The sequence below is a fragment of the Nocardiopsis sp. iso_238 genome, assembly GCF_056173325.1.
This window is the reverse complement of the sequence record NZ_CM149668.1, coordinates 1144707-1202169: the sequence shown is the minus strand read 5'-3', so window position 1 is coordinate 1202169 and position 57463 is coordinate 1144707. Positions and strand designations below refer to the sequence as shown.

The window sequence follows — 57463 nt, the reverse complement described above, 5'->3', positions numbered from 1 at the left end:
CCTCCAGGTTGACGCCGCCGAAGGACGGCGACATGCGCACGACGGTCTCGACGATCTCGTCGGCGTCGGTGCAGTTGAGCGCGATCGGCACGGAGTCGACGTCCGCGAACTGCTTGAACAGCAGCGACTTGCCCTCCATGACCGGCAGGGAGGCCTCCGGGCCGATGTTGCCCAGGCCGAGCACGGCGGTGCCGTCGGTGACGACGGCGACCAGGTTGCTCTTCCAGGTGTAGGTCTCGACCAGTTCGGCGTTCTCGGCGATGGCGTCACAGACGCGGGCGACGCCGGGGGTGTAGGCGAGGGACAGGCCCTCCTGGTCGCTCACGTCCACGGAGGAGGTCACGTGCAGCTTGCCGCCACGGTGCATGGCGAAGGCCGGGTCCTCGTCCAGGGGGGACGTGTTCTGGGTACGCGAAGAAAAGGTGGTCACTACTCAAACCCCTCGGTCTGCTGTACGTCCGCGTCGGCCATGACGTGGACGGTGGGCCACGGAGCGCGCGCGAAGACGTCAGGGTGCCAGGGGGCCCTCGTCGGCACCGGTCGGCCATGACCGGGGTGTACGCCGGGAGGGGTGGTCTTCGCCGGACTCTTATACGAGTACTGCGCGTCCGCATCTCACGGGGATGACCCGTTACGCAATTCTCTCACAACGGTGACCGGAGGAAAATCGCGGGTCGAGAGAATAGAACGTTACTGACGTGTCGCCCCACGACACCGCATCCGCCCCACGTCCCCACTGGTCGGTCCCGCGAGGACGCGGACCCACCCCTCGACCAGGCACTCCGTGCTCCCCGAAGGAGACCCACCATGGCCCTGCGCAAGCCCCTGTCCGAGCCCCGGACCTACCTCACCGCCCTGGCGACGGCCGGGGTCCTGGCCCTGGCTGCCTGCGGCAACGGAGAGGCCTCCGACGACGCGGACGCCCCCCAGGCCCCCGACGTCGCCGTCGACGAGGAGCTGGCCGCGCTGCTGCCCGACGCGGTGGCCGAGGCCGGTGCCGTCACCATCGGTGTCGAGGCCTCCTACCCGCCCGGCGAGTACCTGGACGAGGACGGCGAGACCGTGCTCGGCTTCAACATCGACCTCATCGAGGCGGCGCTGGGCAAGCTCGGCCTGGAGGCCAACTGGGAGCCCACCACCTTCGACTCGATCATCATCGGCGTCGACACCGGCACCTACGACCTCGGCGCCTCCTCCTTCACCGTCACGGAGGAGCGCATGGAGGCCGTGAACATGGTCAGCTACTTCTCCTCCGGCACCCAGTGGTTCGCCCCGGCGGGCAACCCCGAGGGCATCGACCCCGACAACGCCTGCGGCCTGCGCATCGCCGTGCAGACGGGCACCACGCACGACCACGACATCGAGGCCCGCAGCGAGGCCTGTGTCGAGGCGGGCGAGGATGCCATCACCATCGAGAAGTTCCCGACCCAGCCCCAGGCCACCGAGACCATCATCTCCGGGCTGAACGACGCCTCCCTGGCCGACCTGCCGACCTCGCTCTACGCGCTCCAGCAGACCGGCGAGCAGCTGGAGTTCATCGGTGAGCAGTACGACGCCGCCCCCTACGGCGTCGTCGTCAACCAGGAGCAGGAGGAGCTCTCCGAGGCCGTCGCCGCCGCCTTCAACGCCATCATCGAGGACGGCTCCTACGAGGAGGTCCTCGCGGAGTGGGGCATCGAGGGCGGCGCCCTGGAGGCGGCCGAGGTCAACCCCGCCGTCTAGTACGCCCGAACACCAAGCGAAAGTCTGACTGTGACCTCACCGAGCGAACCGGTGGGCGGCCCGGGGTCGAAGGAACCGACCCCGGGCCGTTCGGCCGCACCGATCACCGCCGTCCCCGTCCGGTACCCCGAACGGTGGGTGGCCGCCGGGATCATCCTGGTCCTCGCCGCGATGTTCGTGCACATGCTGTTCACGAACCCCGCGTTCAACTGGCCGTTCATGTTCGACAACATGTTCTCCGACCCCGTGCTGCGGGGCGTGTGGGTCACGCTGAGCGCGGCCGTGCTGTCGATGGTCATCGGTGTCATCCTCGGCATCGTCCTCGCGGTGATGCGCCTGTCCGGGAACCCCGTGCTCGTCACGGTCTCCTGGCTGTACACGTGGTTCTTCCGCGGTGTGCCCCGGCTCGTGCTGGCGGTGCTCTTCGGCAACATCGCCATCCTGTACTCGACCATCCACATCGGGCTGCCGTTCGACAACTACTGGATGCCGTGGCTGGGCCTGGAGGGCGACGCCCGCTTCTTCGAGATCGACGCGCGCACCCTCCTGACCGGCTACACGGCGGGCCTCCTCGCCCTGTCCCTGTCCGAGGGCGCCTACATGGCGGAGATCATCCGGGCGGGCCTGCAGTCCGTGGACAAGGGTCAGACCGAGGCCGCGCAGGCGCTCGGGATGAGCCGGAGCAAGATCATGCGGCGGATCACCCTGCCGCAGGCGATGCGGGTGGTCATCCCGCCGACCGGCAACGAGACCATCGCCATGCTCAAGGACACGGCGCTGCTCGCCTACGTACCGGTGACCATCGAGCTCTTCTACCAGCTCCAGGCGATCGGTACCCGGAGCTACCAGATCTTCCCGATGCTGGTGGCCGCGTGCCTGTGGTACCTGGCCATCACCAGCGTCCTGATGGTGGGCCAGTACTTCATCGAACGCAGGTTCAACCGGAGCGGGCGCGGCGTGCGCAACAGCATCGTGGGAGGGGCGCACTGATGGCCGACCAGACCAAGGACCAGGGGCCGGAGGGCGTCGTGGAGACCGCCGAGGGCACCGAGCTGCCCGCGGACGCCCTCGTGGTGGCCGAGAACGTCCACAAGAGCTTCGGGCGCCTGGAGGTCCTCAAGGGCATCGACCTCCAGGTGATGCGCGGCGAGGTCATGTGCGTGGTCGGCCCCTCGGGGTCGGGCAAGTCCACGTTCCTGCGCTGCGTCAACCACCTGGAGAAACTCACCGCGGGCCGCCTGTGGGTCAACGGCGAGCTCATGGGCTACCGGCAGAAGCGCGGCCGCCTGTACGAGCTGCGCGACACCGAGATCGCCGCGCAGCGCAGCGACATCGGGATGGTCTTCCAGCGTTTCAACCTGTTCCCGCACCTGACCGTACTGGGCAACGTCATCGAGGCCCCGGTACAGGTCAAGAAGGTGCCCCGGGCCGAGGCCACCGAACGCGCCAGGGAGCTGCTGGAGCGGGTCGGGCTCCCGGACAAGGCGGACGCCTACCCGGAGCAGCTGTCCGGCGGCCAGCAGCAGCGCGTGGCGATCGCCCGCGCCCTGGCCATGGAGCCGTCGCTGATGCTGTTCGACGAGCCCACCAGCGCCCTGGACCCCGAGCTGGTGGGTGAGGTCCTGGACGTCATGCGCGACCTCGCCCGGGGCGGCATGACCATGGTCGTGGTCACCCACGAGATGGGCTTCGCCCGCGAGGTCGGTGACTCCCTGGTCTTCATGGACGACGGCGTCGTCGTGGAGTCCGGCACCCCCACCGAGGTGCTGACCAACCCCCGGCACGAGCGCACCCAGGCCTTCCTCTCGAAGGTGCTGTAGCCGCTCCCCGGCGCCCGTGACCCGGTCCTCCGGGCCACGGGCGCCGGTCTGTGCCGACCCGACCACCGCCCCCCGGAGAGCACCGTCGCCTCCGACGCGCCGTCTCCCTGGTCCGCCGCGGCCCCGGAGTTCACCGGGACGTGCCTCCGATGCCCTTGACCCAGGGGGCTCCCGCCTCCAGAGTCGTCACGTGACATCCACCTGCCGCCCGGGGAGAGGCATGGACGCGCGTACGGACAAGGTCCGCGAGCTGTGGGAGAAGAGGGCGGGAGGTTACGACGCCGGATCGCGGCTGGAACCGGCGAGCATCCGGCGCACGCGTCGGCTGCTGTGCGGCGGCGCCCGGGGGCGCACCCTCGAAGTGGCCGTGGGTACCGGGATCAACCTGGAGTACTACCCGCCGCAGGTGGTCCTCACCGGGGTGGACCTGAGCCCCGCCATGCTCGCGCGGGCCAGGGAGAGGGCCGAGGAGCAGGGGCGCCCGGTGCACCTGGTGGAGGGCGACGCGCAGCGACTCGCCTTCGCGGACCAGTCCTTCGACACCGTCCTGTGCGCGCTCGCGCTGTGCACGATCCCCGACCAGGAGCGCGCGCTGGCGGAGATGCACCGGGTCCTGGTCCCCGGCGGGCGGCTGCTGCTGGTCGACCACATCGAGTACACGCGGTTCCCGTTCCGGCTGCGCGAACGCCTGCGCAAGCACCCGCGCAGGCTGCCCCGCGCCGTCGCGGAGGAGGTCGGGTTCGAGGTGGGACACCACGACCGGCTGATGATGGGCATGGTGGAACGCCTGGTCGCGCACCGGCCCCGCTGAGTCGGGCGGCGCCCCGCCGACGCGGCGCGTACCCTGGGATCGCCCCCCAACGATGTGTTGACGGTCCGTCGCCCGGACGGCGACGCGCTGACCGCACTGGCTCCCGCGAGGGGCCCGGGCGGACCATTCGTCTCGTGTTCGCCCCCCGAGGGCTGGACACGATCCCTTCGCCCTGCGTCAGTGGCAGGGTGAAACGAGATACATTGCTCTCAAGCGGCAACCTCGCCCCCCGAAGGAGGGACGTGACCGAAGAAACCGCTGTGCCCACGGCCGACGCCACCGGTGTACGCGACGCTGTCACCGTCAACATGCCCGCCGACAGCGCTTATCTGTCTGTCCTGCGCACGGCGACGGCAGGGCTGGCCGCCCGACTCGACTTCACCCTCGACGAGATCGAGGACCTGAGGATCGGGGTTGACGAGGCCTGCGCGATGCTCCTCTCCCAGGCGCTTCCCGGCACAGAACTGACCACGGAATTCGAACTCACCCCCGACGGGATGCGCATCTCGGTCTCGGTGATGACGGCGGACGGACGCCTGCCCGCACGTGACACCTTCGCCTGGACCGTGCTTTCCGCTCTCGCCGGGGATGTCGACGCGGGGGTCGGACCGGACGACCGCGTCTACATCGTCCTGTACAAACGCCGTGGCGCCCTGGAGCCGGCGTGAGCGAAAGGGGGCCCGCTCTGACAGCGAAGACCGAGCACGCGGTGCCCGACCGGGCGCGCGCGAGAGAGTTGTTCGAGCGCCTTAACGACCTCGACGCGGAAGCGCCCGAGCGCAGGGCGATCCGCGACGAACTGGTCGAGCTCCACCTGCCCTTGGTGGAGTACCTGGCCCGCAGGTTCCGCAACAGGGGCGAGTGGCTGGACGACCTCACACAGGTGGCCACGATCGGGCTGATCAAGTCCATCGACCGGTTCGATCTGGAGCGCGGGGTGGAGTTCTCCACCTACGCGACCCCCACGATCGTCGGTGAGATCAAGCGCCACTTCCGGGACAAGGGCTGGGCGGTGCGGGTGCCGCGCCGTCTCCAGGAGCTGAAGCTCTCGCTGACCAAGGCGGTCAGCGACCTGTCCCAGCGTGAGGGGCGCTCCCCCACCGTCGCGGAGCTGGCCGCGCACCTCCAGATGACCGAGGAGGAGGTGCTGGAGGGCCTGGAGTCCGCCAACGCCTACTCGACGGTGTCGTTGGACGCCCCCGACAGCGGGGACGAGGACGCCCCTGCGGTGGCCGACTCCCTGGGGATCGTCGACGAGTCCCTGGAGGGCGTGGAGTACCGGGAGTCACTGAAGCCGCTCCTGGAGCAGCTGCCGCCCCGGGAGAAGCGCATCCTGCTGTTGCGCTTCTTCGGGAACATGACGCAGTCGCAGATCGCCCAGGAGCTCGGGATCTCCCAGATGCACGTGTCGCGCCTGCTGGCGCGCACCCTGGCACAGCTGCGTCAGGCGCTCACCACGGACGACTGACCGGTGCGCGGCCGACGGCCGCGGTGACCGTTACCGGCGCCCCTCGGTGTCGGAGAACAGCACCGCGGTCGTCGGCGGCGCCAGGACGGCGGCCGCCGCGGCCACCGCGACGGCGAGCATGACGGCGCAGATCGCGTACTGCTCCCCCGTGTACATGTAGTACGCCACCACGGCCATGAAGAGCTGGGTGACGACCACCGGGGTACGGGCCCAGTCGCGCAGGTTCCAGAGCCCGTACGCGACGAAGACGAGCAGCACGCCGACCCCGACGCCGATGACGGTGAGCGGGAGCGCCGAGGAGACCGGATCGGTGGCCCGGCCGGTGATCGCGGTGTACAGGCTGTAGATTCCGGCGACCGCCGCGACCAGCCCGATCAGGGCCTCCAGCACGGCGGCGATGACGATGGTGAAGGGACGCGAAGACACCCGACGAGCCTATACGCGCTCCCGGTGTCCCCCTCTCCGCCCCGCCCCTCGGTGCGCCCCCGACGCCCGGCCACCCCCTTCACCACGTGACGCGTGCCCCTCCGGGGTGACTCCCGTCCGCTCCTCCCCGAGGGCACCGCACCGCCTTGGGCGTGTTTTTGTGGATGCTTTCGCTGGTGGCGGCGGAGCCGCCATCGATGTGAGCGGCCTCCAGGCAATCTCTCGCAAGCCGTGGAGCGAGAGGCAGCCCGGGGTTGGCTGTCCGAGCTTCATCGGCGCGGCGAGAGGCAGCCTGGTGGTCGCGAGCGCGGAATGATCCAAAAAACACGCCCTAGACTGGCCGGGTGCGAGCCCTATTCATCGTGAACCCCCAGGCGACCACGACCACCTCCCGCACGCGCGAGGTGATCCTGGGCGCGCTGGCCTCCGAGCTGGACGTCACCCCCGTCGAGACCGCCTACCGCGACCACGCTCGCGAGCTGGCGCGGGGCGCGGCGGCCGACGGGTACGAACTCGTGTTGAGCCTGGGTGGTGACGGCACCGTCAACGAGGTCGTCAACGGGCTCCTCGCCACCCCCGAGGGCCTGCCCCGCCCCCGTTACGCCGTGATCCCGGGCGGGAGCGCGAACGTGTTCATCCGTGCGCTGGGGGTCCCCGGCGACCCGGTCGAGGCGACCGGCGCGGTCCTGGAGGCCATCCGGGCCGGACGGGAGCGCGAGATCGGGCTGGGCCGGATCACCGGCGACCAGGACGACCGCTACTTCACTTTCTGCGCTGGTTTCGGGTGGGACGCCGATGTGGTGCAGCAGGTGGAGCAGGAACGCGGCAACGGCCGCAAGGCCACTCCGGCGCTGTACGCGGAGACCGCGGTAAAGCTGTTCTTCCAAGGGGATATCCGCGATCCGTCACTCAGCGTGTCCAACGACGGAAGGTCCCTGGAGGACGTCTATTTCGCGCTGGTCACGAACACGACTCCCTGGACCTACGCGGGTGCGCTGCCACTTCAGCCGACCCCGGCCTCACGATTCGAGCTGGGCCTGGACGCATTCGCGCTGACGCAGTCCTCGCACGCGCTGACTGGCTGGGTTCTTTCCCAAATGTTCTTCCCCAAGGGCCTTCCCGCACGTGGGGACGGGTACGTGACCTGGCATGACCAGGCCTCGCTGCGCATCTCGTCGTCCCATCCCCGGGCCTTCCAAATCGACGGTGAATACCTGGGCGAGCGGGAAGAGGTCAACTTCCACTCGGTACCGAAGGCATTACGAATCTTCTGTTAATAACGTCGAAAGCAGCCATTCCCAGCGACTGTGACGCACCCGACACGCCGAACAGGACCTTTGGCCTCGGGGACTCTTGCGTGCCCCCCGCGTTCCTGTCACGCTCAAGATATCGCCGCGAGTTACGGGCGAGTTAATTTGGGCGCTTCCCACGTGGCCGTGGGGTGAAACCTCACTTACCTCGGCCTTGACGACACCCTCCGGTGGACCCCCTCCGCCGGGCGCCCTTGCACATTCCGATCGTGAAAAGCTTCACAAATGATCGCCTCACTGTGAGGAGTGACCGCATGGACTGGCGCCATGACGCAGCCTGCCGTGACGAAGACCCCGAACTCTTCTTCCCCATCGGCGACTTCGGCCCCGCACTGAACCAGATCGAGGAGGCCAAGGCGGTCTGTCAGCGCTGCCCGGTCAGCTCCGCCTGTCTGAAGTGGGCGCTGGAGAGCGGCCAGGACGGTGGCGTCTGGGGAGGCACCTCGGAAGAGGAACGACGCCGTATCAAGCGCCGCGGCACCGCGCTTCGCCCCATGGTCCGCAGCTGACCACCCACCCCGGCTGACCGACGACCCCCCGCTGGCGCGGCGGGGGACCGCGCACCCGCGCGAGGCGCCGGGCCGGGAGCGGCGCCCCCGGCCCCTCGGGCCCTCAGGGGACCTCCCGCTCCTCGTGCTCCAGGGGCAGGCTGATCGCCACCTCGGTCCCGCCGGAATCCTTCGGCTTGATCGCCAGGGTCCCCCCGAGCTCGCCCACGATCAGGGTCCGCACGATCTGCAGGCCCAGGCTCGTGGTCCCCTCCAGGTCGAAGTCCTCCGGCAGTCCGCCGCCGTCGTCGGAGACGGCCAGCTCCAGACTGCTCGGCCCGGGATGGCCAGGACCGGTGTCGAACCGGCGCACCCGCACCTCGATCAGCCCCGGCCCCTGGCCCAGGCCGTGCTCCACCGCGTTCTGTACCAGTTCGGCCAGCACCATCGACAACGGCGTGGCCACCAGCGCGTTCAGCAGCCCGAAGTGGCCGTCGCGCCTCGGCACCACCGCCTGGCCCGTGGAGGACACCTCCGCCGCCATCTGCATGACCCGGTCCGCGATGTCGTCGAAGTCCACCACCTCGTCCGGGGTGTGCGAGAGCATCTCGTGCACGATCGCGATGGACCCCACCCGGCCGACCGCCTCGTCCAGGGCCGCCCGCGCCTCGGGGATGTCCAGGCGCCGCGACTGGAGCCGCAGCAGCGCCGCCACCGTCTGGAGGTTGTTCTTCACCCGGTGGTGGATCTCCCGGATGGTGGCGTCCTTGGTCATCAGCTCGCGCTCGCGCCGCCGCAGCTCGGTGACGTCGCGGACCATCACCAGCGCGCCGATCCGCACACCGTCGATCACCAGCGGTATGGCCCGCAGCTGCACGGTGACCCCGCGCGCCTCGACCTCGGCCTCCTGCGGAGCGCGTCCGCTCGCCGTGTAGGTGAGGTTCTCGTCGCGGGCCTCCCCCTGCGCGGCCAGTTCCAGCGTGGTGCGGTCCAGGCGGGCGCCCACGAGGTCGGCGGTCAGGCCCAGGCGGCGGTAGGCCGAGAGCGCGTTCGGGCTCGCGTAGACCACCTCGCCGTTCTGGTCCAGGCGCAGCAGGCCGTCACCCACCCTCGGTGAGCGGACCATGAGCGGCCCCTGGTCGCTGAACGGGAAGGCTCCCTCCGCGATCATCTGGGCGAGGTCGCCCGCGCTCTGGAGGTAGGTGAGCTCCAGGCGGCTGGGCGTGCGCGCCGAGCTGAGGTTGGTGCTGCGCTGGATGACGGCGATGAGGTTGCCCTCGCGGCGGACCGGGATGGTCTCCTCGCGCACCGGGACCCCGCCGGACCAGTCCGGGTCGCCGTCACGGCAGATCCGGCCCTCGCTCCAGGCGCGGTCGATCAGGGCCCGGCGTCCGACCACCCGGGGCGCCGAACGGGACGTGACATCGGTCATGTCGTCCCGGAGCACCGCCTCCACCAGGTCGTCCTGGAAGGCGGTCGGGCCGGTGGTGGGTCGCATCTGCGCGATGGCGATCCATCCGTCGTCCTCCCGTAGGCGCACCCACAGCACGAGGTCCGCGAAGGAGAGGTCGGCCAGGAGCTGCCAGTCGGAGACCAGCGAGTGGATCCACTCCAGGTCCGCCTGCTTGAGTGACGTGTGGCGGCGAATGAGGTCGCTGAGGTGAGGCACTCACAAATCATCCCATGAAGCCGTGCATACTCAAGGGACACGCACTCGACCAGTGGTCCACACCAATCGACGGCCGGAAGGCGGCCGCACCGACCACGTCCTGGCGGGGCGCGGAACGCGGCGGAGGAGACTGATGACTGGTCAGCACACACTGGACGGCAACCCCAGAGTGCCCAAGTACTACCAGGTCAAGAAGCAGCTGCTGGAGCTGATCGAGGCGATGCCGGCGGGGAACCCGGTCCCGCCCGAGCGCGCCCTGGCCACCCAGTTCGGCACCTCGCGCACCACGGTGCGCCAGGCCCTGACCGAGATGGTCGTCGAGGGCCGGCTGCTGCGCATCCAGGGCAAGGGCACGTTCGTGGCCAAGCCGAAGGTCGCGCAGATCCTCCAGCTGACCAGCTACACGCAGGAGATGCGGGCGCACGGCCTGCACCCGGCGACCCGCATCCTGGACGTCAGCTACATCAACGCGGACGACCAGCTCGCGGAGCTCCTGGCCATCCGTTCCGGCGGCCGCGTGCTGCGCATCGAACGGCTCCGGCTTGCCAACGGCGAGCCCATGGCCGTCGAGACGGCCCACCTGGCCGCGCGGCGCTTCCCCGGACTCCGGAGGCAGCTGGACCGCTACGCGTCGCTCTACGAGGCTCTCGCGAGCGCCTACGACGTCTCCCTCGCGGAGGCGGAGGCCTCCATCGAGACCGTCCTCGCCACTCCCAACGAGGCCCGCCTGCTCGGCGTGGACGTGGGCCTGCCCCTGGTCCTGCACTGCCAGCACAGCTTCGACGGCGACGGGCACCCCGTGGAGTGGGTCCGCTCGCTGTACCGGGGCGACCGCTACAAGTTCGTCACCCGGTTGCGCCCGCCCCGGGACTGACCCCCTGCCGCCTCCGTGGCCCGGACGGGACCCGCCGTGACGGGCCCGGACCGGGACGCGCGTCGGGACCCCGGCCCGATCACCCGCGCGCGAGCACGCAGGCGAGGGCGTCGACCACCTGGGGGTCGTACTCGCTGCCGGTGTCCATCCGCAGCCGCTCCACGACGGCGGCCCGGCGCTCGGCGTCGCCGTTCTCCCCGACCAGGTCGTCGAAGGCGTTGGCGACCTTGATGACGCGGCTGCCCAGCGGGGGCACGCCCTCGTCGCCGTCTCCGGCCAGCGGCTCGCACTGGCGGCGGACCATCTCCGCGACGTTGTCCAGCACCCCGGTCTCCCGGATGATGGCCGACCCCAGCTCCGCTATCCGGCGCTGTTCCCTCGGTGAGGACAGCACGGTGGCGCCGCCCGCGATGGGCTCGCGCAGGGAGAGCTGGCCGATGTCGTGCATCAGCGCCGCGTACTCCAGCTCCAGCAGCTCCGCCTCGGCCAGTCCCAGTTCGCAGGCGATGCCGTGGGAGAGCTGGCTGACCCGCCGCGAGTGGCCGTTCTCCACGTAGCCGCCCACCTCGGTGACCCGGGACAGCGCCCGCACCGTCTCCAGGTACGTGCGGCGCACCTCGGCGTGCCTGCGGAAGGCCACCTGCGAGACCAGCAGCGGGGCGAGGAAGACCAGCAGCCCGACCAGGCCGGTGACCGTGCAGGCCAGCGCGATCAGCACACCGCTGGAGGCGATCGCGCCACCGGTGGCCACCTGCGCCCGGGCCTCGTCGCGCATGGCCACGACCAGGCGGGTGCGGAGCCGTTCGGCGCGCAGCAGGGCGGAGACCGCCACGTCCAGCGACCACGCCAGGGCGACCAGGACGGTCATCATCAGGGCGACCACGACCGAGGGCCCGGTCAGGGACAGGGCCTCCACCAGGGGCCGGAAGGCGACGGCGAGCAGCAGCGCGGTGAGCACTCTGCGCGCGACGTCCTCCAGCCGGGGGCCGTGGCCCACCGCCACGTGCGGGAGTTCGCCCAGGGCCACGCCCAGGGCGACCACGGCCACCACCTGCCAGGCGGTGTGGTGTATCGCCTCGCCGCCGAGGCTGAGCAGGAACGCGTACGCGATCGCACCGGCCAGGGCGATCGGAGCGGACTCCCGGTGCCCGGGCAGCGTGATCCGGGCCAGTTCGCCGCCGGCGATGACCAGGCAGAAGGCCAGGGCGACGTAGGGCTGGTGGAACCCGGTCGCGGCGGTCCACACCAGGGCGGCGAGGGAGGCGGCGCCCACCCCGCCCACGAGCAGGGCCCGGAAGGGTCTCGCGGTGCGCCAGACCGGCCCCCCGGAGCGCTGGTGGCCCAGGGCCCCGCCCTCGGGGCCGCCGGGGTGCGGCCCGGGGAGCGCCCCGTCCGACTGCCTCTGCGTCATCACCGGTCCTGGCCCCCCGTCACCGCGGCCGCCGACGTGGACTCGGCCACCGTCGCCGTCCCGCTCCGCTGCGGTGCGGACGGTACCGTCGCGCCCGTGTCGCCCGACTCCGGAGTGCCGGAGGCGCCGTAGCAACCGCCCGGCGGCTCCGCGATGTCCGGGGTCTCCCATCCCTCACGGGTGACGGCCCGGACGAGGGCCTCCACCATCCGGGGGTCGAACTGACTGCCCGCGCACCGCCGGAGCTCCGCGATGGCGTCCTCCACGGACCACGCCTTGCGGTAGGAGCGCGTGGAGGTGAGGCAGTCGAAGACGTCGGCCACACTGATGATCCGGGCGGACTCGGGGATCTCCATCCCCACCAGCCCCATCGGGTAGCCGCGCCCGTCCAGGCGCTCGTGGTGGTGCCTGATGCCCGCGAGCGCCTCGTCCAGGAAGCTGATCTCGCGGACGATCTCGTACCCGCGCGTGGGGTGCAGCTTGATCGCGGCGTACTCGTCGTCGGTGAGCTTGCCGTTCTTCTGGAGGACCTTGGTGGGCACGCCGAGCTTGCCGATGTCGTGCAGCATGCCCGCGTACCGGATCTTCTGCACCCGCTCGGCGGGCATACCCAGCTCGGCGGCGATCATCGCCGACCCCTCGGCCACGCGCATGCAGTGGCCCCGGGTGTAGTAGTCCTTCGTCTCCACGGCCTGGCACAGGGTGGCCAGGGTGGCCTCGTGCGCCCGCGCCTCCTCGGTCTGCTGGCCGAACACCCACCGCGCGATGAACAGCGGCAGCAGGACCAGGAGCGGGGCGATGATCCCCACCGCGCCCCAGATGGCCGCGATCGCCAGCCCCAGCATCTGGTAGCCCACGGAGGCGACCTCCAGGGCGGCCAGCGGGCGCCAGCGCAGCGGCCCCGCACCGGCGGGCCGGGTGACGCCCAGGCACCACATGAGGGCGCCGATGAGCACCGAGTTGAGCAGCGTGTGCGTCAGGACCGCGACGACGTACGGCAGGACGATGCCGGGGAAGTCGGACTGACCCGGCACCCCCACCGTGCCTCCGAGCAGGAGGTAGACGTGTCCGGCCGCGTAGGCCGCCAGCGCGAACTGGGCGCCGTTGAAGGCCCGCTTGACCGGGCCCTGTCGGCGGATCGCCAGGCAGGACGCGAATCCGACCACGGCCGCGCCGGCCGGCCCCACCAGCACGACGGCGGCCAGGGCCACGGCCGAGCTGGGTGAGATTCCGGCTTCCTTGACGTCGACGACGACGTGTGTGCTTATCGACTCCGCGACGACGAAGAGGACCGCGATGAGTACCAGGGTCCCCAGGTCGATCCCCGCGTAGGGACCGACGAGCATGATGGCGACAGCACTGACAACGATGATCCCGACGTAGACACGCGCGCCCCAAGGAAGAGCCCGCACCCCCGTTCACCCCCCACCGACGACGACCGGACTGTCATGGTTTCACCGGTTCTGTTCTACCACCAAGACCATCCGGTAAAAGTGGAAGCCACAAAAACGGCGGTCATCATCGGACCGAACATGGTGACGAGCATCGTCGTCCCCCTTCTCCCTGTGGCGACTGCCCCCTCATCCCCCGGGCACGCCGCGCAAATTACCTTATTCGTTGGATAAGGCCTCCAGTTTAACGGGCCACGACACCATCCTGATTACCCCCAACCCGAACCGGGGCCGCACTCGACTCCACAGAGGGCACGAAGTTCCGGAGCGTGGAATTACTAATTCAATTAGTCATTCCAGATGGCTACACAGAGTGACAATAGGTCACAGGCGCGACACTGGGGACCGCCGACGCCCCGGGCGATCCTGCACCCAGGGCCAGCCAACCCCATCAGGCATGACTACCCATCGTGAGCAATCGAAACGGACTCTCACAAGTTCAAGGAAATTCATTCCGACTCGGTCACGACCGAAAACCGATTCGCGGCATCGGGCGTGTCGAACCCCTCAAGAACCACCAACTCGGCACCCGCGTGACCAAAACCCCCCGGACTCACGGGGATGCGTCGCACTCTATTCTGCAAATGCAGACAAATGGCACAGAACGCATCAGAGCACTACAAGCACCCCTGAATACACAAAAGTGGCGAAAGCTGGAATGCCAGCTTTCGCCACCCGCGTCCCGGACGGCCCGCGGCCGCCGACGGCCCGGACCGGTGTCAGGCGGGCGCCCCCGGGGAGTCGGCCCTGGCCTCACGGGCCAGTTGCTCGTTGCGCGCCTCGGCGAGCCGCCCGAGGACCTTGTCCCGCAGGTCCAGCGGGACGGGATCGCAACCGCAGTGCTTGGCGACGAGCTTCTTCACGGCCTCTTCCAGGCCGTACTCGTCCAGGCAGGGGCTGCACCCGTCGAGGTGCGCCCTGACCTCGGGGCAGTCGCTCTCCTCCAGCTCACCGTCAAGGTAGGTGTAGAGCTTCTCCAGCACCTCGCTGCACGGGGTGTCCGTCTCCGACTTGTCGTGGCCGCCGCTCATTGCCGATCTCCTCGATCCGACCCGCTCACCTGTGCTCGGCCCCCCGCCGCCGACCCCGACGCGACGGCCGAGGCCTCCGCCGCCCTGGTCGCGGCGAGGAAGCCGCGGTCCACCGCGTACTCCTCAAGGTGCGAACGCAGCTGGCGCCGTCCTCTGTGCAGCCGGGACATGACCGTCCCGATGGGGGTGCCCATGATCTCGGCGACCTCCTTGTACGCGAAGCCCTCGACGTCCGCGAGGTACACCGCGATCCGGAAGTCCTCGGGAAGCTCCTGGAGGGCGCGCTTGACGTCGCTGTCGGGGAGGTGTTCGAGCGCCTCGGCCTCGGCGGACTTCAGCCCCGCCGCCGTGTGCGAGGCGGCCTGGGCGAGCTGCCAGTCCTCGACGTCCTCGGTCCCGGCCTGCTTCGGCTCCCGCTGCTTCTTGCGGTAGGAGTTGATGAAGGTGTTCGTGAGGATGCGGTACAGCCACGCCTTGAGGTTGGTCCCCTCCTTGAACTGGTGGAAGGAACCGAACGCCTTGGCGAAGGTCTCCTGCACCAGGTCCTCGGCGTCCGAGGGGTTGCGTGTCATGCGCAGCGCCGCCGAGTAGAGCTGGTCGAGGAAGGGAAGCACGTCCCTCTCGAACCGCTCGTCCCGTTCCCCGGCTGTCTCCTGGCTCTGGTCCAAGCCCTTCGGCCTCCTCGCGCTGGTCCCTGGTGGGGTGTCCGTATCCCAACGATACGTTCCCACACCCCCGACCTGCGCGTCGACGCCGCGTGGCGCCAACGCCGTTTCCCTGCGCTCCAGGCACGCACCAGCGGTCGGCATGCTCGTGACCCAACCCCTTCCCTGCTGCCGGGTCCCGTGTCCGGAACCTCGCCTCGGACGGTGCTGGTGACAACAACGGCCTCCACGAGCTGATTCCGTCCTGGGAGCGGGACGGGGTCCCGGATCCGAACTTTGTCGTTTGACCGCGTCGGTGAAGGTGAGGCATGGCAGAGTGCGGGTAGGACTCACTGAAGGATGGGAGAGGAGTGCACGTGCGACCGTCCTCGACTCCAGCCTCCGACCGCCCCCGATCGCCCGCCGCCCAGTTCGCCACCACGGACCGGCTCTCGGACTACTGGCGTTTCTACTGGGCCGTCGCGGAGGCGCAGATCAGCCGGTGGCTGCCCGAGCGGCCCGCCCGGCTCCTCGACCTGTCCAGCCCCGACTTCCAGGGCACACCGCGCGCCGTCGCGGCCGGGCACGACGTCGTCACCCTGCTGCCCTCGGTGGACATGGCCATGCGCCGCCCGCTCACCCTGGTCAACGGACGGGCCGTGGTTCCGCCCCCCACGCCGCGCGGGCGGCTCCGGCACGTGGTCGGTGACTCCGCCTTCCTGCGCGCCTTCAGCCCCGGGTCCTTCGACGGGGTCATCGCGGACAACCGGGTGTTCTCCCGGCAGCTGGCCACCGAGTCGTCGATGTCCGAGGTGGCCCGGGTGCTGCGCCCGGGCGGCCGGGTGCTGGTCTGCGTGGACTCCGTGGTCCTGGGCATGGCGCTGCTGGCCGAACAGGACGCCTGGCCGGAGCTGAGCCACGCGCCCAGCGCGGACGTCCTCCTGGTGCCGTGGCCGGACGGTTCGATCACCCGTTGTTTCACCGCCGAGCAGCTGACGGAGATGGTCACCGAGGCCGGGCTCGAACTGGAGTGGATCAAGCCGCGCACGGTGCTGTCGGCGTCCACGGTGGAGATGATGCTGGCCCGCGACCCCCGCTCCATGGCGCGGCTGGTGGAGATGGAGCTGCGCGCCGCCGACTCCGACGACTACGTCGGCGTCCACCTGGTCGCCAGCGCCCACAAGCCCGCCTAGCCAGGGCTGACGTGGCGGGCCCGCCACCCACGGCGGGGTGACGGGCCCGGGGCGAGCGGTTCCTAGTCCGCGAGCGGCAGGTAGACGCGGTTACCGCCCTCGGCGAACTCGGCGGACTTGTCGGCCATGCCCTTCTCGATCGCCTCGACGGTGTCCAGGCCGTTCTCCTCGGCGTACCTGCGCACGTCCTGGGAGATCTTCATCGAGCAGAACTTGGGCCCGCACATGGAGCAGAAGTGCGCGGTCTTGGCGGGTTCGGCGGGCAGGGTCTCGTCGTGGAAGGCCTGCGCCGTCTCCGGGTCCAGGGACAGGTGGAACTGGTCCTGCCACCGGAACTCGAAGCGCGCCTTGGACAGCTCGTCGTCCCACTCCTGGGCGCGGGGGTGGCCCTTGGCGACGTCGGCGGCGTGGGCGGCGAGCTTGTAGGTGATGACGCCGGTCTTGACGTCGTCGCGGTTGGGCAGCCCCAGGTGCTCCTTGGGGGTCACGTAGCAGAGCATGGCGGTGCCGTGCCAGCCGATCTGCGCGGCGCCGATCGCGGAGGTGATGTGGTCGTAGCCGGGGGCGACGTCCGTGGCCAGGGGGCCGAGCGTGTAGAACGGTGCCTCGCCGCACAGCTCCTCCTCCAGGCGCACGTTCTCCTTGATCTTGTCCATCGGCACGTGGCCGGGCCCCTCGATCATCACCTGCACGTCGTGCGAGCGGGCGATGTGGGTGAGCTCCCCCAGGGTGCGCAGTTCGGCGAACTGGGCGTCGTCGTTGGCGTCCGCGATGGAGCCGGGGCGCAGGCCGTCACCCAGGGAGAAGGTGACGTCGTACCGGCGGAAGATCTCGCAGAGCTCCTCGTAGTGGGTGTAGAGGAAGCTCTCCCTGTGGTGGGCCAGGCACCAGGCGGCCATGATGGAGCCGCCGCGCGAGACGATGCCGGTGACGCGGCGGGCGGCCAGCGGGACGTACCGGAGCAGGACGCCCGCGTGGACGGTCATGTAGTCCACGCCCTGCTCGGCCTGCTCGATGATGGTCTCCCGGTAGATCTCCCAGCTCAGCTTGGTGGGGTCGCCGTTGACCTTCTCCAGGGCCTGGTAGATCGGGACGGTGCCGATGGGCACCGGGGAGTTGCGGACGATGCGTTCGCGGGTCTCGTGGATGCGCCTGCCGGTGGACAGGTCCATCACGGTGTCGGCGCCCCAGCGGGTGGCCCACACCATCTTCTCGACCTCCTCGGGCACCGAGGAGGTGACGGCGGAGTTGCCGATGTTGGCGTTGATCTTCACCAGGAAGTTCTTGCCGATGATGGTGGGTTCGGACTCGGGGTGGTTGCGGTTGACCGGGATGACCGCGCGGCCGATCGCGACCTCGTCGCGGACGAACTCGGGGTCGGCCCCCTCGCGGGCGGCCACGAAGCGCATCTCGGGGGTGATGGTCCCGGCCCTGGCGTGCGCCAGCTGGGTGACGGCGCCGTTGACGGGGTCCGGTGTCCAGGACTCGCGGGTGCGAGGAAGCCCCTGGTGGACGTCGATGTGTGCGGAGTCGTCGGTGTACGGGCCGGAGGTGTCGTACAGATCGAAGTGGCTGCCGTTGCTGAGATCCACCCGGCGGCGCGGGACACGGAGGGTCGTGCCCTCGGGGGTGGTGATCTCCTCGTGGACCTTGCGAGATCCCATGATGGGACCTGTGGTCACCCGGTGCTCGTCGGTGGTGGAAACGTCACGACCGTCGATAGCCGTCATGGCATGCCTCCCTACGTCGGAATTACCCGAACAGGTTCTGCGGTCGGCGACACCCTTGAGTCGCCCTCTCAGCCCGCCATGGCGCGAGCTCCCGCGTTGCGTATTCACATGTGCGCACGTGGAACGTGCCGGAACACCTCGATCACGGTGTCCCGGGCCGGGGGAAGCACTCCCCCGTGGCCTCGCACACCATACACAGGCCGTCCCCGGGCCTGTCCAGCCTCGCCGGGGTCAGAAAAGTGTCTCCGGTTCGCCGCGACCGGAGTCCTCGGCCGGTTCCAGCAGGTGGGGGCCGTTGTTCTTGACGCTGTTGACGTCGGTGGAGACCTCGTCCACCGAGAACCGGTCCACCGGGGAGTCGTCCAGCACGTGGGCCAGCTCCTCGGCGCCGGTGGCGGGGTCGAGCCAGACGGCCCAGTCCTCGCGCGGCACCACGACGGGCATGCGTTCGTGGATGTGGGCGAGTTCGGGGGCGGCCTCGGTGGTGATGACCGCGCAGGTCCACAGCCAGGCGTCGGGGTCGCTCGGGTCGTCGACCTCGGGGTCGCGCCAGCGCTCGAAGATCCCGGCCAGGGCGAGCGGTTCGTCTCCGGAGTAGTGGACCGAGAAGGGCTTCTTGGCGGCCTTGGCCTTGCGCCTCTTGTGCTGGGGGTCAGTGGCGGGAGAGGTGCTGGCCTCGGTGGTGCCGTCCTTGTTGAGCAGCTGCCACTCGTAGTAGGCGTCAGCGGGGAGGAGGCAGCGGCGGTTCCGGTAGGCGGTGCGGAAGGCGGGCCTGTCCGCGACCGTCTCGCTGCGCGCGTTGATCATGCGGTAGCCGACGTTGCGATCCCTGGCGCCGCCCGGCACGAGACCCCAGCGCATCGTGTGCAGGGAGCGCGGTCCCGGTCGGCCGTGGGCGCCCCCCTGGGGAGGCGGGCCGAGCACGGCGTACACCGGGCTGCCCGGCGCGATGTTGTAGTCCGGGTCGAGCTCCTCCAGCGGCGGCCAGGCGCGCGGGTCTCCCGCCGGGCCCAGCGCCTCCTCGGGGAGGGAGAAGGCCATCTGGAGTTGGTGCACGTTCCGGGACTGGGCATAGCGACCGCACATGGGCGAGATCCTATGCGATCCGGCCGCTGGCCCCCGGGGGCGGTCAGCCGGTCCCGGCATCCTCCGGCGCACGCTCCCCGGGTTCCTCGGCGGTCCGGGACCGCCAGGCGCCGAGCAGCCCGGCCAGGACCGCGACCGCGCCGACCGGGCCCAGGGTCCAGGGCGCCCAGCGGTCGAGCCCCCGCAGCAGCAGCGACCGCACCCGGGCCTGTTCGGCGTATCCGAGGACCTGTCTCTCGACCAGGGTCAGCTCGGCGTCGAGCAGCTCCACCTCGCCGGAGCCGTTCTGCGGCCGCAGGGTCTCCGACCTGCGCTCCTCCAGGTTCACCACGATGCCGGTGACCGGCTCGACCCAGAAGGTCCGTTCCGCCGTGAGCCAGCGGTTCACGCTGACCGTGCCCTCGGCGTCCGGGTCGAACAGCGCCGCCGGGACCTCCCGCGCGGAGTCGGGGACCTGGGTGGCCTCCACGGTCTGGGTGTAGCGGCGCACCGCCACCCCGGCGACCTCGTCGTCCTCCTCGAACTCGACCGAGGGGGCCGCGCGCACCTCGGCGTCGTAGAAGGAGTGGTCGCCCTCGGGGACCCCGGGCGGCCAGTGGAGGACCAGCCCGGCCTGGCGCACCGCGCGGTCGCCGTTGACGTGCTCGCCGCAGCAGTTGACCGCCCGGCCGGTCTCGCGGTCCACGATCACCCGGCGGCTCCAGTGGTCGAGCACGCGGTCCGAGGAGGACGTGTTCACTGTCATCTCCCAGGCCGACCAGTCGGCGCCGTGCGCGGAGGCCTCCACCCGGGTGTCCCGTTCGAGGTCGACGCCCTCCACACGGGTCCAGGTGGCGGTGTCCAGGAAACTGGCGTCGTCGTCGACCATGCGCAGGCCGAGGGTGGCGTCGGCCGGGTGCGGGGCGACCCGGTCGTGCACGTACAGCGGCAGCAGCAGGGCCAGGGTCAGCAGGAACGCCCCGGCCGCCACCAGGACGGTGCCCTGGGGAAGGCTCCGCCCGGGATCCGCGCCCGTCCGCGTGGAGGTCCTCACCCGCGCACCTCCTCGACGTCGTGACCGGCCTCGGGCAGGCGCGCGGTCCCGTGTTCCGGCCCTGACCCGTTCTCGGGCGGTCCGGTCCGCCGGTGCCCGCCGTCGGAGCCTTCGGCGGCGCCCCCGGCCGAGCCCTCCGGGGGCCCTTCTGGGGGATCGTGTTCGACCCCGCGCTGTCCCAGGGCGAGGACGAGTCGGGCCATCGCGGGCAGGCACAGCGCCTGCGGGACCCAGCCGCGCAGCGCCGTGCCCAGGGTCTCGGTGATGTCGTGGAAGGGCAGGTTCACCACGAGGTGGGTCCCCGAGGCCATGGCCAGTCCGGCCAGGGCCAGCGACACCGTGACCACCCACGGACCGGCCAGGTACGGCAGTGCCCGTCCGCCCAGGGACGGCCTGCCGGGTTTGGCGTGGCGCAGGCGCTTCGGGGCCCGGCGGGCCAGCCACCACAGGGACAGCAGGAGGACGCCGACCACGGCCGCACCCGCCCAGCCCGCGACCCACACCCCGTAGGCCAGGCCCACCGGCAGCACCACCCAGCGGGGCAGCCATCCCGGACCGGCCCCGGGCAGGGCGCGCGCGCCGCGCGGGGGCGCGGCCGTCAGCCGCCTCCCGCCCGGAAGCCAGCGTCGCGGCCACAGCGCCAGCACGACGAGGAGGGCGGCCAGGGCCCCGCCCACCGCCAGCACACGGTGGTACACGGCGTCGGGGGTGTAGGTGAGGGTGACGGTGCCCGCGCTCCCCTCGGGAAGCACCCAGGCCTGTTTCCAGCCCTCCAGCCGTACCGGTTCGAGCGGTCCGTCGCCGCCGTCGATCCGGGCCTCCCAACCCTCGTTGAAGTTCTCGTTGACCACCAGGAGGCTGTCCTCGTCGACGTCCACGTCGAAGCGGCGTTCGCCCGGACCCCAGGAGTGCACGGTGTCGACCTCGGCCATGCTGACCTCCGGGGCCCCTCCCGCGGCGCCGGGTCGGTCGCCGGTCTCCACGAGCGCCGAACGCACCTGGTAGCGGTTGCCCGGGTCGACCACGATCCGGTTCTCGCCCTCGGTGAGGTCCAGGTCGGTGCAGGTCTCGTACCGCAACGGGCGCCCGGTGAGCTGGTCCGCGAGCGTGCCGTCGCTGATCCTGGTCTCCACGCGCCGGTCGTTGACGCGCAGGGTCGGGCCCAGTCCGCAGGTGGTGGACGCGTCGCCTTCGGGGAGCGGGTCCACCGCGGGCACGCCGGGGAGGTCGACCGTGCCGATCTCCAGGGCCTGCCCCTCGGGGCGCTCGAAGGTCACGCGCAGGGACGAGGCGGTCAGCTCCGCGAAGTCGACCCGGCCGCTGCCGTCCAGCCACCCCTCGCGGACGGTTCCGCCGCCCTCGACGGTGACCCGGATCGGCCGCATCACGCTGTCGGCCCGGGGGAACTCGACCCTCATGTGGTCGATCGCGGTCGGCTCGCCCAGCTCGACGTCGAGCCAGGGGGCCTTCTCCTCCGGGTCGGGGTACCAGACGGTGGCCTCGTCGTCGTCGAGCGCGCCCCGGCCCATGGCGGCGGGGTGGCTGACGGCGGTGGAGGAGCCGGTCACCCGGGGGTACCCCCCGGCGCGGTTGGCGGCGTTCTCCGCCTCCCGGGGGTCGGTGAGGACCACCTCGCCGGAGATGGCGTGGGATCCGGCCGCCGCCCCCTCGGAGACCTCGAAGGTGCGGTCGAGCCTGCTGGAGTCCTCACCGCTCACCTCCAGCCGGGGGTTGCACACCCACACGTGCGAGCCCTCCATGCAGCCGGGGGCGGTGCCGGTCGACCCGGTGAAGAGGAGGGAGCCGGCGTCGGTGGGTCCGGGCACCCGCAGGGTCCGGGTGGCCTCCAGGCCGGGCAGGGAGATCATGGAGATCCCGACCCGGGTGCCGAAGCGGTACTCCGGTTCCCACGCCAGTTCGTCGATCCGTACCCGGAGTGTGGTGGTGAGCCCCGGCGGCGCGGCCAGTTCCTGGGGCTCGTCGGTGGCGGCCACGGCCACCTCGGTGCGGCCCTCGTCGGTGACGAGGGTGACACGCGAGGGCGGCGGCTCTCCGGACAGCTGCTCGAAGGCCACGCTCAGACCGCTGAGGTCGCGGGGCTCCTCGAACTCGACCTCGATCCACTGGCCGATGGCGCCCGCGAAGGCGCTGGAGCGCCAGGCGGTGCCGAGGTCGGAGTCCAGGGCGGCGTGGGGGGCGTGGCCCGGGTCGCGGTCGCTGGCCCGGGACTCCACCCCGGCCTCGGAGCTGGACGCGGTCAGCCCGGCCACGCCCAGGTCCTCGGCGTGGGAGACGTACTCCTCCCAGGCGGGGTCCATGATGTCGGGCGCGGGGACGTCGCGTTCCAGCTCCTGGTCCTCGGTCATGGTGGCCGAGACGTTGCGGCGCACGTCGGAGTAGACGACCTCGCGGCGCCGGACGGTGTCGGTGACGATCGTGTCCTCGGCGGCGACGGTGTCCGCGCCGGGGTCGTCCCCGATCAGGATCGGGCGGTCGTCGTTGACCATGCCCTGTTCGGCCAGGTGGAGGACGGACTCCGGGCCGCCGGTGACCCTGAGCGCGTCGCCGGAGGGCACGGTGCCGACCGTGGGCGCGGCGCCCTCCACCTCGTAGACGGTCAGGGACGGGTACGGCTGGTCGAACCACTGGGAGGCGGACGAGTGGTCGATCGAGCCGATCACCGGTCCGAACTCGGCGGCCTCGCTGATGCCCGGGGAGTTCCGGAGCGACTGGTGGACGCGGGCGGGCCAGCCGCCGTTGTTGCCCACCCGCTGGAGGTCGTTGCGGACGATCAGGTGGGTGACGCCCAGGCGGGCGAAGGTGTCCGCGAGCCCCTCGGAGCCGCGCCCCGAGGAGACCCGCTGGTCGATCTCGTGGTTGATCCGCGAGATGCCGGAGGAGCCCCACGGGATGATCTGGTGGTTGGTCCAGGCACCGGAGAGCAGTGGCTGCATGGGTTCGTCGAGGGGGCGGCCCCACTCGTACTCGCCGCGCGCCGACCCGGGCAGCGCCATGGTCATGCCGCGGTCGTCCCCCTGGTCCTCCAGCCACTCCACGGCCTCGTACCAGTGGTCCGGGATCTCCTCGAACCCGCCCTTGGGGGCGATGCCGACGGTCGCGATGGGGGCGAGCGTGACCAGGAAGACGGCGGCGCTGGCCCCGGCCACGGTACGGCGGACCCGGGCGACGGCGCCGGGGTCGCGGCCGCCGCCACGACGGTCCGCCCAGTCGCGGGCGACCACGACCGGCAGGTGGGCGAGGCCCAGGACGATCGGGAGGCGGATGAGCGCGTCGAACTTGTGGACGTTGCGGAAGGGCGCGAGGGCGCCGTCGAAGAGCTCGCGCATGAGCGGCGCGAAGGGGCCGGTGAGGGCGCCGGTGTGGCCCGCGACGACGATCGCGGTGCCCACCAGCAGGCAGCTGATGAGGAAGAGGCGTTCGGGGGTGCGCCGGTTGATCAGCCCGGCCAGGCCCAGCCCGGCGACCAGCGCGGTGACCGCGACCAGCCAGGGGGTCAGGGAGAGCTCCGCGCCGGAGGGCAGGGCGGTGTTGCCCATGTCGGGCAGGAAGCCCATCCAGTTGGAGGTGCCGCGCAGGGAGTTGAACAGGGACGTGATCCCCGTGGTGACGGCGGCGTCCTCCGTGTAGGGCATGAACGAGTACACGTACCGCGACATGATGAGCAGCGGGACGATGTACCAGAACGACGCCAGGACGAGCGCGCCCGACCACCACAGGATGAGCCGCCACTTGCGCGGACCGCCCGCCCTGGTCAGCAGGTAGAGGCCGGGGACGACCAGGACGGCCAGCTCGGAGGCGGCGTTGGTGCCGCCGCACATGAGGAAGGCCAGCCCGGAGAGCAGCGCCATGCGCGCGGGCGGATACCCGTGCCGGGCGCCCAGGACGAGCGGCAGCAGGATCCACGGCATGAGCAGCATGGGCTGGAGCTCGGCCGAGTTGTACGAGAGCAGGGTGAGCACGCGCGGGGCGAGCGCGTAGGCCACACCGGCGATGATGCGGGTGTTGACGGTGCCCAGGCCCAGGGCCTCCGCGACCTTGTACACCCCCGTGAACGCGGCGATGAGGAGCACGGCCATCCACAGGCGCTGGATGAGCCACTCGGGCATCCCGAGCACCTCGAACAGCAGGTGGAAGGGGCCGTTGGGGAAGAAGTACCCGTAGGCCTGGTTCTGGAGCTGGCCGAAGTACGAGGCGTCCCACAGGTGCAGGGCGCGCTCCATGAACCCCAGGGGGTTGACCGTCAGGTCGATCTTGGTGTCGCTGACGATCCTGCCGGGGTCGATGCTGGCTGCCAGTGCTCCCAGGAGCAGACACACCGCGAGGACCTTGAGCCGCGCCAGCAGCCTCTCGTCCACTCCGCCGGGGGCGGTCGGTGTTCTGGAATCCTCCGGTTCGCGCCTGGCGGTGGATTCCGCCGAAGTCACATCTTCGCTTTCTTGCCTGCTGTGGGGTCGGGGGTGCCGGGGGCGGTGCGGGCGGGGGCGTCCAGACCGAGTTCGGCGGCGACCAGGCGGGTCATACGGGCGCCGCTGGCCTCCCAGGTGAACCGGGACGCCCAGGCGCGGCAGGCCCGCCGGACCTCCTCGGAGCGCCGGGGGTCGGACAGTTCCGCGAGGGCACGGGAGACGACGTCCTCAAGGGTCTGGCCCTCGCGGACGAGCCATCCGGTCTCGCCGTCGCGGACCGAATCGCGAAGTCCGTCCACATCGTAGGCCACGGTGGGCACGCCGAGCCGTGCGGCCTCGATGACGGTGAGGCCCCACCCCTCGAACTCGGAGGCGGTCACGTGCAGGTGGCAGGAGGAGAGCACGGTGTCCTTGTCCTCCTCGGAGAGGAAGCCGTGCAGGTCCACGCGTTCCTGGAGGCCGTCCCGCGCCACCTGTGTCGCGAGGTGTTCGCCCTCGGGGCCGCGGCCGATGATGTGGACGCGCAGGCCGGGGTGGGCGCCGTCGAGCGCGCGCACGAGGTCGACGACGCGGGAGACCCGTTTCTGCACCACGAGGCGGCCGAGGCTGACCAGCGCGGGGGCGCCGTCGGCGGGCGCGGGCGCGGGGACCGTGCCGGTCGGGGCGGCGGGGAGGCCGCCGTTGTGGACGATCTCGATGGGCGCCCGCCAGCCGAGTTTGTCGCGCATGGCGGCGCGCGAGGACTCGGAGACGGTGACGGTGGTGCAGTTCCGGTAGACGCGGGAGGCCACGGCCGACTCCAGGAAGCGCCCCAGCCAGGCCAGCGGTGCCGGGAAGTAGGCGTTGAACTGGAGGTCGTGGACGTGGTGCACGACGCTGACCACCCTGGTGCGGCGGCGCAGGACCAGCCGGGAGAAGAAGGGGATGCCGTTCATGCAGTCGAAGGCGAGGTGGTACTCGCGTCTCCACAAGGCGAGCCAGGCCATGACGCGCGGGTAGACGGTGAACCGGCCTCCCATGCGGCGGATGACGATGCCGTCCTTGGTCTCGACCCGGGCCTGGTGGGGCTCGCGGCTGGTCAGGAAGGTGACGATGGCGCCGCGTTCGGCCAGGTGGCGGCTGATCCGCCAGGCGTACTCCTCGGCGCCGCCCGCGGTGGACTGCCAGGGGTCGCGCCAGTTGATCATGACGATCCGGACGCCGTCGAGGCGGGGGCCGGGGCCGGTCCCGGGGTCGGCGGGTTCGACCGGTGCGGAGACCGTGGCGGTTTCGGGGGCGACGGCCGGGGAGGGAACGGTGGCCTGGGCGGGGGTGACCGTGGGGCGGCCGGGCTCCACCCGGGCTGGGACCTTCTGGAAGACCACACGCTCTCCTTCCGCGCGGTGCCCGGCGCGGACCCTGGGCGCGCACGCGGAGAACACGCGTGAGCACGCTGAGCGAGCGCTCGGGGGAAGCGTCGAGCGCACGCCGAACGGGCCCGTCGACCGGACGTCATTGGGGATGGGCGGTCACGAGGGGTGCGACCGTGAGGGGGCGGGGCGGGCGCCCCGCTGGCGGCGGGGCGCCCGCCTACCTCGGCAAGAACGGCCGCCTAGCGGTCGCCGTAGTTGTAGAGGGTTTCGTTCACCGGTTCCGCGGTCGCGGTGGACTCGGTGGCGAGGTTGGTGGCCACCACGGTGGCACCCCCCGCCAGAGCCGCGCCGATCACGCAGGCGGCGATTACCTTGATCACTTGGGGATCTCCTTCCGCGCGCCCCGCTCCGTTCTTGGTTGGGGACGCTGGAACCCGAGACTAGAACCTGATCTAGCCATAGACCAGATGATTGCCCCAACTGTAACTAACCCGCTGGTAACTTCCAACCCCGACAAAGGGTCTTTGTCTGCCCTGATGTGCTGGTCATCCACTTTCAGAAGGGTCAGATCGGCACCCTCGACCACCGGGGAAAGGGACTCCGCCCCAGACCAGAACCGGTTATCGACCGGTGCTGACACGACCACGAAGCGGACCCCGAGACCACCCAGGAGCTCCGCCAGGGCGTCGGGGTCGGACAGCCACCGCTCCCCCGGCAGGCCGGTCGCGGGATCGGGGTCGAGCAGCCGCGCGGCCTCCCGGGCACGGGCGTCCTCGCCGGTCACCACGACCCGACCGCCGTCGGCCGTGCCCACGCTGAGGTCGTCGTTCCAGATCGTGCGCCGGTCGAAGAGCTTCGTCGCCGGGTCGAGCACGACCACGGGTTCGCCGGACCACTCCGGTCCCCGGTAGGCGCTCCAGGGCAGGACCAGCACCGCACCCGGCCGGTCGTCGGCGGCCACCGCCTCCCGGGCCGCCAGCCACTCCCGCGGGTACTCGACCGACGTCAGCCGTCCTCCCGCGCCCCACAGCAGTCCCGGCAACACCACCACGGGCGCCAGTACCACCAGCACCGCACCCACCACCCGCCACAGCGGGATCTCGGAACCCCCCGAGGGTTCCCCCGTCCCGGAGGCTCCCGCGCGATCCGCGCGCCCTCCTCCGCCGTCGGGCAGGGCCCGCAGCAGCCACAGCACCACGGCGCCCGCCCCCAGCGCCTGCACGAGCGAGAGCGGCGCCAGGTACAGCTGGCCGTCACGGAGCGGACCGAACCCGGCCCACAGGTCGATCAGCGCGGCCAGGAACTCCCGCCCCGGAGCGGAGATCCCGAGGAGCGCGACTCCGAAACCCACCGCCGCCGACACCGACAGTCCGACGCCCACCGCCGGACGGGCCCGCCGCAGCCACCAGACCCAGCCCGCCAGTGACACCGCGCACACCAGCGCCCGGGCCGTGGCGGTCACCGGTTCCCCGTAGCCGGGCGGCACCGCCCCCGAGTTCCACACCCCGCCCAGCAGGAGCAGCGACCCCAGCGCGCCGAAGGGGGTGTCCGAGCGCGCCGCGAAGGCCTCCACCCCGGCCGGGTCCGTGACGGCGCCGCTGGTCAGGGACGGCAGCAGCCACGGCAGCGACACCAGGACCGGCGCCAGCGCGAACAGGGCCGCGTTCCGCCAGCGGCGGGGCCCGGCCAGCACCTGCGGTCCGGCGGTGAGCGCGCTCAGCACCACCGAGGAGAACCCGCCGATCGCCGCCGGGACCAGCGCGCGGACCACCCCGGCCAGCCCCGCGCCCGGACGGTCCGACGCCAGCCGCGTCACCGCCCACAGCACCCACGGCAGGCCCGCGTAGCCCAACAGCATCGCCCACTGCCCCAGCAGCAGGCGCTCCGCCACGAAGGGGTTCCACACGTAGAGGACCCCGGCGGCGGCCCCGGCCGCCAGCACGCGGCCGTCACCCGGCGACGCTCCGGGCACCAGGCGGACCAGGAGCCGGAAGGCGCCCGCGCCGCCCACCGTGAACACCGCCAGCAGGGCGAGCGCCTGCACCGTGTCCCCGGGGAGCACGAGGGACAGGGCCGCCACCACCGCGTCGCTCGGGATCGCCCTCGGGAAGCCGTCCGCGCCCGCCAGCACCGTGGGCAGCGAGAGCCCGGGGACGAAGAGCATGTCGTACCGCAGCACGTACCCCGGGCCGAGGGCGGGGCCCAGCGCGAGCACCCCGGCGAGCAGGCCCACCAGCCAGGGCAGGAGCCCCACCGTCACCCGCGCGGCGGTCCGCATCAGCGTTCCGAGAGGACGACGCTGTCGGAGTAGCCGCCCTCCACGTAGTCCCGGTGGGCACGGATCGCGATCTCGTAGGGACCGGACACCGACGCCGCCCAGCGCGGCTGCTCACCGACGGAGCCCAGGGTGCGCCAACCGTCACCGGTACCGGGACCCCGCCCGTCCGGGGGCGCGCAGGACTCGCGCGGCTCGGGGGCCGCCGGGACGGACGGTTCGGGGTCGGGGTCGGGTTCGGGTTCGACACGAGGCGGTTCCGGACGCTGTGTCGGGGTCGGCCCCGGCTCCCCGACCCCCGGCTCGGTGCCTCCGGGGACCTCCTGGTCGTCGGTGGACGGGTTCCCCGGACGGGGCCCGACCAGGTCGCGCGGGGTGGTGGACACATGGCGGCCACGGGAGAGGGACCGCTGGTCCGGGACGCACTCCAGCTGCCGGAGCCACACCTCGTAGTGCCCGGCCTCCGCCACGTCCTCCCACGTCACCAGGGTGCCGCCGTCGTGCACCCGGACCCAGGACGGCGCGGGCGGGGGCTCGTCGTCCCACACCAGTTGGAGGGGTTCGGACTCGGTGCCCTCGTCGCGCCCCTTGAACGGGCGCACGACGAACTCGTAGCGGGCACCGCTGAAGAGCGACCCGACCACCACGAACCGGTCGTCCTCGTCGCTCTCGACGTCGGCGGGGATCACCCCGGCGTCGTCGGGGTCCGGTTCCACCCGGCGCTGCACCACGCGGTAGTCGGTGGCCCCCGGCACGTTCTTCCAACTCAGCAGCAGGCCGTCGTCGGTCTCCTCGTACTCCGGCTCCGGCGCGGTCAGCGGACCGGCGGAGAGCTCGGGCAGGGGTCGCGGGAACCCCTCCCCCACCCCCAGCGGCGCGGCCAGCGCGTCCGCGAACGCGGCGGCGATCTTGAGCTCCCCGCGCACGTTGGGGTGGGTGGCGTCCCAGTTGTCGAAGGCGGGCGCGTACTCACGGGCGACCTGCGCGACGACCACGGGCGAGGTGGCGGAGGTGAGCTGACCGGCGAGGTCGACCAGCCCCATGTTGAAGCGGGCGATCTCGTCGTTGACCCGGCGGTCGTCGTCGGTGCCGTCCACCTCGGGGAGCTCGCCCACCACGAAGCGGGCGTCGTCCAGCACGACCCGCACCGTGGAGACGGTCTCGGCCACGCCGTCGAGCGCTTGGTCCGCCCCGCCCCCGGCGAGGATGTCCTCGGTCCCGGCGAGCATCAGCAGGTACTGGGGGTCGTGCTCGACGGCGACCTGCGCGATGTCGGAGGACAGCTCCTGCGCGGTGGCGCCCCAGCGCGCCGCGTGGTCGGTGTCGAAGTCGGGCTCGGCGTAGCTGAGGTCCCCGGGTTCCTCGGAGTCGAGGGAGTACATGTCGTCGCTGGGCCCGACGAAGTCGAACTCCACGTCCTGCCGGGACAGGTGGGACCACAGGTGGTAGCGCCAGGTGTGGTCACCGCTGCTGCCCTGGGTCGCGGCGTCGCCCACCATCATGATGCGCAGTTCGCCGTCGGGCGGGCCGGGCACCGGGACGGGGGCGCCGTCGCCGGTGTCCTGGCCCCCGTCGAGCCCGCCGGACCCGGTCTGGAGGAGCAGCATGGTGACCGCCATGGCCGAGAGCATGACGCCGAGCAGGCCGAGCGGGCCCGGTTCGAACCGGGAGCCGGGGCGGCGCCACACCACGAGGTCGCGCCAGTCGCGGTCACGCCAGTGGTCGGCGGTCAGCCAGTACGGGGCGCGCGGCGACCACCGGTTCCGGCCCGTCTCGGCCGGGACGTGGTGGTCGGCGCCGGGTTCCCGCTCGTCGGGGTCGCGCTGCTCGGGGGTGGCGTCCTCGCCCGGGTCCTGCACCGTGCCCCATCTCTCGCCGCCGCGATAGCTACAGGTTCCTGTTCAGCACCGGAGCAACAATCCCGCTAGTCAGGCAACCAGGGGGCAGTCGCTCGCCAGACAAGACTAGAACTGGTTATATGGATGCCGTCAACCTTCTGGCCCAGCCGGGTCCAGCGGCACCGAGCCGAAAGGCCCCCCACCGTGATCGGACTCCTGGTCGCGCTGCTCTCCGCGCTGGTCTACACGATCGGCCTGACCGTGGAACAGCGCGCGCTGCACGGCTCCGAGTCGATCTCGATCAACCGGCCCCTCCACCTGGCCAGGGTACTGCTGGGTAACCCGAGGTGGGTGTTCGGCTGCGCCTTCGCCGCCCTGGGCAGCGTGGGCCTGATCGTCTCCCTGGGCCTGGCCCCCGTGTCCGTGGCTCAGCCCGCCTTCGCCGCCGGTGTGGCCACCACCCTGCTGATCGTCACGCTGGTGCGGGGCGAGCGGATCACCCGGGGCGAGTACGTGGCGCTCGGGGTCATGCCGGTCGCCCTCGGGCTGCTCAGCCTGTCCACCGTGGACGGCGCCGAGACCGGGACCACCGCGAACACCCCGCTGCTGGTGGCCGTCAGCGTGGTCACCGTCGTGGCGTGCGTGGCCGTGATGGGGTTCGTGGGCGGCCGGGGCAGGTACGTGTCGGCGGCCGCCATGGGCGCGGCGGCCGGGCTCGCGCAGGGCAGCGCCGGACTCCAGGGCAAGGGGCTGGGCGGCCTGCTGGCCGACAACGGGTTCCTGTCCGCGATCGTGCCCGCCCTGCTCTCGCCCTTCCCCTACCTGTACGCGTTGGGCTGGGCGGTGGGGATCGTGCTCTTCCAGACCTCGCTCCAGCGCTCCCGGGCCTCCATCACGGCACCGGTGTCGAACGTGGTCGGCAACGTCTTCGTGGTGGTGGTCGGCACGCTGCTCTTCGGTGAGCAGCTGCCCGAGGACCCGCTCACGCTGGCGCTGAGGGTCGGCGGGTTCGCGCTGACCCTGGTCGTGGTGGTCCTGGTGCGCGGCAACGTGGCCCAGGCGGAGGCCGACACCAGCAGGCTGCGCGGGGAGCCGACCCCCACCGGAACGGAAGGGCCCGGACGGAGCTGACCCCGCCCGGACCACCGGCGTTCCCTAGGCGGCGACGGAGACGGCCTGGCGCAGACCCGGGGCGGCCACGTCGGCCCAGGCGCGCACGACGCTCTCGGGGCTGTGGGTCTCGTCCGAGGCCAGGATGAGGCCCGGCTCGGCCACCCAGGCGCCCAGGTCGGCCAGGAGGATGCGCAGGTCCTCCTCGATGCCGTGGCTGTTGCGCAGGTCGTCGACGACGGCCAGCGGCACCGCGACGGTGTGGCCCAGGCCGAGTTCGGGCAGCCGGTCCAGGAAGACCTTGAGCAGCCCCGTGTAGGTGCCGTGGACCTGGGGGGAGGCCACCAGGAGCACGTCGCTCCGGCTCACCCGCTCCAGGGCCTCGGTCACCGAGTCGGCGGACTCGGCCAGCAGGTCCTGGCCGATCGCGGCCAGGTCGATGATCTCGGGCGTCGAGGTGACCCCGGCGCGGGTGGCGACCTCGGCGGCGGCGCGCAGCGCGGCGGTGTGCACGGAGGAGTGGGTCTGGGGGGCGGCGACGAGCACAGTGAAGCGAGTCATGGCGGAGAACTCCTGGGTTCGGTCAGAGCGAGCCGGGATCGACCGGAAGGAACGCGGGGGGCGGTGATCGGAAGACACCGGAGGGGAACCGCTGTTCCTCGTGGACCTCGACCGAGCGGGACCTCGTCGTCCGGGACTCGTGTGCGGTGGTCCAGTCGGGGGTGCTCACACGGACCGGGAGAGATGGTCCGGGACCCAGGTGGGAGTCATGAGCGTCCGGTGTCTGCGTAAGGCACGGGGGCACGGTCAGAACCGTGGCGGGGCGGGGCCCCGCAAGGCGCTAGCTACGACAGAGCGCGCTCGCCTGCTGTCTCAAGTCGACATGCAGGCGCTGGACAAGCAGCTCACCGGCGGACATGTCTCCATCATGAGGCGCGTCGGCCGCTATCGTCAATGCGTGCCGCCACCCCTCCTTCGGGGGTGTCGGGCTCCGCGTGGGCCGGTCCACCTCGCGGACAACCGTCCCAGGGAGCGGGATCACCCTGCTCCGCTGGGGATACGCGACGGCCCGGAGGGTGCGCACGACCCCCGGCGAACCGCCCGTTCACGGAAATGTAATTTACGACACACGACGCCCGACTCCCCGCCCCACGGCGGTACCCCCCAGACACAGGGAAGGCCCAGACATGGCCCAGACACCCCTCACCCTCACCGGCGCGCGCGCCATCACGGCCGACGGCACCCACGAAGGCTGGATCCGGATCGAGAACGGCCGGGTCACCGAGCTCGGCACGGGCGACCCCGGCCCCGGAGAACGGCACGACGTCGGCGGACGACTGGTCGCGCCGGGGCTGGTCGACACCCACATCCACGGCGGGGCGGGGCACGCGTTCCCCGAGGCCGACCCGGAGGGCGTGCGGGAGATCGTCGCCTTCAACCGCAGGTCCGGGGTGACCTCCCTGGTCGGCGGGCTGGTCGCGGCCACCCCCGAGAACACGCTGCGCCAGGTCTCCGCGCTGGCGGAACTGTGCGACGCGGGGGAACTGGCCGGGATCTACCTGGAGGGCCCCTTCATCGCGCGCTCCAAGTGCGGGGCGCACGACCCCGAGCTGCTGCGCGACCCCGACACCAAGGAGTTCGACGCCTGGATCGACGCGGGCCGCGGCCACGTCCGCATGGTCACGGTGGCGCCCGAGCTGCCCGGCGCGCTGGACCTCATCCGCGCCGCGCGCTCCGTCGGCGTGGTGGCGGCGGTGGGCCACACCGAGGCCAGCTTCGAGCAGACCCTCGCCGCGATCGACGCGGGGGCGACCGTGGCCACGCACGTCTACAACGCGATGCGCCCCCTGAACCACCGCGACCCGGGTCCCATCGCCGCGGTCCTGGGCGACGAGCGGGTGACGGTCGAGCTGATCCTGGACAACGTGCACGTCCACCCGGGCGCGGCCCGGCTGGTGTTCGACGCGGCGGGACCGGAGCGCGTCTCGCTGGTGACCGACGCGATGTCCGCGACCGGCTTGGGCGACGGCGAGTACACCCTGGGCGACCTCCGGGTCCGGGTCCAGGACGGCGAGGCCAGGCTGGTGGAGAACGGCGCGATCGCCTCCAGCACGATCGTCCTCCCCCAGGCGGTCCGGAACACGGTGGCCCTGGGGGTGCCCGAGGCGGACGCGATCCGGTCGGCCTCCTCCGTGCCCGCCACCGCCCTGGGCCTGGCCGACACGGGCCGGATCGAGGTCGGGGGCCACGCCGACCTCCTCGTCCTCGACGACGACCTCACGGTCTCCTCGGTGATGTACCGTGGCGGCTGGATTTCGGACACTTCGGTGTTCTAACGGCGTGTCGTGAGCACGGTACGGATTAGTAACTTGACCCTGAGCGACAATTACGGACAGGGCGTCGAGGAAAGCACCGTGCCTGACACGAAAGGAACCACCATGGCTCAGTCGAGACAGGCCAACGACCAGCAGCCGACCCGCGTGCCCTCCGAGGAACGCGAACACCTCGGCAAGCTCGCCGGCGAGCTGACCCGCTACGAGGTCCAGGCGGAGGTGGTGGACGAACCCGACCTCTGCCTGCGGGTGCGCAACCCCGCCTCGGTCTACGCGGTCGAGGACGTGATCTGCGAGCGCCGCGAGCACGACTTCGCGTTCATCGCCTCGTTCGGGGTCCACCTGGGCAACAGCGGCAGCGTGTCGCTGACCGCCCACAAGGTGGCGTGGCTCGTCGGGGCCACCAAGGAGTAGGCGACGACCGACGGGGGCGATGCCGACGGGTACCGCCCCCGTCAGGCGTTTCCCGAGGGCTTGGTACCTTCGCCAGAGGTGCCCCCGGACGCAAAGGACCTCCCGTGACCGCCTTCCGCTACGGGCTCGACCCCGTCGACGAGACCTTCTTCGAGACCGCGCCCATGCGCTGGCGGGTGGGTCTGGAGCTCGCGGCCTCCCCCGACGAGGTCTGGGCGGGCCTCACCTCGTCCCGGCCGCTGTCCTGGTGCCGGGCCCTGCCCGAGGTGCTCCACACCTCCGAGGCGCCCTACGGCGTGGGCACCACCCGGGAGGCCAGCGTCCTCGGCACGTACCGGATCCGGGAGGAGTTCTTCCGCTGGGACGAGGCCGAGCGGCGCAAGTCGTTCCACGCCACCGAGGCCACCCTCCCCCTGTTCAGCGCCTTCGCGGAGGACTACCACGTGCTCCCCTTCGACGTCGGCAGCAAGCTCGTGTGGTCGTTCGCCTTCGCCCCATGGAAGGGCCTGGACAGCGCGGTCCAACTGGGGAGGCCCCTCACCGAGACCCTGCTCGCCTCCCTGGTGAGGGACACCCGAAACCACTTCGGTTCACTGACCGAAGTCCGCTGACCCGCGCGGTCAGCGGTTCCTGATCCTCGCCAACAGCTTGAAGGCGAGCCAGACCACGACGACCATGGCCGCCAGACCCACCGCTCCGCCCACCACCGCGCCCAGCAGGGTCGCCACCCGGTCGGCGGCGTCTCCCTCCCACAGGGTCCTCCCGAGGCTGAACAGCGAGACCACCAGCACCGCCAGGAAGAACCCGGTCACCGCCACGCCCGGCAGGCCCCAGAAGAAGCGCCTCCCCGAGGGTTCGGGGCGCTCCTCCAGCACCGCCTCCGGCCCGACCACGGCCGCCCGCGCCCGCTTGAAGTAGGCGTGGGTCAGGTAGTGCCCGCACGGCTCCCAGCCCTCCGGGGCCAGCCGCCGCGCCATCCGCTCCCGCTCCCCGCGCCCGAGCGCCGACTCCTGTCGGTACTCCCAGGCCTGCGGGGGCTCCTCCCGGTGGCTCACGAACCGGCCCTGCCGGTCCAGCCGGACGATCTCCCAGCCCTGGGCACCCAGCTCGTTCATCCGGCCCTGGGCCGCGAAGGAGTCCGCGCCCCACACCAGGGCCTCGGGCCCGGCCTCGACGTCCTCTCCCCCGAGGTCGTCCGCGAACTCCGCGACCGGACCGAACTCCTCCTCCGGGTCCACACCGCTCTCGGCGACGAAGGCCGCGAGGTCGTCGACCGTCTCCCGGACCCGCTCCTCAGCCACGCCGCGGGCCCGCAGCAGGGTCGTCAGCTCTTCCAGGTAGCTCATCCGATGCCGCCCTTCCCCAGTACCTCACGCACCGACGCGTCGAACTCCAGCCAGGCGGCGCCCTGTTCGGCCAGGACCGCGCGGCCCTGGTCGGTCAGTTGGTAGTAGCGCCGTCCCGGCCCCTTCTCCGCCGCGCGGAACTCCGCGACGACGAGGCCCGCCTCCTCCAGCCGGTTCAGCACCGGATACAGGGTCCCGCCCTTGATCCGGCCGAACCCGGCCTCGTCCAACCGGGCCGCCAGGGCGTAGCCGTAGCTCTCGCCCTCCGTGAGACCGGCCAGGACCAGTAGGTCCAGGACACCCTTCAACCAGCTCGATCGACGATCCATCCGTTCTCCTTCAGACCACGGGGGCGGGGTGCCCGGACCGCTCGGGCCTCGGGGTGAGCAGCAGCGCGCGCAGGTCGACCAGGACGTGCACGAGGATCGGCGCGATCAGGTTGCCGGTGCTCAGGTACAGGTAGGTGAGGGCGAGGCCCAACAGGCCGACGAACACCATGTCCCTCACACCCTGGTACAGGTGCGCGAGGGTGAAGACCACCAGGGCCAGGCCCGCCGCCGCGTACAGGGGCAGTCCCAGGGAGACGCCGACCGCGATGAGCAGTCCCCGGAAGATGATCTCCTCGCACACCCCGGCCGTGACCGAGGTACCGACGGCGCACCAGCGTTCACGGGCGGTGCGCGGCAGCATGGGGTCCAGTGTCGGGGAGACCGGCATCGCCTTCCCACGGGCGAGCAGGGTGACCAGCACCGCCGCGATCGCGAAGCCGACCAGCATCCCGGCGACGGTCCCCCAGTCCACGTCCCCGTGCAGGCCCAGGTGGGCCCATGCGACTCCGGGTGAGAGCAGGACGGCCAGGGCCGTGAGCCCCGTCAGCCCCCAGAAGACCGCCATCCCGGTGCCGAAGAACCGCAGGTACAGGCCCGGATCACTGTCCCGGTCCCGCTTGAGCACCTCGAACACGCGCTTGCCCCACAGCGGCTCGACCACGAGCAGGTAGGCGAAGACCAGCCCCGCGATGACGAGTGCCGCGGGTGAGAAGACCGGGACGTCAAGCTCGATCGGCATGGGTGCCACCTCCATCGGTTGATCTACCTAGACGGTAAAGCAACCTAGTTAGGATCGCAACCTATGTAGCCATGCGGTGCCCACCGACACGTCCCGGGCATGACGAAGCGCCCCGCGGGGAGGGGCCAGAGGCCCCCGGACCACGGGGCGCTTGGGCGCGAGCGCCCGCGACTACACATCAGAGAGGAGACGGGGGAATCCCCCGAAGAAACGACGAAGGCGGCCCTGCTCGCGCGTGAACACGCGAACAGGGCCGCCTTCGAAACAGGTGGAGGTGGCGGGAATCGAACCCGCGTCCTTCAGCATCGAGCCAGGGCTTCTCCGGGTGCAGTCTGTAGTGTCGTTCTACTCGGCCCCAGCGCTTGTACAGACACATCGCTGACGGGCCCAGCCACGAAAATGTCCCGCTCAGGCCCCGTGGCCTGATCTGAGCGGTGAGTCATCTAAATGGTGCCGGATCCCGAGCCGATGACGAGCCCGGGCCGACAGAGTCGCTATCGCTTAGGCAGCGAGAGCGAACTCAGTGCGCTTGGAATTGGCACTTGAATTTACGCGAATGCAGGATTAACGAGGTCACAAACACAACCCTCGACCCGCTTCCCCTGGAACGGCTACCAAAGTCGAAACCGATCACCCCCTGTGAAGTTGTCAAGACCACCTGTCACCCGAGGGTTCCGGGCGGCCGACAAGCGAGTGAACGAGCACTCGCGTGATCGTCACTCTACCTGTTGAACGGTGTGGGGACCAAGCTGATTCCCCGTGACGGCGGGGGATTCCCCCGGGCAGGGAGAAACCCCCGTGAGGCGGACTCCAGAGCGGTCGACGCGGCTCACGGGGGCGGTCGGCCTGGGTTGGGCCGACCTTGAAAGGCGACAGGGCCTCCCCAGAGACGAGGTCCTGCCTCTCACGCTGGCCCGCTACCCCTGTCGCGGTACCAGTCACAGGGAAAGACGCCGCCGGAGCACCCGTGGGTTGCTCCGGCGGCGTCCTCGATCCGAGTTCTCACTGGCCGGTGAGGTCGGCCTCCGCCTCGGTGCCCAGGCCCTCCGGCGGCGCGGACTCCTCACCGGGCACACCCTCGGTACCGGGCGCCCCCTCGGCTCCGGGGACTCCCTCGGTACCGGGCACGCCCTCGGCACCGGGGACGGCACCGTTGGCCAGCCCGTTGAGGAAGCTGGTCGCGGAGGTGACGGCGTACTGCTGCCACTGGCTCATCTCGGGGTCGACCTCGGCGAGGACCGCGAAGGCGACGTCCCCCTGGTAGCCCACGAACCAGTGCAGCGCGGTGCCGTCCTGCTCGGTGCGGGCCGCCTGGCCGTACACCTGCTCCTCGCCGACGTTCACCTCGGGGATCCGGAGGGTGACCGCGTCGCGCAGCCCCTCCCGGACGACCTCCAGGTTGGTCTCGTCGAGCTCGTTGGCGTTGGCCGGGCTGGGCCCCTCCTCGCGGACGAGGGTCGGGCCGTGCCAGGAACCGTCGGCGATGGCCCCGGCCGCCAGGGCCATGGAGAGCGGGCTCACCTGGACCCCGTGGTCACCGATCATGGCGGAGGCCAGTTCCGCGTCGCCGTCCGCGATGTCCACGGTCCCCGGGGAGACGGGCAGCGGCAGCTGCCAGTCGGCGCCCAGGCCGAGCTGCGCGGAGACGTCGGTGAGCGTGTCGGCGCCGACCTCGGACGCGATGTCGACGAACCCGACGGTGCACATGTAGGTCATGTTGCGGACCAGCGTGGGGTTCTCGGCGAGGAAGCCGTTGCTGGGGTTGGTGAACACCTGGTCGCCCACCTCGGACTGGAACCCGCAGGGCATGGCGCTGTCCGCCGTGACCGCCCCGGCCTCCAGCGCGGCCAGGGCCGAGACCATGGTGAAGGTGCCGCCGGGCGCGTAGGACCCGGTGAAGGCAGCGTCGTCGGCCGTGCTGCCGGAGGCGTTGGCGGCCGCCAGGACCTCTCCGTTGGTGGTGTCCACCGCGACGAGGTAGCCGTCGCCGGGCAGCGACTCCAGCGCGTTCTGCGCGGCGTGCTGGGTGGCCAGGTCCAGGGTGGTCTCGATGCCGCCGCTGCGCACGCCCTCCCAGGACTCCAGGACGTCGGTCTGGTCGCCGTCCTCGCCCAGGCTGACCACCTGTGTGGTGGCGGTGCCGGCCAGCTCCTGCTGGAAGATGTTCTGGAGGCCGCTCAGACCCACGGTGTCGCCCGCCTGGTAGGCGCCCGCGACACGGGAGGAGACCCGGTGCTCCGACGTGCCCGCGACCTCTCCGAGGACGAACGGGGCCACCGTCGGTGACAGGTTGACCTCGACCTCCTGGGTGTCGACACCGGAGATGCTGGAGGCCTCGCTCAGAAGGGCGCTGTCCGCGTCGCGCATGAGGACCAGCGGCTGGAACTGCTCGGGCGGGGCGGAGCGCACCCGGTTGAGCAGCGGGTCGGGGTCCTCGTCGAGGAGCTCCGCGAGCTCCGTGACGCCCGCTTCCTTGTCCTCCATGTCGGCGGGCAGCACACCGAAGGCGGTGACGCTGTCGGCGGAGACGAGGGGTTCACCGGACCGGTCGAGGATCTGGCCCCGGTCCTTGATCTCGTAGCTGACGGCGAGGCGCTCGCCCTCGGAGAGGTCGGGGTGGATGACGCTCGGGGACCAGTCGATGACCCAGCCGGTGGGGCCGTTGGTCAGCGACATCCGCCCGGTGTAGTTCCACACCGGGTCACCGATACCGAGGTCCGCGGTGGCGCCGAACTCGGCGCTCGCGGACCCGCCCTCCGTGGAGATCCGGCCGAGGTCGAACCGGATGGAGGCGAGGTCGAGCTGGTCGTGGACCTCGGTCAGGGCCCGCTCGACCTCCTCCGGGTCACCGGTGGTGTACCTGGCGGCCTCGGCGTGGTTCCCGTCCTGCCAGGCGAGCAGGAAGGACCTGACTGCCACCTCCGGACTGGGGTGGGTCGTGCACGCCGCGAGACTCAGGGCGACGATCAGGCCACTGCTGGCGGCCGCGATCCTGCGGCCGAGGGGACGGGGGGACACCTTGTGTGTTCCTTTCAGGCGCCTCAGTGTGGGACAGCTCAACGCCGACGGCGAAGCGCGCGCTCCATGTCACGCTTGGCTTCGCGTTCGGCGATGGCATGGCGCTTGTCGTACTCACGCTTACCGCGAGCCAGAGCGATCTCCACCTTGGCCCGCCCGTCACTGAAGTACAGGGAGAGCGGGATCAGCGTGCGCCCGGGCTCCCGGGTCTTGCCGATCAGCCGGGAGATCTGCTCGCGGTGCAGGAGTAGCTTACGTGATCTGCGGGCCGAGTGGTTGGTCCAGGTGCCCTGTGAGTACTCCGGGATGTGCACGGCTTCCAGCCACACCTCGCCGTCGTGGATGTGCGCGAAGCCGTCCACGAGGGAGGCGCGTCCCTCTCTCAGGGACTTCACCTCGGTACCGGTCAGGACCAGCCCCGCCTCGTAGGTCTCGTCGAGGTGGTACTCGTGCCGGGCGCGGCGGTTCTGGGCGATCAGTTTCCGCCCGGTTTCCTTGGCCACGGTTGTATCCCTTCATGCGTCCGGGGGGCCACGTCGTGTGGCCCCCCGGTACCCGGCGCCCGCCCTGAATCCGGCGGTGACCCGTCAGACCTTCAGGTAGCGGCGCAGGGTGAGGAACGAGGTCACGGTGCACAGGAGCACACCGAGGATCATCGAGACTCCGATGACGTACAGCAGCGAGCCCGTGCCCAGTGCCACGTCGAACTGGAACCACTCCTCGATCTGGGTGAGCAGCGTGTACCTCGTGGCCACGATGAACCCGGACGCGATGACACCACCGATGAGACCGGCGATGGCGCCCTCCAGGAGGAAGGGCAGCTGGATGTAGAAGTTCGACGCGCCGACCAGGCGCATGATGCCGGTCTCCCGGCGGCGGCTGTAGGCCGACAGCCGGATGGTGTTGCCGATCAGCAGCGCGGCGGCGGCCAGCTGCACACCGGCGACCACCAGAGCGGCCCACTTGAGACCGTCGAGCAGCCCGAAGAACTGTTCGAGGACGCGCTGGTCGTTGGAGACGGAGTCGACACCGGCGGCCCCGTCGACGGCCGCGCGCACGGTGTCGTAGTTGTCGGGGTTGGTGAGCTGCACCCGGTAGTTCTCCGGGATGTCACCCTCCTGCGCGGCCTCCGCGAGGGCCTCGTTGGAGGAGCCGATGCGCTCCTGGAAGTCGGCCCAGGCCTCGGCTGCGGTGAGGTACCGGAAGTCCTCGACCTCGGGCAGCGAGTTCAGCTGCGCCTCAAGGGCCTCGCGGTCCTCCTCGGTCGCCGCGCCGTTCTCCTGGCAGGCGGCGGTCGGTGAGATGTCGTTGCACATGTAGATGGTCAGCGTGATCCGCTGGTCCCAGTAGTTGCGCATCTCGGAGACCTGCTGGTTGACCAGCAGACCGGCACCGAACAAGGCGAGTGAGATGGCCACGGTCGTGATGACCGCGATGGTCATCGTCAGGTTGCGACGTAGGCCGATCCACGTCTCGGAGAGAACGAATTGTGCTCGCATGATCTGTTAAAGGTCCATCCTTCGGGGCTTCGCCGTGCCGGTGGTCTCGCGGTCGCCGACCGCCCGGCGACGAGCGTGCCAGGGGTCAGTACGCCTGGCCGTAGACGCCGCGCGTCTGGTCGCGCACCACCAAGCCCTCTTCAAGCTCGATCACGCGCTTGCGCATCGAGTCGACGATGGCGGCGTCGTGCGTCGCCATGACGACGGTCGTGCCCGTGCGGTTGATTCGGTCCAGCACCTTCATGATGCCGATGGAGGTCGCCGGGTCGATGTTTCCGGTGGGCTCGTCGGCCAGCAGGATCTGCGGGCGGTTGACGAAGGCGCGGGCGATGGCCACGCGCTGCTGCTCACCACCGGAGAGCTCCCCGGGCATGCGCCCGGCCTTGCCTTCGAGGCCCACGAGCTCGACGACCTCGGGGACGACCTTCTTGATGAACCGCCGGGGCTTGCCGATGACCTCCAGGGCGAAGGCGACGTTCTCGAAGACGTTCTTGTTCGGCAGCAGGCGGAAGTCCTGGAAGACGCAGCCGATGCGGCGGCGCAGGTGCGGGACCTTCCAGTTGGACAGGCGCGCGAGGTCCTTGCCCGCGACGTGCACCCGTCCCTCGTTGGGCTTCTCCTCCTTGAGCACCAGCCTGAGGAAGGTCGACTTGCCGGAGCCGGACGGGCCGACCAGGAAGACGAACTCGCTCTTGTCCACGTCGATGGAAACACCGTCGAGCGCGGGGCGCTTCTGAGTTGGGTACAGCTTGGTGACGTTATCGAAGTGGATCACAGGCGCATCACAAGGCTCTCGAAGGTATGGGCACCCGGCGGACTGAGCTCCGCGCGGGATCGTACCGGCCGCATGGCCACCGACAGTTTAGAGGGGGCAGGGGCCCGGATTGTCCAGGTCCTGTCGCACCCGAGAGATCCGTGGAGATCAGAGCACTATCGGACAACAGCCACGAGCATATCGGAGGTGTCAACCGATGATAACGTTCACATATAGCAGTTTCGGTAAAACTGCGGAGTCGTGAGCGTCACCGTTGGGCTACGGAGCGGGTTCGACCGCTCCTGGTTCCACTCGTACGACCGGGCGTGTCCCCGCCGCTCGGGCGGGGACGCCACGGGTCAGTTCTGTTCGTTCTTCTCCCGGCTGCGCATCCACCGGATCTCGGCGTCGATGAACGCGTCGATCTCGCCGTCGAGGACACCGGAGGTGTTGCCGGTCTCGGCGCCGGTGCGCACGTCCTTCACGCTCTGGTACGGGTGCAGGACGTAGTTGCGCATCTGGGTTCCCCAGCTGCTCACCGAGTCACCGCGGATCTCGTCCAGCGCGGCCTGCTCCTCCTCGCGCTTGCGGGCCAGGAGCTTGGCCTGGAGCATCGACATCGCGGTCGCCTTGTTCTGCAACTGCGAGCGCTCGTTCTGGCAGGAGACCACGATGCCCGTGGGCATGTGGGTGATGCGCACGGCCGAGTCGGTCGTGTTGACGCCCTGGCCGCCGGGGCCGCTGGAGCGGTACACGTCCACGCGCAGCTCGGTCTCGTCGATCTCGATGTGGTCGCTCTGCTCCACCATCGGGACGACGTCCACGCCCGCGAACGACGTCTGGCGCCGGTTCTGGTTGTCGAACGGCGAGATGCGCACCAACCGGTGGGTGCCGTGCTCGCCCCGCAGGGTGCCGTACGCGAAGGGGGCCTTGACCGCGAACGAGGTGGACTTGATGCCCGCCTCCTCCGCGTAGGAGGTCTCGTAGACGTCCGTGGGGTAGCCGTGCCGCTCCGCCCAGCGCAGGTACATGCGCTGGAGCATCTGCGCCCAGTCGGCCGCGTCGACGCCGCCGGCCTGGGAGTTGATGGTGACGATCGCTTCGCTCTCGTCGTGCGGCCCGTTGAGGAGCGTGCGCACCTCCAGCTCACCGATCTCCTTGCGGAGCTGCTCGAGCTCACGGTCGGCCTCGGCCTTGGTGTCGGGGTCGTCCTCGCCCTCGGCGAGCTCGTAGAGCACCCCGAGGTCGTCGAGGCGCTGTCCGATGCCGTTGACCTTGTTGACCATGGACTCCAGGCTGGAGAGCTGGCGCGTCACCTTCTGCGCGTTGGCCTGGTCGGCCCACAGTTCGGGGTCCGCGGACTGCTCGCGCAGTTCGGCGATCTGGGTCTGCATCGCCTCCAGGTCCAACACGGCGGTCACACTCGCCAGGGTCGCCGCGAGTTCCTTGATTTTCTCTGCTGGGTCCAGTTCTGCCACGGGACCCAGTGTAGGTCCCAGCGGGAGGGCGCCCCCCATCCGTGCCCGGCGGACCCGCCCGGGGAGGCCACCGTCACCGTCACCGGGCCCCAGGCGGAGCGGGCCCCGGACACGCCGAAGGGGCGCCCGGTGGTCCGGACGCCCCTCAGGTGCTCAGTCGGCTAGTCGACCAGCGAGCGGATCGACCGCAGGGCCACCGAGAGGGTGGCGAGGTCGAAGCGCTCGTTCTCCTGGATCTCCGAGAGCGTGATCCCGGCGCGCTGCACCGAGGCCTCGTTCTGCTCGGACCACTGGGCGATCAGCTCCTCGTTGGAGCCCTCGCCGCCCGCCTCCAGCACGCGGCTGGTGAGGTCCGCGTGCGCCGAGTACAGGTCGTCGCGCAGCGCCGAACGGGCCATCGTGCCCCAGCGGTCGTCCCGGGGCAGGTCGATGATCCGCTCGCGCCACCAGCTGATGTTGAACCGGTCGGCCAGCTCGAAGTAGAGGCTGGCGACCCGCCCGGCCGGCTGGCCCGTGCGGTGCGCGATCTCCACCAGGTCCAGAGTGGAGTAGGCCGGGACCATCACGGCGACGCGCTCCGCGAGGTCCGAGGGCACGCCCAGCGAGACGTACCGGTCGCGGCGCTCCTCGAAGGCCTCCAGGTCGCGTCCGCGCAGCAGCTCCCGGAGCTGCGGCAGCACCTCGCCCACGCCCTCCGCGAAGAAGCCGATCTCGCTGGCGAGGTCGAACGGGAAGGTCCGGTTGCGCAGCAGCCACCGGGCGGAGCGCTCGGCCAGCTTGCGAATCTCCAGCAGCAGCACCAGCTGGCTGTCGACCGAGATCTGGTGGTCCAGCTCCTCGATCTCGCCCCAGTACTGGCGCAGGCCCAGGATCTCCTGCGTGACCAGGTAGGCGCGGGCGATGTCCGCCGCGCTGGAGCCCAGCTCCTCGTTGAGGCGGAACGCGAAGGTCGTCCCCGACCGGTTGACCATCTGGTTGGTCACCTGGTTGACGATGATCTCCCGGCGCAGCGGGTGCGACTGCACACCGGCCGCGAAGCGGTCCAGCCGCAGCGGGGTCGGGAAGTAGTCCGTCAGGGTCGACGCCAGGTACGGGTCGTCGGCCAGGTCGGACAGCCCGATCTGCTCCTTGAGGCTGATCTTGGTGTAGGAGAGCAGCGTGGCGAACTCGGGGCCGGTCAGCCCCTTGCCCTGGGCCCGCCGCTCCGCGATCGCCTTGTCGGAGGGCAGGTCCTCCTGCTTGCGCTTGAGGACCCTGGTCCGCTCCAGGTGACGCATGTAGCGGCCGTGGACGTGCAGCATCTCGTGGGTCTGCTTGCGCGCGGCGGCCAGGACGGCGTTCTGGGAGTAGTTGTTGTCCAGGACCAGCGACGCGACCTCGTCGGTCATGTCGATGAACAGCTGGTCGCGGTCGGCCTTGGCCATCTCGCCGGACCGCACCTCGCGGTCCAGCATGATCTTGATGTTGACCTCGTGGTCGGAGGTGTCCACACCGGCGGAGTTGTCGATGAAGTCACTGTTGACCCGGCCGCCCTCGCGGGCGAACTCGATACGGGCGGGCTGGGTCAGGCCCAGGTTTCCGCCCTCACCGACCACCTTCACGCGCAGCTCGGTGGCGTCCACGCGCACCTGGTCGTTGGCCTTGTCGCCCGCGTCCGCGTGGGTCTGGCCGCTGGCCTTGACGTAGGTGCCGATCCCGCCGTTCCACAGCAGGTCCACCGGCGAGGTGAGCACGCACCGGATGAGCTCGTCCGGGGTGAGCGCCGAGACGCCCTCGTCGATCCCCAGAACCTCGCGGACCTGCGGGGTGATCGGGACGGACTTGGCGGTGCGCGGGTACACGCCGCCGCCCTCGGAGATCAGCGACGGGTCGTAGCTCTCCCAGGTGCTGCGCGGCAGGCGGAACACGCGCTCGCGCTCGGCCCACGACGCGGCCGGGTCCGGGTCGGGGTCGAGGAACACGTGCCGGTGGTCGAAGGCGGCCACCAGTTTGATCTTGCGGGACAGCAGCATGCCGTTGCCGAACACGTCACCGGACATGTCACCGATGCCGACGACGGTGAAGGGCTCCTCCTGGACGTTGACGCCCATCTCGCGGAAGTTGTACTTCACCGACTCCCACGCGCCCCGGGCGGTGATGCCCATGGCCTTGTGGTCGTAGCCCACGGAGCCGCCGCTGGCGAAGGCGTCGCCCAGCCAGAAGCCGCGTTCGTTGGAGATCGCGTTGGCGGTGTCGGAGAAGGTCGCGGTGCCCTTGTCGGCGGCGACCACCAGGTAGGAGTCGTCGCCGTCGTGCAGGACGGTGCGCTCCGGGTGCACGACCCGGCCGTCGACGAGGTTGTCGGTGACGTCCAGCAGGCCGCTGATGAACTGCTTGTAGCAGGACACGACCTCGGCCATGACCTCCTCACGGCCGCCCCCGGCGGGCAGGCGCTTGCAGACGAACCCGCCCTTGGCGCCGCTCGGCACGATGACGGAGTTCTTCACCATCTGCGCCTTGACCAGGCCGAGGATCTCCGTGCGGAAGTCCTCGAACCGGTCCGACCAGCGCAGGCCGCCCCGGGCGACGGAGCCGAAGCGCAGGTGGACGCCCTCGACGCGCGGCGAGTACACGTACATCTCGAACCGGGGCCGCGGGTTGGGCAGGTCCGGGATCTCCTGCGGGTTGAGCTTGAGCACCAGGTAGGGGCGCCCCTCGGAGCCGCCCTGGTAGTGGTTGGTGCGCAGGGTGGCCTGGATGACCGCCAGGAACGAGCGCAGGATGCGGTCGTGGTCCAGGCTGGCCACGCCGTCCAGCTCGCCCTCGATCTTGCCGACGATCACGTCGCCGCGCTCGGCGCGTCCCTCGTCGGCCTGGTCGGGGTCGAAGCGGGCCTCGAAGAGCTCCACCAGCAGGTTGGCGATCCCGACGTTGGCGACGAGGACGTCGGCCAGGTAGTCGGGGGTGAAGGTCGATCCGGTCTGGCGCAGGTACTTGGCGTAGGCGCGCAGCACGGTGAGCTGGCGCCAGTCGAGTCCGGCGCGCACGACCAGGGCGTTGAACCGGTCGGACTCACCGAGGTCGCGCCAGGAGGCGTCGAAGGCGTCCTCGAAGAGGGCCTTCAGGCGGCTCGGGGAGAGCTCGGAGGCCTCCAGCGGGCCCAGGCCGAAGTCGTAGATCCAGACCCGGCCCACCCCGCCGACGGTGATGTCGTAGGGCAGCTCGTCCACGACCTCCACGCCCAGGTGCTCCAGGACCGGCAGGACCTGGGAGAGCGAGATGGGCTGTCCGATCCGGGCCAGGCGGAAGCGCCAGGTCCCGGGGGCGGCCCCCTCGGGCTGGTAGAGGCTGGCCGAGAACTCGCCCTCGCGGTCCTCGGAGGAGGTGCGCTGGAGCAGCTCCTCGATGCGGAAGATGTCCCTGGCGGCGACCGTGGGGTCGTTGTCGATCTTGTAGGCCTCGGTGAGCCCGGGGCCGTAGCGCTCCTTGAGCGTGGTGGCGCGGGTGGGGCCGAACTCGTCGACGAGCGCGTCGTCGAAGTCGGCGTCCCAGGAGCGGGCCGCCTGGCGGACCTTCTCCTCCAGCGCGACCTGGTCGATGTCCGCGAGGGTCTGGCCGCTCTGCGCGCGGGCCACCAGGTAGAGGCGGGCCAGCGGGGCGGCGCCGATCATCACGTTGTGGTCCATGGTGGCGCCGTGGAAGGCGTCGGCCAGGACCTTCTGGATGTCGAGGCGCACCTGGGTGCTGTACTCGTCGCGCGGCATGTACACGAAGCAGGACATGTAGCGGCCGCCGTACGGGTCGCGGCGCATGAACAGCTTGGTGCCGCGGCGGTCGCGCAGCCGGAGCACGCCGCGCACGATGCTGTAGAGCTCGCCCACGGGGATCTGGAGGAGTTCCTCGCGCGGGAAGGTCTCCAGGAGTTCGATCAGGTCCTTGCCGTCGTAGCTGTCGGCCTCGAACCCGGCCAGGGCCAGGACCTCGGCCTGTTTGCGGCGCAGGATCGGGATCTGGGCGATGCTGCTGGTGTTGGCCTGGGACGAGAACAGGCCGAGGAAGCGGCGCTCCCCGACGATGTTGCCCTGGGCGTCGAACTTCTTGACGCTGACGTAGTCCAGGTACTTGGGCCGGTAGACGGTGGCGCGGGAGTTGGCCTTGGTGAGCACCAGCAGGTAGGGCTCGCGGGCCTTGCCGCGGATCTCCGGGGGCAGCGCCGAGAACCGGGTGGAGGCGGACGGGTCCATGCGCAGGATGCCGAGGCCGCTGCCGGGCTCGGGGCGCAGCGAGTCGTCGCCGTTCTCGTCGGTCACGAGGGCGTACTCGCGGTAGCCCATGAAGGTGAAGTGGCGCGAGGCGATCCAGCGCAGGAAGTCGACGCTCTCCCCGATCTCGCGGGGGTCGACGCCACCGGCCACCAGGCGGTCCGGGTAGGCGGAGAGCTCGTCGGCGATCCGGATGACCCGGTCGCTCATCTTGGCGGAGTCCTCGTCGGCGTAGCGAACGTCGTTGAGGACGCGCTCCAGCCGGGTGGTGATCTCCTTGACGCGCCCGGGGTCGCTCTGCCGGTCGATCTCGATGTGCATCCACGACTCGTCGATGGGCAGCAGGCCGTCGCCGCCGATCTCCGGGTCGATCTCCACCAGGCGGCCGGACAGGTCACGTCCCACGGTCATCTGCGGGTGGATGATTAGCCGCACCCCGGCGCCCAGGTCGCTGAGGGCCATGGTCACGGAGGAGACGAGGAAGGGCGCGTTGTCCGTGACGATCTCGACGATGCTGGTCTGCTGTTCCCAGCCGTCGTGTTCGAGGGTCGGCGTGTAGACGCGGACCTTGGCCCGGCCCGGCGCCCGCTCGGCTCCGAAGGCCTGGTGGGCCTCGGCGGTCCCGCAGATCTGCTCGGGGCTGCGCCCGCTGATCTCCTCCGGGTCCGTGTGGCGGTAGTAGAGGGGAAGGAAGGCGCGGACCGCGTCGGCGGCCTCGGGGCTCAGTCGGTCCCCCGGACTCCACCGGGAGGCCGCGTCCTTGAGCAGCTTCTGGAGGATGACGTCGGATTGCCCGGACATAGGGATCTCTCACTCCTTTGTGAGCAACGTCGCACGAGCGCAGTAGAGGACACCCGGTCATGTGACGTGTGTGACTCGTCAGGCGACCTGTGAACTTCTGTGGCTGTCATGTGAATTCTCGTGAGGTCCTTGGGCCGCAAGGATCCCACGAGGGCGTTGGTTGGATTGGTACCTGTGCGCACAGGTGGCGTCAAACGAGGTCGGGACGTCATTGTCCCGGCCTCTGCCCCCACGAAGTGGGGACGGACCCCAGGCTACTGCTTTTCGCGCAGGAGAACAGGACCAACACCGTTACAGCACGATTACGCACTGTAAGACCTGGATTGCGGCGGACACCGGAGCACCCGCGTGCCCGGTGCGGTCACCGCGTCGTGGCCTGGTGGACGGCGCTCATCACGGCCCTGGGGTCGCTCAGGTCCGGGAGCACGATCTGCGCTCCGGCCTCCCGGAGCTGGCCCTCGGTCGTGGATCCGTTGAGCACCGCGACGGGGATCGCCCCGCCGATCATCGCCGCGCGCACGTCCGGGGCGGAGCCGGTGACGAACACCGTCTCGTCCTCGGAGTAGGCCCGGCCGCCCTCACCGGAGGCGTGCAGCCTGATGGACTGGATCAGGCTGGACTTGGGGTAGTTGACGGAGCCGAACCCGCCCACCCCGAGGTTGAGGTGGGTGTCCAGGCCGAAGGCCACCAGCTTGGCGGTGGCGTTGGCCCGGGTGCTGCCGCTCACCACGGTCTGCACGGTGTCCGGCAGCGCGGCCACGGCCGCCAGGGAGGCGGCGGCACCGGGCATGACCCGCCCCTTGGCCAGGAGCTGTTCGTGGCGGGCCGCGAAGGAGGCCTCCAGCGCGGCGAGGAAGTCGCCCAGGACCTCGGAGTCGGGTTCGAGCTCGACGTAGTTGCGGGCGCAGAACTCGAAGAACATCTCGGAGTCCGTGCGCCCCGAAGCGGAGGTCAGGTAGACCAGCGGCTCGCCGGTGACCTTCTCGAAGGCCTCGGCGTAGGCGGCCCGCATGACCTGTCCCACGTCGAGGAGGGTGAGGTCGATGTTCCATAGCACCAGGCGGCTGATGGCTGACTCCTCGGCGTCGGGGTTCGGGGACGCCACCATTGTGCCGGATGGGCGATTCAGGGAGGAAACGGAGCCCGAACCCGGCTGCTGGCCGGATGGGGCCACTCTCCGCTCAGGGCCCTCACCGAGGCGTACCGTGATGGTCCCCGCGCCCCCTGGAGGCCCCGTGGACGGCAAAGGCGTGCTCGCCCTGACGGCGGCCCTGATCGGCGGAATGTTCCTGGTGCTCTACTTCGGGATGGGACTCCTGCACCGGGTCTTGGACGGCGACGGTGCCGCGCTCGGGCCCCTGGTGCTCCTCGTCTCGGGGACGGTGCTGGCGTTCGCCGCCCTCAACGCGTGGCTGGACTGGGACTCCGACGGCGGGAGCGGTGGTGGTGGCGGGGGCGGCACGGGCAGCAACGGCGACGGCGGTGACGGAGGAGGCGACGGCGGCGGCTGAACCCAACGCCGCCCCGCAGAGGCGAGGCCACCGTTCGTGATCCGGCAGGCATCCGGGCAAGGAGCCCCGTCCCAGGCCAGGAGTGACGCGCGAAGCACACGCGACGGCGTCCCAGCCCGGGTCAGGACCGGGACGCTGACACGGGAACCTCAGACGTGCGAGGGACGTGCGGCGATCAACTGCGCGAAGGCGGCCCACTCGGCGGCCCCGATCGGCAGGAAGCCGTGATCGGGGTTCTTGGAGTCACGGATGGCCGCGCCGGTGGGCAGGTCCGCGACCTCGACGCAGTTTTCCTGGGAGGTGGAGTAGGAGGACTTGCGGAAGGTCGGAGCGACCTGGGCCACCTCGACGCAGTTCTCATGACCAGTGGAGTAGGAGGACTTGCGGAAGGTGAGGATGGGCGCGACCTCGACACAGTTCTCCTGGGCGGATGAGTAGGAGGACTTGCGGAACTCCAGCAACATGATCAGGCTCGCTTGTCGTGCTCGGCGGCGATGGATTCAATCAGGTCGAGAGAACCCTGAGGGTCCAGCGCCAGGTTTTGGACGGCATCGAAAATCAGCGCGTGTCGGTCGAAGTAGTCTCCATCTTCGACGTACAGCGTCTCCACACCGGTCGTGATGGATACGATTCCCGGCTCCGGCCTTGGAAAATCGTACAAGGCGAAGGCCCCATCGATTGCAGGGTGGGCCCCAATCTCATCAGGCAGGGCAAGCACGGTCACCCTGTAATGCGCAGCCATACCTGCGAGGAAGCGCAACTGTTCCGCCATCACTACGTGAGACCCAACTACTTTGCGTAGGGCAGCCTCATCGATGACAGCGGTCAGGCGCGGTCCATCAGGTGCGTCCAGCACAGATCGTCGCGCCATCCGAGATTCCACCTTGCGCTCAAGCTGGTCTGGCGGAACTATCTGACTCGCCTGAGACACAGCCGAGGCGTATTCCGGTGTCTGTAGCAGTCCCGGCACCACTACCACCTCGTACGTTCGAATTCGGACCGCTTCGGCCTCCAGGTCAGGCAGAGCCCCCGGGAAGAGGTCAGCGTACTTGTGCCAATCGCTGCGTCCGCGAGCCTCCTCAGTCAGACTGAGAAGGTGCGCCCGGTCGTCTCCCTCCACCCCGTAGAGATCGAGCAGGGCTTCCACCTCGGAGCGCTTCGGATACTTCCACTCGTTGCGCTCAGCACGCGTCAACTTGGTGGCAGAGGACCATCCCAGCTCTGCCGTCACCTGAGCGGCGGACATGCCGCTGTTCGCCCGCAGCCGTTTGAGTGCGGCCGACAGGCGACGGCGCCGTACGCCAGGCGAGTGTCCACCAGTCACGGAAACCCCTTCCAGACCGAACCTTTGGGTCTGAATCGTAGTGGTGAACACTCCCGGCAGGTTTTTTAGATCAAACACAATGAACACCTTGAGATTGTGTCTGAACACAAGCATACTGGAGCCAGTGGGACACCCATACCGGGTGTTGCCTCCTCTACGTAGGGAGCTGACTCCATGGCGTCAACCTTTGTGCCTGATGTCGAGCTGTACACCGAGGTCATCCAGATCATCCGGGGCGGTGAGCCCGATGAGGACGGGATCCCGCTGGCGGGGCGGATCTCGCCGCTGACCCCGAGCTACAACACCCAAACCTGTGCCTGCTCCTGCGTCGCGATCGGGCACAGCTTCTGGGAACAGCTCGACCGGCTGAACCCCTACCGAAAGGACAGCGACATCTGGATGCGCGTCCTCCTGGAGGGCGACGACGAGGGCGGGCTTCCCGAAGGGGCGAGTGTCATCGAGACGAGGCGGGTGAGCTACCTCGTCCGCTAGAGCCCCCTCCGTGCCGTTGGGCGGCGCCGCATTCGTCACGCGGCGCCGCCCATCCGCACGGCCGGACATCATCCATGGCAACAGTGCCTCAAGGAAAGCGGTACGGCGTGAACCTGGACAACCTTCACACGCGGCTGGTCGACCGGTTGGACACCACCAACACGATCCGTGCCGCCTTCACCGACCACCCCCGACACCGGTTCATCCCGGACCTGGTCTGGCCCAGCGCTCGGGGCCTACCGCTCTACCGAACCGCCGACCTCGCGCGGTGGGCGGCGTACGTCTACGACGATGACGCCGTGGTCATCCAGGCCAATGACGGGGGCAGTGGCTCGTCCAACATCGCCACTTCCTCCTCCTTGGCACCGCAGCTCATGGCGGACATGATCGCGGCGGCCAGGGTGGAACCCGGAATGCGGGTGCTGGAGATCGGTACCGGGACCGGCTGGAACGCCGCGATCCTCGCCTCCCTGGTCGGACCCACCGGGCACGTGACCTCGTTGGAAATCGACCCCGACGTCGCCGCACACGCCCGGTCGCGGCTCTCGGGAACCGGAGTGCGGGTCATCACCGGAACCACCGCTCCCGATGCGGACGCCTACGACTCGGTCATCGCCACCTGCGCGGTCAGGCACGTACCCGAGTCGTGGACCGCCTCCCTCGCCTCTCCGGGCGTGGCCGTCCTCCCCTGGGCGCCCTACGACTACGACGGCCCCACCCCGGTTGTCGCCCTGTCCCACACCCTCCAGGGCGACTTCCTGTGCGATGCCTCGATCATGCGCGACCGCACTCAGAGGCTCCCCCGAGACACCTTCGCGGGGACCGCCCAGGAGATGGAACAGGTGGGTGGCTTCCCTGTCGGCTCCCGAGAGCTGGTCGACCGTGGCCTGCTCACCCGCCTGACCCTGGCCACCCCAGGTCTGCGTATCGAGGAGGGAAGACGCCCCTGGGACGGTGACTCCGCCCCGGTCATCGCGCTGAGCACGGCCGATTCCTGGGTGCACCTGTGGCCGGACGGCACCACCACGGGGGCCGGTCCCCGCGACCTCGGCAAGGAACTGGGAGAGGCCTACGTCGAACTCGACGCGGCGGGCTGGCCCGAGCTGGCGGAGTTCACCCTGGAGGTCTCCCCCGACCGCAGAACGCACACGATCCGAGCAGGTGCCCTCGGCCCCTGGGAACACAGCGTTTGGTGAGCGCTCCCGGGGACGCCAAGGGCCGGGCCGCCGCGCGCCTGTACGAACGCCTGGGCTGGGAGCGTCCGGGCGCGATCACGCACGCCTTCGACGGATCCCCCGGGGTGCCCGCGTACTGCTACGTCTGGGACTCCTCGACCAGGTAGCGGATCTCCTGGACCGCGAACCACATGAGCTCGTGGTCCTCGGCGGCTTCGGAGGCCGGGTCGGCCGCGGCCTCGGCGATGTCGGCGGCCGCGTCGGTGTCGTCCAGGTGCGCGGACCGGAGCTTCTTGTAGGGCACGCCGCCCCGGACGGTGACCCGGACGACCCCTTCGGCGTGGCGTCCGCCCCGCTCCACGGCGGCGTCGGGCATCTCGGCGGCGAGGACCACGCGGCGGCGGGGCGCCCCGGGGTCCTCGGACAGCATGCGCAGGGAGGCCTCGGCCGCCGCGTACATGGCGTCGTACTCGGCCTCCTCGGGGTCCCCGTCGGGCCCGGCGTCGGCGGTGAAGGTCGGGAGGGCCTCCCCCTCCAGTCGACCCCGGTCGAGCAGGGCCGCGAGCGCGGGGACGGTACTGGGCAGGAAGACGTACATGGGGCTCTCCAGGCGGGATCGGGTCCCTACGAGTTTCCCAAAGAACCCGACGGGGTCAGACCGGCTGCCGCTGGTGGTCGTCCTCGGGGGCCAGGAAGCGGGACAGCGCCCGGCGGGTGCTCTCCACGTCCGTGTGCAGGATGCCGGTCATCCCCAGGGACTCGGCGGTCTCGATGTTGTGCGCCAGGTCGTCGATGAACACGCAGTCCTCGGGCTCCAGGCCCAGCTGCTCGCAGGTGTGCAGGTAGATGCGCTCCTCGGGCTTGCGCATACCCACCTCGCCGGAGATCACCACCGTGTCGAAGGTGGACGCGAAGTGGTCGCGCGGATAGCCGTTGCCCCAGGAGTTGGACAGCAGCGCGGTCCCGTGCCCGCTCCCCCGGGCCGAACGCAGGGTGTCGTACATGGCGTCGACCGGGTCGAAGTGGGCGAACATGCGCTCGATCAGGCCCTGCGCCCGTACCGGGGCGCCGTGGGTGGAGCGCAGCAGGGCGGCGAGGTCGCGCTCGAACAGGTGGGTCTCGATCTCGCCGCGTTCCAGGGCGTGCACGGGGTTGTCCGGCACGCTGTTGTCGAAGTACGGACGCATGACCTCGTGGTAGTGGTCGATGTCGATCCGGTCGGACCTGAGCCAGGCCCGGATTCCCTCGGGCAGGGGTGGGGTGAGCACACCGCCCCAGTCGGAGATGACCCCTCGTCGGGTGCCGTTCATCCGCTCGCCTCCTTCGGTGATCGCCGTGGGGACCACCGCCCGGCCTCGCGCGGAGCCGAGCCGGACGGGGAACGGTTCTTCCCGTTCCCCGTCCGGTTCAACCGCGTCTCACCCGGTGGCGACCCGGCGGCGTCAGTAGCCGAGCCCGGTACCTGCGGTCACGTCGGCGCCGGGGATGTCCACCGGCAGGGTTCCCGAGGGGGCGACCTCTCCGGCGATCACCCGGGCGGCAGCCACCCGGGAGACCTCCACCGCCGAGTACAGGGCCAGGTAGGCGTCGACGTCCGGGAAGGCCTCCAGGTCGTAGGGGCCGCCCTGGGCGACCACGACCACGGGGGTGCCCTGGGAGCGCCCCGCGGCCACCATGCCGCGCTGCTCCTCGGAGCTCCGCGCGTTCCGGGTGCCGACCACGAGCACGTCCTCGCCGCCGTCCACGACCTCCAGTCCGGCGTCGGTCAGGGCCGGGGCGATCCGGTCGGCGCCCTCCCCCTGGACACGCACGCGGGTGCCCGCGTCCAGCGGCAGCAGGTCGGCCTCGTTGCGGACCACGGTGACCGAGGCGTCGGCCACCCGCTGGGCGGCCTCGGCGTGCTCGGTGTTCTCCATGGCCGCGTCGGCCTCGGCCGGGTCGGCGGACTCGCGCTCCAGGACGCCGCGCTTCTCCTTGAGCGTGAGGATGCGCAGCACCGACTGGTCGATGCGCTCCTCGGTGAGTCGGCCGCTCTCGACCGCCTCCCGGATCGCCGCCACGGCGGCGCCCGGGTCCGGCGGCATGAGGAGCTGGTCCACCCCGGCCTCCACCACGCGCACGGCGACCTCACCGTCGGCGTGGGTCTGGCGCACGCCCTCCATGTTGAGGGCGTCGGTGGTGACCACCCCGTCGTAGCCGAGCTCGCCGCGCAGGATCTCGTCGATGATGACCGGCGACAGGGTGGCCGGGTCCTCGCCCGGGTCCAGCTGCGGCATGAGCACGTGCGCGGTCATGATGGCGTCCACGCCCGCGTCCACGGCCGCCCGGAACGGCGGCAGGTGCTCGGCCTCCCAGCGGTCACGGGGCAGGTCGATCACAGGCAGGCCCGTGTGGCTGTCGACGTCGGTGTCGCCGTGTCCGGGGAAGTGCTTGATGACCGGCACGACGCCGTGCTCGGAGTAGGCGTCGGACTCGGCCAGCACCATCTCGGACACCAGTTCCGGGTCGGAGCCGAAGGAGCGGATGCCGATGACCGGGTTGTTGGGGTCGGTGTTGACGTCGGCGTCGGGCGCGTAGTTCATGTTGACGCCGACCGCGAGGAGTTCGTCCGCCGTGGTCGACGCCCGCAGGGCGGCGAGGTCGGTGTCACGGGTGGCGCCGACCGCCATGGCGTCGGGGAACAGGGTGCCCACGGGCATACGCACCACGAGGCCCTGTTCCTGGTCGATGCTGACGAACAGGGGGACGCCCTGCCCCACTTCGGCGGCCTGGTCCTGCATGCCCGCCGACATCTGTGCGATCTGCTCGGCGTCGTTCAGGTTGGCGTCGAAGTAGATGACGCCGCCGGGCCGGTGCGCCTCGATCTGGGCGGCGTTGTCGGCGGCCGTGGTGCCCTGCGCGGTCAGGACCAGGAGCTGGCCGATCTTGTCGTCCAGGTCCATCTCGGCGAGCAGCTGTGGGGCCAGGACCGGCTCGAAGGGCTCGGCCGTGGCCTCGGCGCTGGGGTCGTCGTTCTCGGGCGAGGTGTCCACCTCCTCGGGTGTGGTGCAGGCTGTGGTGATCAGGGCGAGGGCCACGCAGGCCGGGGCCAGGGCGCGTGGAACGGACGATCTCATAAGGGACTTCATCTCCGCCGGATCGCTGGTTGCGGCCGGAGACTACCCGCTCCCCGGAGCGGGCAGGACGCACCCCGCCGTGGCGGGGGCGGAACGCGGAGGGTCACTCCCAGACGAACAGGTCCTCTCCCAGCTCGACCGCTCCCCCGGCCAGCTCCGAGAGGGCGCCCGGCTGGGCGTCCAGGGCCACCACCGGCACCACCGAGGGCCGCCCGGCGGCGGCGACCGCGCCGGGCGACCAGCGGATCACCGGTGTGCCCGCCGCCACCTCCGTGCCCTCCTCGGCCAGGAGGGTGAACCCCTCCCCGGCGAGCTGCACGGTGTCGATGCCCAGGTGGACGAGGACACCGCGTCTGTTGTCGGCGGCCATGACCACGTAGGCGTGAGGGTGGAGCTTGACCAGGGTCCCGGCGATCGGGGCGACCGCCTCGTGTTCGGACTCCTGGCCGCCCTCCTGTCCCGGTTCGGGGTGGACGGCCACACCGGGGCCGACCATGCTCTGGGAGAACACCGGATCGGGCACCGTGTCCAGGGACAGGGCGGTTCCGGCGACGGGCGAGAGTACGCGCAGCGCACCGTTCAGGTCTGACATGAGGGAGGTCTTCCCTGGGAGCGGGACTTAACCCGGATAAGGGGCGGCCAGAAGGGTACAAAGGCCTGACTTTCCGGATCCCGCTCCGACGGGCTAGTCCAGCAGGTCCTGGATGTCGTCCGTGAGGGAGTCCGCCTCCGGGCCGACCACGACCTGGACGACGTTGCCCGAGACCAGGACGCCGTGCGCGCCCGCCGCCCGAAGGTCGGCCTCCCGGACCAGAGCGGGGTCGCTGACCTCGGTGCGCAGCCGAGTGATGCAGGCCTCGATGTCCTCGATGTTGGCGGCGCCGCCCAAACCGGCGACGATCGCCGTTGCCTTGTCCGACATGTGCCCTCCGTGCTCTACCCGGGATCACGTGACCCGGGGGGGTCTGAGCCGAGCTTAGAGGTGGCGTGCCTCACACGCCAGGGTCGGCGCGGTGGTCGATCGTCGCCGGAGGCGCCGGGCTCAGCCGGAGCGGCCCGGATCGCCGCCCCCGCTCGGGGCGTCCGACCCGGGTTCGGTCGTACCGTCCGCCCTCGCCGGAGCCGTGTGCGGTGCGGCCTCGGGCTCGTCGGGGTCGGGCTCCCGTCCGGGCGTGGGGAAGTTGAACCTGCTGATCAGCAGGTAGAAGATTCCGAAGTAGACCAGGAAGTAGAACGCCCCGAACAGCAACAGCACACCCAGTCCCTCGGTGTTGCTCTTCGTCGCGTTCAGCAGCAGGTCGATCAGCCCCGCCGAGAAACCGAAGCCCAGTTGGACGTCGAGCAGGTTCATCACGGCCAGCGAGACCCCGGTGAGCACGATGTGCACCGCGAAGAGCACCGGCGCCACGAAGATGAAGGCGAACTCCACCGGCTCGGTGATGCCCGTGACGAACGCGGTCAGCGCCGCCGGGATCATGATCGAGCCGATCTGCGCGCGCCGGGCCTTGGAGGCCGTCAGCCACATGGCGAGCGCCGCTCCCGGGAGACCGAACATCAGCACCGGGAAGAAGCCGGACAGCAGGGTGCCCGCCTCCGGGTCCCCCGCGAAGTAGCGGGTGATCTCCCCGTGCGAGACCACGCCGCCGTCGTCGGTGTAGGTGCCCGAGACGAACCAGACGAACGAGTTCACCACGTGGTGCAGGCCCAGCGGCAACAGGACGCGG

At 70.6% G+C, this 57463-nt stretch carries 52 protein-coding genes and 1 other RNA gene (2 of these 53 only partly in view); 18 read left to right on the top strand and 35 right to left on the bottom strand.

The genetic code is table 11. From position 1 onward, the window contains the following. Window positions 1-430 carry the 5' portion of an NAD(P)-dependent malic enzyme gene (locus tag AC0VYL_RS05405; protein WP_475459855.1) on the bottom strand. 764 nt of this gene lie to the left of the window's left edge, so the window shows 430 of its 1194 coding nt (coding positions 1-430); it begins with the start codon at window positions 428-430; the stop codon falls past the left edge of the window. Between the two features lie 377 nt (window positions 431-807). On the opposite strand from AC0VYL_RS05405, the gene AC0VYL_RS05400 reads away from it, so the two are divergent. The 6 genes from AC0VYL_RS05400 (at window position 808) to AC0VYL_RS05375 (ending at window position 5821) form a co-directional block, all read left to right on the top strand. Further along, window positions 808-1722 (top strand): ABC transporter substrate-binding protein, encoded by a 915-nt coding sequence (locus AC0VYL_RS05400; protein ID WP_475459853.1) that lies wholly within the window; start codon window positions 808-810, stop codon window positions 1720-1722. Window positions 1723-1752: 30 nt separating this feature from the next. Continuing rightward, window positions 1753-2712, top strand: coding sequence for an amino acid ABC transporter permease (locus tag AC0VYL_RS05395; RefSeq protein WP_475459851.1), 960 nt, complete (start codon window positions 1753-1755; stop codon window positions 2710-2712). Continuing rightward, complete coding sequence (locus AC0VYL_RS05390) at window positions 2712-3542, top strand: amino acid ABC transporter ATP-binding protein (RefSeq protein ID WP_475482485.1); 831 nt, start codon at window positions 2712-2714, stop codon at window positions 3540-3542. The genes AC0VYL_RS05395 and AC0VYL_RS05390 overlap by 1 nt, the downstream gene beginning before the upstream one ends. A 220-nt stretch (window positions 3543-3762) precedes the next feature. Beyond that, window positions 3763-4353, top strand: a complete 591-nt coding sequence (locus AC0VYL_RS05385) for a class I SAM-dependent methyltransferase (RefSeq protein ID WP_475459846.1) — start codon at window positions 3763-3765, stop codon at window positions 4351-4353. A gap of 242 nt (window positions 4354-4595) precedes the next feature. Beyond that, window positions 4596-5021: an ATP-binding protein gene (locus AC0VYL_RS05380; RefSeq protein ID WP_026128903.1), complete on the top strand. Its 426-nt coding sequence runs from the start codon at window positions 4596-4598 to the stop codon at window positions 5019-5021. A 41-nt stretch (window positions 5022-5062) separates the two neighbouring features. Then, window positions 5063-5821, top strand: a complete 759-nt coding sequence (locus tag AC0VYL_RS05375) for an RNA polymerase sigma factor SigF (protein WP_475462952.1) — start codon at window positions 5063-5065, stop codon at window positions 5819-5821. A 30-nt stretch (window positions 5822-5851) separates the two neighbouring features. Here the strand turns inward: AC0VYL_RS05375 and AC0VYL_RS05370 are convergent, their stop codons facing one another. Further along, window positions 5852-6247 carry a hypothetical protein gene (locus tag AC0VYL_RS05370; protein WP_475459844.1) on the bottom strand — a complete coding sequence of 132 codons (396 nt, stop codon included), beginning with the start codon at window positions 6245-6247 and terminating at the stop codon, window positions 5852-5854. Window positions 6248-6591: 344 nt separating this feature from the next. Between AC0VYL_RS05370 and AC0VYL_RS05365 the strand changes: the two genes are divergently transcribed. Together AC0VYL_RS05365 and AC0VYL_RS05360 are read left to right on the top strand one after the other, a co-directional pair. After that, on the top strand, window positions 6592-7524 hold the full coding sequence (locus tag AC0VYL_RS05365; protein ID WP_475459842.1) for a diacylglycerol/lipid kinase family protein: 933 nt from the start codon (window positions 6592-6594) through the stop codon (window positions 7522-7524). A 287-nt stretch (window positions 7525-7811) separates the two neighbouring features. Next, entirely contained in the window at window positions 7812-8066 is a 255-nt protein-coding gene (locus AC0VYL_RS05360; protein WP_475459840.1) for a WhiB family transcriptional regulator, read from the top strand. A 103-nt stretch (window positions 8067-8169) separates the two neighbouring features. Here the strand turns inward: AC0VYL_RS05360 and AC0VYL_RS05355 are convergent, their stop codons facing one another. Continuing rightward, complete coding sequence (locus tag AC0VYL_RS05355; protein WP_475459837.1) at window positions 8170-9714, bottom strand: sensor histidine kinase; 1545 nt, start codon at window positions 9712-9714, stop codon at window positions 8170-8172. 133 nt (window positions 9715-9847) lie between these two features. Here AC0VYL_RS05355 and AC0VYL_RS05350 point away from each other — a divergent pair, with 133 nt between their 5' ends. Then, window positions 9848-10588 (top strand): GntR family transcriptional regulator, encoded by a 741-nt coding sequence (locus AC0VYL_RS05350; RefSeq protein WP_378743223.1) that lies wholly within the window; start codon window positions 9848-9850, stop codon window positions 10586-10588. A 79-nt stretch (window positions 10589-10667) separates the two neighbouring features. Here AC0VYL_RS05350 and AC0VYL_RS05345 read toward each other — a convergent pair whose 3' ends face one another. The 4 genes from AC0VYL_RS05345 to AC0VYL_RS05330 all read right to left on the bottom strand — a co-directional run bounded on the left by AC0VYL_RS05345 (window position 10668) and on the right by AC0VYL_RS05330 (window position 15149). Then, entirely contained in the window at window positions 10668-11999 is a 1332-nt protein-coding gene (locus tag AC0VYL_RS05345) for an HD-GYP domain-containing protein (RefSeq protein ID WP_475459835.1), read from the bottom strand. Continuing rightward, window positions 11999-13345: an HD-GYP domain-containing protein gene (locus AC0VYL_RS05340; RefSeq protein WP_475483473.1), complete on the bottom strand. Its 1347-nt coding sequence runs from the start codon at window positions 13343-13345 to the stop codon at window positions 11999-12001. Before AC0VYL_RS05340 ends, AC0VYL_RS05345 begins: the two co-directional genes overlap by 1 nt. 824 nt (window positions 13346-14169) lie before the next feature. Next, a complete protein-coding gene (rsrA, locus tag AC0VYL_RS05335; RefSeq protein ID WP_475459830.1) occupies window positions 14170-14481 on the bottom strand; it encodes a mycothiol system anti-sigma-R factor in 312 nt (103 codons plus the stop codon). Then, window positions 14478-15149, bottom strand: coding sequence for a sigma-70 family RNA polymerase sigma factor (locus AC0VYL_RS05330; protein ID WP_378743229.1), 672 nt, complete (start codon window positions 15147-15149; stop codon window positions 14478-14480). The genes rsrA and AC0VYL_RS05330 overlap by 4 nt, the downstream gene beginning before the upstream one ends. Window positions 15150-15496: 347 nt before the next feature. On the opposite strand from AC0VYL_RS05330, the gene AC0VYL_RS05325 reads away from it, so the two are divergent. Beyond that, window positions 15497-16318 carry a class I SAM-dependent methyltransferase gene (locus tag AC0VYL_RS05325; RefSeq protein WP_475482484.1) on the top strand — a complete coding sequence of 274 codons (822 nt, stop codon included), beginning with the start codon at window positions 15497-15499 and terminating at the stop codon, window positions 16316-16318. 62 nt (window positions 16319-16380) lie between these two features. Here the strand turns inward: AC0VYL_RS05325 and thiC are convergent, their stop codons facing one another. The 8 genes from thiC to AC0VYL_RS05285 form a co-directional block, all read right to left on the bottom strand. After that, window positions 16381-18048 (bottom strand): phosphomethylpyrimidine synthase ThiC, encoded by a 1668-nt coding sequence (gene thiC, locus AC0VYL_RS05320; RefSeq protein ID WP_475482483.1) that lies wholly within the window; start codon window positions 18046-18048, stop codon window positions 16381-16383. A gap of 231 nt (window positions 18049-18279) precedes the next feature. Continuing rightward, window positions 18280-19134, bottom strand: coding sequence for an SOS response-associated peptidase (locus AC0VYL_RS05315; RefSeq protein WP_475459822.1), 855 nt, complete (start codon window positions 19132-19134; stop codon window positions 18280-18282). A gap of 43 nt (window positions 19135-19177) precedes the next feature. Beyond that, on the bottom strand, window positions 19178-20167 hold the full coding sequence (gene pgfA / locus AC0VYL_RS05310) for a cell envelope lipid trafficking protein PgfA (protein ID WP_475482482.1): 990 nt from the start codon (window positions 20165-20167) through the stop codon (window positions 19178-19180). Next, window positions 20164-24612 carry an alpha-(1->3)-arabinofuranosyltransferase gene (locus AC0VYL_RS05305; protein WP_475482481.1) on the bottom strand — a complete coding sequence of 1483 codons (4449 nt, stop codon included), beginning with the start codon at window positions 24610-24612 and terminating at the stop codon, window positions 20164-20166. The genes pgfA and AC0VYL_RS05305 overlap by 4 nt, the downstream gene beginning before the upstream one ends. Beyond that, complete coding sequence (locus AC0VYL_RS05300) at window positions 24609-25958, bottom strand: glycosyltransferase family 4 protein (RefSeq protein WP_475482480.1); 1350 nt, start codon at window positions 25956-25958, stop codon at window positions 24609-24611. The genes AC0VYL_RS05305 and AC0VYL_RS05300 overlap by 4 nt, the downstream gene beginning before the upstream one ends. Window positions 25959-26185: 227 nt before the next feature. Further along, complete coding sequence (locus AC0VYL_RS05295) at window positions 26186-26326, bottom strand: hypothetical protein (RefSeq protein WP_017542507.1); 141 nt, start codon at window positions 26324-26326, stop codon at window positions 26186-26188. Beyond that, entirely contained in the window at window positions 26323-28224 is a 1902-nt protein-coding gene (locus AC0VYL_RS05290) for an MmpA family trehalose lipid delivery protein (protein WP_475482479.1), read from the bottom strand. Before AC0VYL_RS05290 ends, AC0VYL_RS05295 begins: the two co-directional genes overlap by 4 nt. After that, complete coding sequence (locus AC0VYL_RS05285; RefSeq protein ID WP_475482478.1) at window positions 28224-30080, bottom strand: SGNH/GDSL hydrolase family protein; 1857 nt, start codon at window positions 30078-30080, stop codon at window positions 28224-28226. Before AC0VYL_RS05285 ends, AC0VYL_RS05290 begins: the two co-directional genes overlap by 1 nt. Before the next feature lie 183 nt (window positions 30081-30263). Between AC0VYL_RS05285 and AC0VYL_RS05280 the strand changes: the two genes are divergently transcribed. Further along, window positions 30264-31190, top strand: a complete 927-nt coding sequence (locus tag AC0VYL_RS05280; protein WP_475482477.1) for a hypothetical protein — start codon at window positions 30264-30266, stop codon at window positions 31188-31190. A 24-nt stretch (window positions 31191-31214) separates the two neighbouring features. Here AC0VYL_RS05280 and AC0VYL_RS05275 read toward each other — a convergent pair whose 3' ends face one another. Next, on the bottom strand, window positions 31215-31730 hold the full coding sequence (locus AC0VYL_RS05275) for an NADPH-dependent FMN reductase (RefSeq protein WP_475459807.1): 516 nt from the start codon (window positions 31728-31730) through the stop codon (window positions 31215-31217). A 626-nt stretch (window positions 31731-32356) separates the two neighbouring features. Between AC0VYL_RS05275 and nagA the strand changes: the two genes are divergently transcribed. The 3 genes from nagA to AC0VYL_RS05260 all read left to right on the top strand — a co-directional run bounded on the left by nagA (window position 32357) and on the right by AC0VYL_RS05260 (window position 34527). Further along, window positions 32357-33505: an N-acetylglucosamine-6-phosphate deacetylase gene (gene nagA, locus AC0VYL_RS05270; RefSeq protein WP_475482476.1), complete on the top strand. Its 1149-nt coding sequence runs from the start codon at window positions 32357-32359 to the stop codon at window positions 33503-33505. A 102-nt stretch (window positions 33506-33607) separates the two neighbouring features. Beyond that, window positions 33608-33916 (top strand): hypothetical protein, encoded by a 309-nt coding sequence (locus tag AC0VYL_RS05265; RefSeq protein ID WP_475459802.1) that lies wholly within the window; start codon window positions 33608-33610, stop codon window positions 33914-33916. Between the two features lie 104 nt (window positions 33917-34020). After that, the gene (locus tag AC0VYL_RS05260) at window positions 34021-34527 is read left to right on the top strand and encodes an SRPBCC family protein (RefSeq protein ID WP_475459799.1); all 507 of its coding nucleotides are present in this window, start codon (window positions 34021-34023) and stop codon (window positions 34525-34527) included. Between the two features lie 9 nt (window positions 34528-34536). Here AC0VYL_RS05260 and AC0VYL_RS05255 read toward each other — a convergent pair whose 3' ends face one another. The 11 genes from AC0VYL_RS05255 to AC0VYL_RS05205 all read right to left on the bottom strand — a co-directional run bounded on the left by AC0VYL_RS05255 (window position 34537) and on the right by AC0VYL_RS05205 (window position 49229). Beyond that, entirely contained in the window at window positions 34537-35262 is a 726-nt protein-coding gene (locus tag AC0VYL_RS05255) for a DUF2812 domain-containing protein (protein ID WP_475459796.1), read from the bottom strand. Then, window positions 35259-35591, bottom strand: a complete 333-nt coding sequence (locus tag AC0VYL_RS05250; RefSeq protein ID WP_475459794.1) for a PadR family transcriptional regulator — start codon at window positions 35589-35591, stop codon at window positions 35259-35261. The genes AC0VYL_RS05255 and AC0VYL_RS05250 overlap by 4 nt, the downstream gene beginning before the upstream one ends. A gap of 10 nt (window positions 35592-35601) precedes the next feature. After that, the gene (locus AC0VYL_RS05245; protein WP_475482475.1) at window positions 35602-36330 is read right to left on the bottom strand and encodes a CPBP family intramembrane glutamic endopeptidase; all 729 of its coding nucleotides are present in this window, start codon (window positions 36328-36330) and stop codon (window positions 35602-35604) included. A 266-nt stretch (window positions 36331-36596) separates the two neighbouring features. Continuing rightward, window positions 36597-36968: a transfer-messenger RNA gene (ssrA, locus tag AC0VYL_RS05240) on the bottom strand. Between the two features lie 364 nt (window positions 36969-37332). Then, window positions 37333-39348 carry a penicillin-binding transpeptidase domain-containing protein gene (locus tag AC0VYL_RS05235; protein WP_475459789.1) on the bottom strand — a complete coding sequence of 672 codons (2016 nt, stop codon included), beginning with the start codon at window positions 39346-39348 and terminating at the stop codon, window positions 37333-37335. A 38-nt stretch (window positions 39349-39386) separates the two neighbouring features. Then, the gene (smpB, locus tag AC0VYL_RS05230) at window positions 39387-39851 is read right to left on the bottom strand and encodes an SsrA-binding protein SmpB (RefSeq protein WP_378743263.1); all 465 of its coding nucleotides are present in this window, start codon (window positions 39849-39851) and stop codon (window positions 39387-39389) included. A gap of 84 nt (window positions 39852-39935) precedes the next feature. Beyond that, window positions 39936-40847, bottom strand: a complete 912-nt coding sequence (gene ftsX, locus AC0VYL_RS05225; RefSeq protein WP_475459785.1) for a permease-like cell division protein FtsX — start codon at window positions 40845-40847, stop codon at window positions 39936-39938. An 85-nt stretch (window positions 40848-40932) separates the two neighbouring features. Then, on the bottom strand, window positions 40933-41622 hold the full coding sequence (ftsE, locus tag AC0VYL_RS05220; protein ID WP_017542492.1) for a cell division ATP-binding protein FtsE: 690 nt from the start codon (window positions 41620-41622) through the stop codon (window positions 40933-40935). 338 nt (window positions 41623-41960) lie between these two features. Beyond that, a complete protein-coding gene (gene prfB, locus AC0VYL_RS05215) occupies window positions 41961-43079 on the bottom strand; it encodes a peptide chain release factor 2 (RefSeq protein WP_475459783.1) in 1119 nt (372 codons plus the stop codon). A 161-nt stretch (window positions 43080-43240) separates the two neighbouring features. After that, a complete protein-coding gene (locus tag AC0VYL_RS05210) occupies window positions 43241-48121 on the bottom strand; it encodes an NAD-glutamate dehydrogenase (protein ID WP_475482474.1) in 4881 nt (1626 codons plus the stop codon). A gap of 361 nt (window positions 48122-48482) precedes the next feature. Beyond that, window positions 48483-49229 (bottom strand): HAD family hydrolase, encoded by a 747-nt coding sequence (locus AC0VYL_RS05205; protein WP_475482473.1) that lies wholly within the window; start codon window positions 49227-49229, stop codon window positions 48483-48485. A 127-nt stretch (window positions 49230-49356) separates the two neighbouring features. Between AC0VYL_RS05205 and AC0VYL_RS05200 the strand changes: the two genes are divergently transcribed. Beyond that, window positions 49357-49632, top strand: a complete 276-nt coding sequence (locus tag AC0VYL_RS05200; RefSeq protein ID WP_475482472.1) for a hypothetical protein — start codon at window positions 49357-49359, stop codon at window positions 49630-49632. A gap of 149 nt (window positions 49633-49781) precedes the next feature. Here AC0VYL_RS05200 and AC0VYL_RS05195 read toward each other — a convergent pair whose 3' ends face one another. Continuing rightward, window positions 49782-50096 carry a DUF397 domain-containing protein gene (locus tag AC0VYL_RS05195; protein WP_475482471.1) on the bottom strand — a complete coding sequence of 105 codons (315 nt, stop codon included), beginning with the start codon at window positions 50094-50096 and terminating at the stop codon, window positions 49782-49784. A 2-nt stretch (window positions 50097-50098) separates the two neighbouring features. Further along, window positions 50099-51064 carry a helix-turn-helix domain-containing protein gene (locus AC0VYL_RS05190; protein WP_475459770.1) on the bottom strand — a complete coding sequence of 322 codons (966 nt, stop codon included), beginning with the start codon at window positions 51062-51064 and terminating at the stop codon, window positions 50099-50101. A 66-nt stretch (window positions 51065-51130) separates the two neighbouring features. Between AC0VYL_RS05190 and AC0VYL_RS05185 the strand changes: the two genes are divergently transcribed. The 3 genes from AC0VYL_RS05185 (at window position 51131) to AC0VYL_RS05175 (ending at window position 52790) form a co-directional block, all read left to right on the top strand. Beyond that, window positions 51131-51448, top strand: coding sequence for a hypothetical protein (locus AC0VYL_RS05185; RefSeq protein ID WP_475482470.1), 318 nt, complete (start codon window positions 51131-51133; stop codon window positions 51446-51448). Between the two features lie 107 nt (window positions 51449-51555). Beyond that, window positions 51556-52644, top strand: a complete 1089-nt coding sequence (locus tag AC0VYL_RS05180) for a methyltransferase domain-containing protein (RefSeq protein WP_475482469.1) — start codon at window positions 51556-51558, stop codon at window positions 52642-52644. Next, on the top strand, window positions 52641-52790 hold the full coding sequence (locus AC0VYL_RS05175) for a hypothetical protein (RefSeq protein WP_475482468.1): 150 nt from the start codon (window positions 52641-52643) through the stop codon (window positions 52788-52790). The genes AC0VYL_RS05180 and AC0VYL_RS05175 overlap by 4 nt, the downstream gene beginning before the upstream one ends. Here AC0VYL_RS05175 and AC0VYL_RS05170 read toward each other — a convergent pair. From AC0VYL_RS05170 to AC0VYL_RS05145, 6 genes are all read right to left on the bottom strand, one after another. Continuing rightward, window positions 52763-53221, bottom strand: coding sequence for a DUF6912 family protein (locus tag AC0VYL_RS05170; protein WP_475482467.1), 459 nt, complete (start codon window positions 53219-53221; stop codon window positions 52763-52765). The genes AC0VYL_RS05175 and AC0VYL_RS05170 overlap by 28 nt on opposite strands. A gap of 55 nt (window positions 53222-53276) precedes the next feature. After that, the gene (locus AC0VYL_RS05165; protein WP_475459760.1) at window positions 53277-53933 is read right to left on the bottom strand and encodes an HAD family hydrolase; all 657 of its coding nucleotides are present in this window, start codon (window positions 53931-53933) and stop codon (window positions 53277-53279) included. Window positions 53934-54065: 132 nt separating this feature from the next. Next, the gene (locus AC0VYL_RS05160) at window positions 54066-55739 is read right to left on the bottom strand and encodes a glycoside hydrolase family 3 protein (RefSeq protein WP_475482466.1); all 1674 of its coding nucleotides are present in this window, start codon (window positions 55737-55739) and stop codon (window positions 54066-54068) included. Between the two features lie 103 nt (window positions 55740-55842). After that, window positions 55843-56331, bottom strand: a complete 489-nt coding sequence (locus AC0VYL_RS05155) for a PTS sugar transporter subunit IIA (RefSeq protein WP_475459756.1) — start codon at window positions 56329-56331, stop codon at window positions 55843-55845. Window positions 56332-56424: 93 nt separating this feature from the next. Next, the gene (locus tag AC0VYL_RS05150) at window positions 56425-56661 is read right to left on the bottom strand and encodes a PTS sugar transporter subunit IIB (protein ID WP_475459753.1); all 237 of its coding nucleotides are present in this window, start codon (window positions 56659-56661) and stop codon (window positions 56425-56427) included. A gap of 120 nt (window positions 56662-56781) precedes the next feature. Continuing rightward, window positions 56782-57463, bottom strand: the end of a protein-coding gene (locus tag AC0VYL_RS05145; protein ID WP_475482465.1) for a PTS transporter subunit EIIC. 791 nt of this gene lie beyond the right edge of the window; 682 of the gene's 1473 nt are visible here — the last part of the coding sequence; the start codon falls outside the window, past its right edge; it ends in the stop codon at window positions 56782-56784.

Bases quoted from the DNA above. Each gene is read 5' to 3' on its own strand.
- AC0VYL_RS05170 (WP_475482467.1), bottom strand. From the start codon at position 53,221: ATGTACGTCTTCCTGCCCAGTACCGTCCCCGCGCTCGCGGCCCTGCTC.
- AC0VYL_RS05290 (WP_475482479.1), bottom strand. From the start codon at position 28,224: ATGCGGACCGCCGCGCGGGTGACGGTGGGGCTCCTGCCCTGGCTGGTG.
- ftsX (WP_475459785.1), bottom strand. From the start codon at position 40,847: ATGCGAGCACAATTCGTTCTCTCCGAGACGTGGATCGGCCTACGTCGC.
- thiC (WP_475482483.1), bottom strand. From the start codon at position 18,048: ATGACGGCTATCGACGGTCGTGACGTTTCCACCACCGACGAGCACCGG.
- AC0VYL_RS05340 (WP_475483473.1), bottom strand. From the start codon at position 13,345: ATGCTCGTCGGTCCCTACGCGGGGATCGACCTGGGGACCCTGGTACTC.
- AC0VYL_RS05160 (WP_475482466.1), bottom strand. From the start codon at position 55,739: ATGAGATCGTCCGTTCCACGCGCCCTGGCCCCGGCCTGCGTGGCCCTC.
- AC0VYL_RS05155 (WP_475459756.1), bottom strand. From the start codon at position 56,331: ATGTCAGACCTGAACGGTGCGCTGCGCGTACTCTCGCCCGTCGCCGGA.
- AC0VYL_RS05265 (WP_475459802.1), top strand. From the start codon at position 33,608: ATGGCTCAGTCGAGACAGGCCAACGACCAGCAGCCGACCCGCGTGCCC.
- AC0VYL_RS05345 (WP_475459835.1), bottom strand. From the start codon at position 11,999: ATGACGCAGAGGCAGTCGGACGGGGCGCTCCCCGGGCCGCACCCCGGC.
- AC0VYL_RS05255 (WP_475459796.1), bottom strand. From the start codon at position 35,262: ATGAGCTACCTGGAAGAGCTGACGACCCTGCTGCGGGCCCGCGGCGTG.
- AC0VYL_RS05185 (WP_475482470.1), top strand. From the start codon at position 51,131: ATGGCGTCAACCTTTGTGCCTGATGTCGAGCTGTACACCGAGGTCATC.
- AC0VYL_RS05205 (WP_475482473.1), bottom strand. From the start codon at position 49,229: ATGGTGGCGTCCCCGAACCCCGACGCCGAGGAGTCAGCCATCAGCCGC.
- AC0VYL_RS05400 (WP_475459853.1), top strand. From the start codon at position 808: ATGGCCCTGCGCAAGCCCCTGTCCGAGCCCCGGACCTACCTCACCGCC.
- AC0VYL_RS05275 (WP_475459807.1), bottom strand. From the start codon at position 31,730: ATGACTCGCTTCACTGTGCTCGTCGCCGCCCCCCAGACCCACTCCTCC.
- AC0VYL_RS05165 (WP_475459760.1), bottom strand. From the start codon at position 53,933: ATGAACGGCACCCGACGAGGGGTCATCTCCGACTGGGGCGGTGTGCTC.
- AC0VYL_RS05245 (WP_475482475.1), bottom strand. From the start codon at position 36,330: ATGCCGATCGAGCTTGACGTCCCGGTCTTCTCACCCGCGGCACTCGTC.
- AC0VYL_RS05195 (WP_475482471.1), bottom strand. From the start codon at position 50,096: ATGTTGCTGGAGTTCCGCAAGTCCTCCTACTCATCCGCCCAGGAGAAC.
- nagA (WP_475482476.1), top strand. From the start codon at position 32,357: ATGGCCCAGACACCCCTCACCCTCACCGGCGCGCGCGCCATCACGGCC.
- AC0VYL_RS05250 (WP_475459794.1), bottom strand. From the start codon at position 35,591: ATGGATCGTCGATCGAGCTGGTTGAAGGGTGTCCTGGACCTACTGGTC.
- AC0VYL_RS05385 (WP_475459846.1), top strand. From the start codon at position 3,763: ATGGACGCGCGTACGGACAAGGTCCGCGAGCTGTGGGAGAAGAGGGCG.
- AC0VYL_RS05150 (WP_475459753.1), bottom strand. From the start codon at position 56,661: ATGTCGGACAAGGCAACGGCGATCGTCGCCGGTTTGGGCGGCGCCGCC.
- AC0VYL_RS05390 (WP_475482485.1), top strand. From the start codon at position 2,712: ATGGCCGACCAGACCAAGGACCAGGGGCCGGAGGGCGTCGTGGAGACC.
- AC0VYL_RS05210 (WP_475482474.1), bottom strand. From the start codon at position 48,121: ATGTCCGGGCAATCCGACGTCATCCTCCAGAAGCTGCTCAAGGACGCG.
- AC0VYL_RS05315 (WP_475459822.1), bottom strand. From the start codon at position 19,134: ATGTGCGGTCGCTATGCCCAGTCCCGGAACGTGCACCAACTCCAGATG.
- AC0VYL_RS05350 (WP_378743223.1), top strand. From the start codon at position 9,848: ATGACTGGTCAGCACACACTGGACGGCAACCCCAGAGTGCCCAAGTAC.
- rsrA (WP_475459830.1), bottom strand. From the start codon at position 14,481: ATGAGCGGCGGCCACGACAAGTCGGAGACGGACACCCCGTGCAGCGAG.
- AC0VYL_RS05360 (WP_475459840.1), top strand. From the start codon at position 7,812: ATGGACTGGCGCCATGACGCAGCCTGCCGTGACGAAGACCCCGAACTC.